Source organism: Aeromicrobium massiliense JC14 (assembly GCF_000312105.1).
Classification (GTDB): domain Bacteria; phylum Actinomycetota; class Actinomycetes; order Propionibacteriales; family Nocardioidaceae; genus Aeromicrobium; species Aeromicrobium massiliense.
In genome coordinates, this window is sequence record NZ_HE978637.1 from 635805 (window position 1) to 692589 (window position 56785).

Sequence of the window (56785 nt, forward strand, 5' to 3'; positions counted from 1 at the left end):
TCGAGCTGGTCGACACCGACACCGAGGTGCAGGCCGCGCACCGGCTCGTCCAGAAGAAGCTGCGCAGCATGCAGGGCCTGGACCAGACCGTGAAGACCCGTCGGCTGACCGGCATGCTCGCCCGCAAGGGCTACTCGCCCTCGGTGGCGTTCTCGGTCGTCCGCGAGGAGCTCGGGTCCGAGTTGGAGCCGCGGGAGTCCCTCTGAGTCGTTGACGGCGCCCCCGTCGGCTCCTACCGTCGAGGGGACGAGAGGCGGAAGGCCATGGCGGCTGTCGTGCTGGTCGGGACGCGCAAGGGACTGTTCGTGGGGCGGTCCGACGATCGTGAGCGCTGGGACTGGGACCCGCTCGCCTTCTCCATGGAGGAGGTCTACTCGGTCGGTGTGAGCCCGCACGGCTCGCCGCCTCGCCTGTTCGTCGGCACCACCAGCTGGCCCTTCGGGCCCCGCCTGATGCGGTCGGACGACCTGGGCGCGTCCTGGCAGGAGCCCAAGCGCGCGTTCGGCTTCCCGCCCGGTTCCGGTGCCATCGTCGAGCGCATCTGGCAGGTCCAGGCCTCGCCGGTCGACCCGGACGTCGTCTGGGCCGGCACCCAGCCCTCGGCCCTGTTCCGCTCCGGCGACGGCGGCGAGACGTTCGACCTGGTGCAGGCGCTGTGGGACCACCCGCACCGTGCCGACTGGGAGCCGGGCGCTGGTGGCCAAGCCATCCACACGATCCTGCCGCACCCCACGGACCCGGACGTCGTGACGGTGGCGATGTCGACCGGTGGCGTCTATCGCACCGAGGACGGCGGGGCGTCGTGGAACCCCCGCAACCACGGCATCGCGGTGCCGTTCATGCCGGGGGAGACGCCCGAGTACGGCCAGTGCGTGCACAAGGTGGCGGTCGACGCCGGCGGCCCCGACCGCATGTACGCCCAGAACCACGGCGGGGTGTACCGCACCGACGACGCCGGCCGGTCCTGGGCGCGCATCAGCGAACCGTTGCCGGCCGAGTTCGGGTTCCCGGTGCTCGCGCACCCACGGCGTCCCGGGACTGCGTACGTCTTCCCGCTGAGCGCGGACATCGAGCGCTTCCCGCCCGGCGCCAGGCCCAGCGTCTGGCGCACCGAGGACGCGGGCGACACCTGGCACGAGCTCCACGCCGGGCTGCCCGACGAGGCGTACACCGTGGTGCTGCGCGACGCGCTGTGCCACGACGGCGCCGACCCGCTGGGCCTGTACGTGGGCACGCGGCACGGGGCGGTGTGGTCGAGCACCGACGAGGGGGAGTCGTGGCACGAGATCCGGGCCAACCTGCCTGAGGTCGTGTGCGTCCGGGCCCTGACCTTCTGACACCACCCGCGGTTACCTACGGGTAACGTACGCGCCATGACCGCGACCTACGACATGTACCGGCGCATCACGGCGCTGCCGAAGGGCGACTGGCTCTTCTCGACGCTGTTCGGCCGCAAGGCGCCGTACTTCCGCACCATCAAGATGCGGGTGCGCTCGGTCGAGCCGCACCGCGCCGAGCTGATGCTGCCCAAGCGCAAGGCGGTGCACAACCACATCGGAACCGTGCACGCCATCGCCGTCTGCAACGGCCTGGAAGCCGCCATGGGTCTGCTGGCCGAGGCGACGGTACCGGACGACGCGCGCTGGCTGCCGAAGGGCATGGACGTCAGGTACCTGGCCAAGTCCACGACCGACCTGGTCTGCACGGCCACCACGACGCCCGAGGACTGGGCCCAGGCGCCCGACGTGCCGGTGACGGTGCGGGCGACCCGCGCCGACGGCACGGTCGTCGTCGAGGGCACGATCCACCTCTGGGTCACGCCGAAGTCCTGACCCCGGACGTACGAGGGCCCCGGCACCGATGGTGCCGGGGCCCTTCTGCGTCAGGGGTTCAGAGAGCGGTGCCGCTGTCGAGGCGACGGTTCTCCAGGTCCATGGCCGTGCGACCGGCGTCATTACCAGCCACCTTGGGGGAGCGGTTGATACGTCCCTCGACCCAGTTGCCGAACCAGCTCAGCAACAGGTTGAGGATGATGTAGATGACGGCGAGCACGAGGGCCGTCGCGAGGTAGTTGCCGAACGTCCGCCAGATCTCGCGACCGGCCACGGTGAGGCCGGACGCGGTGATGACGTAGCCCAGCGACGTGTCCTTGAGCGCGACGATGCACTGGCTGATGAGCGACGGGATCATGATCCGGATCGCCTGGGGCAGCTGGATGATCCGGGTGACCGCGGTCTTGCGCAGGCCCAGCGCGTAGCCGGCCTCCACCTGTCCGCTCGGGACGGCGTTGATGCCGGCCCGGAAGATCTCCGCCAGCACCGAGCCGTTGTACAGCACGAGGCCGGCGACCAGGGGCCAGATCGTGTAGAGCGGGTAGCCGGCCAGCGCCCAGATGAAGATGATCAGCAGCAGGAGCGGGACGGCACGGAAGAACTCGACGAACAGCCACGCCGGCCAGCGGACGATCCGGTGGTCGGACAGCTTGGCGACACCGAGGATCACGCCGAGCACGACGGCACCGGCGATGGCGAGTGCTGCCGAGATCACGGTCCACATCAGGCCCTCGAGGAGGACGTTGATGTAGACCGGGGTGACGAACGGCTCCCAGTTCTGGGCCGTGAAGAGGTCCTCGGTGTAGAGCTTCCAGATCGCGAGCCCGAACAGGACCACGAGGGCCACGACCGTCAGGCCGCCGATGACGCGGTGGCGTCGGCGAGCCTTCGGGCCCGGGACGTCGAACAGGACGCTGGTCATCGAGACACCACCTTCCAGCGACGCTCGATCAGGTAGGCGACCAACGAGATGACCTCCACGATGACGACGTAGCCGAGGCCGATGCCGAAGAAGATCCACCACCTGTCAGTGGCGTGGTCGTTCAGCAGGCCCCTCATCCGGAAGGTGGCCTCAGCGATGCCGAAGGCCCCCGCGAGGGAGGTGTTCTTCACCAGGGCGATGAGCACGCTGGCGACCGGCGGGACGATCAGGCGTCCGGCCTGGGGCAGCACGACCTGGGTCATGGTCATGCCGAACGGCATGCCGATGGCTCGAGCTGCCTCGGCCTGGCCGACCGGGACGCCGTTGATGCCCGAGCGCAGGGCCTCGGCGATGAACGTCGAGGTGTAGATGCCCATCGCGATGGTGATGAGCGGGAAGAACCCGGGGTTGATGCCGATGTCCGGCATGCCGTAGTACGCGATGATGATGAGGATCAGCAGCGGCGTGTTCCGGAACAGGGTGACGTAGACCGTTCCGAACCCACGCAGGATGCCGACCGGGCTGACGCGGGCGATCGCCACGAGCACGCCGATCACGAGCGCGTAGGCGCCCGAGACCACCGTGAGCTGCAACGTCTTCCAGAATCCGTCGAGGATCAGGCTGGCGTTGTCTACCAGGACGTCCATCTCATCCTTTCCATGGCGATCAGGCCCGCGTCAGCGGGTCGTGCGGAGCGTGCTCAGGCGCAGGCGTCGAGCTTCGGCGCCTCGGGCACCTCGTTGCCGGACTTGCCCAGGGTCGCGTCGAACGCGTCCTCCCAGGAGCCGTCCTCGAACGCCTTCGTCAGGGAGTCGTTGATGAAGGTGCACAGCTCGGGGGAGTCCTTGCTGTAGCCGATGCCGTAGCGCTCCTCGGAGAAGGGCTCGCCGACGACCTTGAGCGCGTCCGGGTCCTGGGCGGCGTAGCCGAGCAGGATCGAGCCGTCGGTCGTGACCGCGTCGACCGAACCGTTCTTGAGCTGCTCGACGCACTCGGAGTACGTGTCGAAGCCGGCCGGGGTGACGTCGTACTTCTCCTCGATCGTCTTGATCGGGGTGGAGCCGGTGACCGAGCAGACCTTCTGGCCCTTGAGGTCCTCGGGGCCCTTGATGTCGCTGTCGGCGGCGACGAGCAGCTGCTGGCCGGTGAGGTAGTACGGGCCGGCCTGGCCGACGACCTGACGACGCTCGTCGGTGATCGAGTAGGACGCCAGCACGAAGTCGACGGTGCCGTTCTGCAGGAAGGGCTCACGGTTGTCCGAGATGGTCTCGACCCACTCGATGTCCTTGGGCTCGAGGCCGAGCTGGCCGGCGAGGATCTTGCCCATCTCGGGGTCGAAGCCGGTCGGCTCGTCCGAGCCGGCGGCCTTGAAGCCGATGCCGGGCTGGTCGAACTTGACGCCGATCTTGACCTTGCCGGCCTCGGCGATCTCGGCCATGCGGGTGCCCGCGTCGAACTCGGGGCTGTCGACGACCTCGTAGTCGTTGTCGGCGGCCTCGGTCGTGTCGTCGCCGGCGTCGCCACAGGCGGCGAGCGTCAGCAGGGCAGCGGCGCCGAGCGCCGCGAAGCGGGTGCTGATCTTCATTGTTCCCCCAGGGGTTGAGTGGGTGGTCAGTGCTTGAGGATCTTGCCCAGGAAGTCCCGGGCGCGCTCCGACTGCGGGTGGTCGAAGAATTCCTGCGGCGTGTTCTGCTCGACGATGCGTCCGTCGGCCATGAACACGACGCGGTCGGCGGCGGTGCGGGCGAAGCCCATCTCGTGGGTGACCACGATCATCGTCATGCCGTCGCGGGCCAGCGCGGTCATCGTGTCGAGGACCTCGCTGATCATCTCGGGATCGAGGGCCGAGGTGGGCTCGTCGAAGAGCATCACCTTCGGCTGCATCGCCAGGGCGCGGGCGATGGCGACGCGCTGCTGCTGGCCGCCGGACAGCTGCGCGGGCAGCTTCTGGGCCTGCGAGTCGACGCCGACGCGCTTGAGTAGCTCCATCGCGCGGGCCTCGGCGTCGGCCTTCTTCTCGCCGCGGACCTTGATCGGGCCCAGCGTGACGTTCTCGAGGATCGTCTTGTGCGCGAAGAGGTTGAACGACTGGAAGACCATGCCGACGTCCGCGCGCAGCTGGGCGAGGGGCTTGCCCTCGGCCGGCAGCGGCTGGCCGTCGAGCGTGATCGTGCCCTCGTCGATCGTCTCGAGCCGGTTGATCGTGCGGCACAGGGTCGACTTGCCCGACCCGGAGGGGCCGATCACGACGACGACCTCGCCCTGGGCGACCTCAAGGTCGATGTCCTGGAGCACATGCAGGGAGCCGAAGTGCTTCTGGACGCCCTGCATGGCGACCATCGGGGTGGAAACCATGGCGCACAACCTATCGGTCCCACTGGTCGAGACGACAACCGGAACCGCGATCGTCACCAAGACGCAACGAAGCCGGCCGGACACGAGGTCCGACCGGCTCCGTGCCGAGCGTCGCCGCTACTCGCGGTAGCGCGGCTGGCTCTGCGGGTTCAGCTCGTCGAACTTCACCCGCTCCGCCCCGCGGATCCGGCGGTCGTCGACCTTGAACACGTCGAAGCCACGCTGGATCTCGTTGGAGTAGATGTAGCCGTTGTAGTAGTACGTCGACCACGGGCCGGCCGTGACCAGCTCGTTCGCGTCGTAGGGACCGCGGTCGTGCCAGGCGATCTCCTTCGGGTTGGCCGAGTCGGTGAAGTCGAACATCGACCAGCCGCCCTGGTACCAGGCCTGGACCATGATGTCCTTGCCCTTCACCGGGACCAGCGAGCCGTTGTGGGCGACGCAGTTCTCGGTGTTGGCCTGGGTGCGCGGGATCTTGTAGTAGCTCTTGAACTCAAGCTTCCCGCGGCGGGTGATGTCGTAGATGCCGTTGGCGCCCTTCTCCGGGCCGACCGTCGGGTTGCAGGTCGGCGCGCCGCCGCCACCGAGCTCGTCGGTGAAGACGACCTTGGTCGCGTCGTTGTTGAACGTCGCCGAGTGCCAGAACGCGAAGTTGTCGTCGCGCACGTCCTCGGTGACGACCGGCTTCTCGCGGTCGGAGATGTCGAGCAGGATGCCGTCACCCATGCAGGCGCCGGCCATGATGTCCTTGCTCGGGTAGGCCGTGAGGTCGTGGCAGCCCGACGTCGCGCGGGTGTAGCCGTTGCCCGGGTTGCCGCCGTCGGGGAAGAGCACCGGGACGTTCACCAGCGAGGCCTTCTCCGGCTTCTCGGTCGGGATCTTCACGACGCCGATCGAGTCCAGCGGAGGCTGGCAGTCCGGGTAGGTGGCGCTGGGCGAGTACGAGGACACGTAGACGTAGAGGTCCTCGCCCCGGTGTCCCTTGCCGCCCTTCTTGTCGTGGCCCCAGCCGCCCTTGCGGGCCTTGGGCGCCAGCGTGTGGGTGTGCGAGCCGCACGGCGTCTCGACCGCCGACACGTACTCCGGCACGCGCGGGTTGGAGATGTCGAAGACCTTGATGCCCTCCCACGAGTCCTTGATCGTGGCCGACTGCGCGGTGCTCTCGCACGAGTCGTCCGAGCGAGACGAGTCGGTGCTCAGCACCAGCAGGTCGCCGTAGACCGAGACGTCGTTCTGCGAGCCGGGGCAGACGACCTGCGACAGCACCTTCGGCTTGGCCGGGTTCTTGAGGTCGTAGACGGTGAAGCCGTTGTAGTTGCCCGCGTAGGCGTACCGGCCGCTGAACGCCAGGTCGCTGTTGAGCGCGTCCACGGTGGCGAACGAGCCCTGCTTGGGGATCGTCTTGAGCCGGCGGACGTTGCTGCTGGACTGCTCGTCCGCCTCGGCGTCGAGCTTCGTGCCGCGGTCGTTCATGCGGGCGATGTCGTTGCCGGGGACGCAGTTGCCGGCGCGCCGGTCGGCGTCCGACAGGGCCGGGAAGTCCTTGCAGGGATCCTCGGTCGTGCTGGTGTCGTCGGCCGCCGCGCCGATCGGTGCGAGCAGCGCCGTGGTGAGGGCGCCGGCTGCGGCCAGGGTGAGAAGAGCCGTTCCTGAGGCTCTGGAGCGCGAGATACGCATGTGTGGTTCCTTCCCCCGAAGTGTTCGTATCGTCGTCTCGCGGAACGGGCAGGCACAAGACCCTGGTGCAAAAAGTTTTGCGCCGTTAACCTCGGCGGGACGAAGCCGTCGGCCGGGGGGATGACGATGACGAGCAGGATCGGGGCCGCGCTGTGCGCGGTCGTGCTGCTGGGGACCGCTGCGTGCAGCGGCGACGACGACCGTCCGACGGTGGACGGCACGATCGTCCAGCCGGGCAAGCCGGGGGAGGACTCGCGGACGCTGGACGAGGCGCCCGAGGTCGAGCCCGCGGACGCCAACGACGCCGACATCGCCTTCGCCCAGATGATGGTGCCGCACCACGCCCAGGCGCTGGAGATGGCCGCGTTCGCGCCCCGCGCGGGAGGTGGCGAGGGCGTCCGGACGTTCGCCGAGCGCATCGCGGCGGCGCAGAAGCCCGAGATCGTGCTCATGTCGAGCTGGCTCACCAAGCGCGGTCAGGACGCCCCGACCGCCGAGCAGATCGACAAGGGCGAGCTCGGCCCGCTGTCGATGGACGCCCACGACCACCACGGCTCGCACGCGTCGATGGACGACATGCCCGGCATGGCGTCCGAGGCGGACCTCGAGCGGTTGTCGCAGGCGAAGGGCGAGGCGTTCGACAAGCTCTTCCTGGAGCTGATGATCATGCACCACCAGGGCGCCATGGAGATGGTCGACGAGGTGCTCGCCGAGGGCAGCGACCAGGAGCTCAACGAGCTCGCCGCCGGCATCGGCGCCGACCAGTCGGCCGAGACCGACCGCATGCGCCAGATGCTGGAGGCGATGTAGTCAGGCGCCCGACCGCGGATGCGGGGGACGCCGGATCGCGGACGTACGATGGTGCGGCCATGACGAAGACGTATGAGGTGCGCACCTACGGGTGCCAGATGAACGTGCACGACTCCGAGCGGCTCTCGGGCCTGCTGGAGACCGCCGGCTACGCGAAGGCCGCCGGCGACGCCGTGCCGGACCTCGTCGTGTTCAACACCTGCGCGGTGCGCGAGAACGCCGACAACAAGCTGTACGGCAACCTCGGCCACCTCGCGTCGGTCAAGGCCAAGAACCCGACCATGCAGATCGCGGTCGGCGGCTGCCTGGCGCAGAAGGACCGCGCCACGATCACCGAGCGCGCGCCCTACGTCGACGTCGTGTTCGGCACCCACAACATCGGCTCGCTGCCGGTGCTGCTGGACCGCGCCGCGATCGAGCGCGAGAGCCAGGTCGAGATCCTCGAGGCGCTCGAGGTCTTCCCGTCCACGCTGCCGACCAAGCGCGACTCGGTCTACTCCGCGTGGGTCTCGATCAGCGTCGGCTGCAACAACACCTGCACGTTCTGCATCGTCCCGGCGCTGCGCGGCAAGGAGAAGGACCGCCGCCCCGGCGACATCCTGGCCGAGGTGCAGGCGCTCGTGGACGACGGCGTCGTCGAGGTGACGCTGCTGGGCCAGAACGTCAACGCGTACGGCGTCGAGTTCGGCGACCGGCAGGCGTTCGCGAAGCTGCTGCGCGCGTGCGGCGACATCGAGGGCCTGGAGCGCGTCCGCTTCACCAGCCCGCACCCCAAGGACTTCACCGACGACGTCATCGCCGCCATGGCCGAGACGCCCAACGTCATGCCGCAGCTGCACATGCCGCTGCAGTCGGGCTCGGACCGCGTGCTCAAGGCGATGCGTCGCTCGTACCGCAAGGAGAAGTTCCTCGGCATCCTCGACCGGGTGCGCGAGGCGATGCCGCACGCGGCCATCACCACCGACATCATCGTCGGCTTCCCCGGCGAGACCGAGGAGGACTTCCTCGAGACGATGGACGTCGTGCGCCGCGCCCGGTTCAGCAGCGCGTTCACGTTCCAGTACTCCCAGCGCCCCGGCACGCCCGCCGCGACGATGGACGACCAGCTGCCCAAGGCGGTCGTCCAGGAGCGCTACGACCGGCTCATCGCCCTGGTCAACGAGGTCGCCTACGAGGAGAACAAGCGGCTCGAGGGCACGACGGTCGAGCTGCTCGTCGCCGACACCAGCGGCAAGAAGGACGGCGCCACGTCGCGGCTCACCGGGCGCGCCCGCGACAACCGGCTCGTCCACTTCGTCACCGGCGGCGCCGAGGTGCGTCCGGGCGACATGGTCGAGGTGACGATCACCAAGGGGGCGCCGCACCACCTGGTCAGCGACGTCCCGCCGGCCTCGATCCGTCGCACGCGTGCCGGCGACGCCTGGGAGGCCCGTCAGGGACGTACCGAGGTGCGCTCGGTCGGCCTGGGCATGCCGAGCATCGGGGCGCCCGCGCCGCTGCCGGCCGCCGACGTCCCCGCCTGCGCGCTCTGACGCGTCGCGGCGCGATTGCGCCGCGGTCGTCCGGGTACCGGGAGTGAGTCACCTGACTCGCTTCCGGAGGTCCCATGAGCAGCACCCAGCAGGACGCACCCCGCCTCGTCGCCGACCTGGTCGTGGAACGACTCCTGGCCTGGGACGTCCACCGGGTCTTTGGCTACTCCGGTGACGGCATCAACGGGCTCATGGGCGCGCTGCGCCGGGCCGGGGGAGACCCCGCGTTCGTGCAGGCGCGGCACGAGGAGAACGCCGCGCTCATGGCGGTGGGGCACGCGAAGTACACCGATGGCGTCGGCGTGGTGGTCAGCACCCAGGGGCCGGGGGCCGTCCACCTGCTCAACGGGCTGTACGACGCCAAGCTCGACCACCAGCCGGTCGTCGCGATCGTCGGGCAGCAGCCGACCACCGCCCTGGGCTCGGAGTACCAACAGGAGATTGACCTGACCGCGCTGTTCAAGGACGTCGCGGCCCAGTACGTGCAGGCCGTGCTGGCGCCGGAGCAGGCGGCGATGGTCGTCGACCGGGCGTTTCGCACTGCTTTGGCAACCCGGTCGCCCTGCGTCGTCGTCCTGCCGCACGACGTCCAGGTCGCCGAGGCGCCGGAGCAGCCGCCGCACGAGCACGGCGTCGTGCCGACGGTGCCGCAGTGGCGTCCGCCGCGGGTGCTCCCGGCCGCGGACGACCTCGCCGAGGCCGCCGCGGTGCTGAACGCGGGCGAGCGGGTCGCGCTGCTCGTCGGCCAGGGCGCGCGGGACGCCGGCGAGCAGGTGCGCGCGGTCGCCGAGCGGCTCGGCGCCGGCGTGACCACGAGCCTGCTGGGCAAGCCGTGGTGGGACGAGACACTGCCGACCAGCTGCGGCGTGATGGGGCACCTGGGCACCACGGCGTCCGGCTGGCTGCTCGACGAGTGCGACACCCTGCTGATGATCGGCACCAACGACCCGTGGACCGAGTTCTACCCGGCGCCCGGACAGGCCCGCGCCGTCCAGGTCGACCTCGACGGGCGCCACCTCGGCAACCGCTACCCGATCGAGGTGGGACTGGTCGGCGACGCCGCCAGGACGCTCGACGCACTGCTCCCGCTGCTGGACGAGCGCACCGACCACGCTTGGCGCGACCAGGTGGTGGAGCAGGTCGAGCGGTGGCACACGATCGCCGAGGAGCGAGCCCAGGGACCGGCTGATCCGCTGAGCCCCGAGCGGGTCGTGCGAGCGCTGTCGTCACGGCTCCCGGCGGACGCCCAGGTCAGCGTCGACGTCGGCTCGGTGACCTACTGGTACGCCCGGCACCTGACTCTGCCGCCGGGCGTGCAGGCGCACCTGTCGTCCACCCTCGCGTCCATGGGCTCGGGGCTGCCGTACGGGCTGGCGGCCAAGCTGCAGTGGCCCGGACGCCCGGTCGTCGCGCTCGTCGGCGACGGCGCCATGCAGATGAACGGTGTCGCCGAGCTGATCACCGTCGCCAGCCGCTGGCGCGACTGGGACGACCCGCGCTTCGTCGTGCTCGTCCTGCACAACGGCGACCTCGCCGAGGTGACCTGGGAGCAGCGAGAGACCGAGGGGGATCCCCGCTTCGACACGAGCCAGGCGCTGCCGCACTTCCCGTACGCGGGCTACGCGGACCTGCTGGGCCTGCGTGGCATCCGGGTCGAGCGTCCCGAGGACGTCGACGCCGCCTGGGACGACGCCCTGGCCGCCGACCGTCCGGTGGTCATCGAGGCGGTGGTCGACCCGGACGTCCCGCTGCTGCCGCCCTTCCCGGCCGGCGAGCAGATGCTGGAGAGCTACCACCGGGCGCTCGACCTCGAGGGCGACGACCACGCCCGGGCGCTGCTCGACGGCCAGGCCGAGCAGGAACAATGACCCTCGTGACCGACGAGGGATGGACCGGGGGAGCGCCCGGCTCGAGCGAGCGCGAGACCCAGCAGGTCGAGGGCACCGAGCTGCGCTTCATGTGGGACTACGGCGTCACCGTGCCGCTGTGGGACGCGACCGGCCTGCTGCCGGACGACCGGGAGTGGCTGGTTACCGCCCTCGGCCTGGACCGAAGCCTCGTCGACGAGCTGCAGGCGTGGGGCGAGGCGATGGAGCACCTGGACGCGAACCCCCGGCTCGGCACGCCCAAGGCCTACCGCGACCTCGACCGGCAGGCCAAGAAGCTGGTCGTCCGGCTGCAGGACGAGCTGGCCGGACGCTTCACCGTCACCTACGTGTCCTGGTAGACGTCCGGCAGGATGGCCCTCATGGGAATCGCGATCACCGGTGACACCGAGGCCGACCAGCTGCTGACCGACGACCCGTTCGCGCTGGTCATGGGCATGCTGCTGGACCAGCAGTTCCCGATGGAGCGCGCGTTCTCGGGCCCGGCGCGGCTGCGCGAGCGGTTCGGCAGCCTCGAGCCGGCCACCATCGCCGACGCGGACGCCGAGTCGTTCGCCGATCTGTGCGCCGAGCCGCCGGCCGTGCACCGCTACGCCCGCTCGATGGCCGGACGCATCCAGGCCCTGGCCCGCATCGTCGTCGACGAGCACGACGGCGACGTCACCCGGCTCTGGACCGAGGCGTCCAGCGGCAAGGACCTGCTCAAGCGCATCAAGGCGCTGCCCGGCTTCGGCGAGCAGAAGGCCAAGATCCTGCTCGCGCTGCTGGCCAAGCAGAAGGGCGTCCGGCCCGACGGCTGGGAGGAGGCCGCGGGCGACTACGCCCAGCCCGGCTACCGGTCCGTGGCCGACGTGGTCGACGCCGACTCGCTGCAGAAGGTGCGGGCCTACAAGAAGGAGAAGAAGGCGGCCGCGAAGTGACGGCTGCCGTCGCGGTGGTGCCCTCGGCGCCGCTGCCGGTGCTAACGAGGGCTAGTGCGCAGGAACCTTTGGGCGCGGTCCTGCAGGCGTTTGCTGGTTAACGGGTCCTTCGCCACCCGGTCGAGGAGGACGGCTCCGGTGCGCTGCTGCACGTACGCAAACTCTTCGCGAACGATCTGCAGCAGTTCCGTCAATCTCGACGGCTCTGGAAGTCCCTCAATCCGCGCGATGTCGCGAGATTTCGGGTGATCCTTACGAGTCGCCGCGACTGCGGCCAGCATAGCTAGGTGAAAGACGAAGTCCTCGTGCTCGCGCGGCGCAGACCGCTTCAGGAAGGCTTCGCAGTGGCGGACGAGTTCGATTGCGTACGAGTACAGCTGAATCGGGTGCTCTTCGTTGAAGACTAGTGGATAGATTTCATTATCGAAGATCCGCGACGAAGCACCGCGCGCCAAATGAGGAACCTGAACAAGGGTCGACATCACGGCTTGCCCCATTTGATCGATGCTTACGAGCTGCGTCAGCGCTATGGATCGATTGTGGTAGTAGTTCTTTCGGCGCTCGTAGAAAAGGCCGCGCTTTTGCAGATGCTCTTCGATCTGCCGCTGGACCTTGTCCGTCGCCCGCAGCGCGCTGGTGCCAAGAGCCGTTTGGCTGTTTGTGGCTTGGATGATGCTGTCACGAACGCGGTCGTCATCCGCTTGGATCACCTTCACCAACACGCTTCGGTTCTCTTGGAACGAAGCCGCAGTCCCGCGCTTGTAAATCTCGTGAGACGTCTGCAGGCCGTTCACGATCTGTGGCGATTCAAGCTTCAGCAATTTACTCGCTGGCTGCACCTTGTCGGCCACGATAGTGACTCCGTTGTTGAGCCACCAGAAGTCGACTTCTCTGTTTTCGTGTTCAAGGGTAGCTTGGATGCTCTTGTTTACGCCTGTGTCTCCCTCGTAGTCGCGCACGTTCGCTTCGAAGATCGAGGCGTCGAGCTTGCCAGTTGCGTCTGTGATAAATCGTTGATACTCGCTGAGTTTGACAACCCCGATATATCCGCCAGTCGTATCCGTGCTGATCGGATTCTCAGCCAGCGCCAACTCGCGGGATACGGGCGGACGATCTCTGGCCATGTCCGCGATATCCGCCGCGTCGAGGAAGTGGACCATGGGTTCGCAAGTCTTGAAGCAGGTCAGAAGGCAGTCACGCAGCAGGATTGCCTTCGATTCGACGTTCGCGTGAACCATTTCGGCTCGAAGTGCAGCAAACGAGCAGAATATCCGAAGTTTCGGCATTTCAAGCGAGCGGTACAACTTGAGGAAGCGGCGTGTGATCTCAAGCACCCGCGGGTTAAATCTATTAGCCAGTTCGTCCTCGTCGCGCCCAAAATCGAGCAGTTGAGGGATGTGAATGATCAACTTCTCGATGGCGGATTCTCCGAAGCCTTTGGAATCCTTGGTTTGCATAAAGATAAGGTCAACTTGCGCGTCGCGTCCCAGTGCGTGCAACTCGGCGTCATCTCGGACACAGAACCCGTTCACGAATATGTAGATGTTGTCGATTCCACCGTCGAGCGTCCCGTCCACGATTCCCGCGAGAAGGTCGTCGTGGGTCGGCCTGTAGGTCCGGAGATAGTGCTTCGCCACGAAATACGCCTCTTGTGTCGGCTTGTCTAGCGCGGACGTTTCCGATCGTGAGTTTTCGATCATGTCTGACAACAGAATTACGTCGTTGGCGCTCATTTTTCCCTCTCGTGGCGAACGAGATCCGACCATACGAGTCAACGTTGCGTCCGCGCGGCTTTTTGAAGAATCTGGTGCGGAATCGGAACAGAGGTAAGATGCCAACGTGACATGCCCCGTCGCGGTGGTGCCCTCGGCGCCGCTGCTGGTCCCCGGCCTCGGCGGGGGACAGGACCCGCTCGCCCCGCTGCGCGTCACCTGCCTGGACGTCGTCCGCTCCGTCGTGAAGGACGCCTCGCGGGTCGTCGTGCTGGCGTCCGAGGGGGACGACCGCGACGAGTCGGCCGGCGGAACGCTCGCCGCGTGGGGTGTGGACGTGCGGGCCGGGGGCGACGAGCTGGTGCTGCCGCTGGGCCACACGGTCGGTGCGTGGCTGCTGGACGCGACGGGCTGGACCGGGCCGCGCCGCTACACGTCCGCGGTGCCGGTGATCGAGGAGGGCGTGGCCCTGCTGGTCGTGGCCGACGGCACCGCCACCCGCGACATCACGTCGCCGGGCTACGAGGACGTCCGCGCGGTCCCGTACGACCACGGGCTCGCCGAGGCGCTGGCCTCGGGCGACGCCGCACGACTGGCCGGGCTGGACCTCGACGAGGCGGCCGAGCTGTGGTGCCACGGGGCACCGGCGCTGCAGCGTCTGGGGGAGGCCGCGTCCGGGCTCGAGGTCGAGGGCGAGCTGGTCGCGTACGAGGCGCCGTTCGGCGTCGGCTACCTCGTCGGCCGTTGGAGCGTCACCACGTCCTGAGACCGTCTCGGGTTCCTGCGCCGCCACGGCCCCAGGAGAACCGACAGATCCCCGGCACATTCGCCGGGGATCTGTCGGTTTACCCGGGGCCCCAGGTAAACCGAACCGTGCGTTGGGGCCCCTCAGCGCGGGGCGACGCGGCCGTCGGGGCCGTCGCCGCGGTGCTGCTGGCCGAGCTTGTCGACGCCGTCCTTGGCCTTGCCGGCGGCACCGGTGATGCGCGTGCCGTGCTTGCCCTTGGTGGCGCGGTCGGCCGCCTGGGCCGCCTTGTCGATCGCACCGTCGATCTTGTCGTTGTGCGTGGCGGCCGCCTCGGCCGCCTTCCGCTTGAGCTCCGGTGCGTGCCGAGCCAGCTTGCCGAACAGTCCCACGACGACCTCCGAGGGGGATGGGGCACGACCGGGCGCCGCGCCTCGTGCCGCCAACGTATCTGGGAGGATCCAGCCATGCCTCCCGTCGTCGCCGTCGTCGGCCCCACCGCCTCGGGGAAGTCGGACCTGGCGATCGACCTCGCGGTGCGGCTCGGCGGCGAGATCGTCAACGTCGACGCGTACCAGGTCTACCGCGGCATGGACGTCGGCACGGCCAAGACGCCGGTCGACGAGCGCCGCGGCGTCCCGCACCACCTGATCGACGTCATGGACGTCACCGAGACCGCCTCGGTCGCCGAGTTCCAGCACATGGCGCGCGCCGCCGTCGCCGACTGCCACGCCCGCGGCGTCGTGCCGGTGCTGGCCGGCGGATCAGCCCTGTACGTGCGCGCCGTGCTCGACCCGCTCGACTTCCCCGGCACCGATCCCGAGGTGCGGGCCCGCTGGGACGCCGTGCTCGAGACCCAGGGTCCCGAGCACCTGCACGCGCTGCTCGCCGAGCGCGACCCCGCGGCCGCGGCCCAGATCCTGCCCACCAACGGACGCCGCCTGGTCCGCGCGCTCGAGGTGGTCGAGATGACCGGCTCGTTCACCGCCACGATGCCCGGCCACCAGGCGGTCTACGACGACGTCGTCATGATCGGGCTCGAGGTGCCGCGCGACGTCCTGGATGTCCGCATCACCACGCGCGTCGACCGCATGTGGGAGGCCGGCCTGGTCGACGAGGTGCGCTCGCTGCTGCCCGCCGGGCTCGCCGGCTCGCCCACCGCCAGCCGGGCCCTGGGCTACCAGCAGGTGCTGGCGTTCCTCGCCGGCGACATCACCGAGGACGAGGCGCGCGAGCAGACCGTCACCGGCACGCGCAAGTTCGCCCGGCGTCAGGAGCGGTGGTTCCGCAAGGATCCGCGCATCGCCTGGCTGCCCCACGACGCCGTCGACCTCGGCGATCGTGCGGAACGGCTCGTAGACTGGAAGGCATGACCTTTTCCTGGGCCAAGGGCCACGGCACCGAGAACGACTTCGTGCTGCTGCCCGACGCCGACGGCCGCGTCCACGGCGACCTCGACCCCGCGTTCGTCGCGGCGCTCTGCGACCGCCGCCGGGGCCTGGGCGCCGACGGCGTGCTGCGCGTCGTCCGCACGTCCGCGGTCGGCGAGGCCGGCGACGGGCAGGGCGAGGCCGAGTGGTTCATGGACTACCGCAACGCCGACGGCTCGGTGAGCGAGATGTGCGGCAACGGCGTGCGCGTGTTCGCCCGCTATGTCGCCGACCACGAGCTCGTCGACACCGACCGGCCGCTCCCGATCGGCACCCGTGACGGCATCAAGACCGTGACCTTCGACGGCGACGCGATCAGCGTCGACATGGGCGTGCCCGAGCTCGGCGGCGTCTCCAAGGTGACCGTCGAGGGCCGGACGTTCGAGGCCGACGAGGTGCACACCGGCAACCCGCACGCCGTCGCCCAGGTCGCCAGCCTGGACGACGCGGGCACCCTGCTGGAGGAGCCCGGCTACGACCGCGCGGTCTACCCGCACGGCGTCAACATCGAGCTGGTCGCGCGCCGCGGCCCGCAGCACGTGGCGATGCGCGTGCACGAGCGCGGGTCGGGCGAGACCCGATCCTGTGGCACCGGGGCCTGCGCGGCCGCGGTCGCCAGCATGTCGGCCGACGGCGTCGCGCTGCCGGCCACCTACCGCGTCGACGTCCCCGGTGGACGTCTCGACGTGACCTGGACCCCCGAGGGCCGAGTCGTCCTGACCGGCCCCGCCGAGATCGTCGCCGAGGGCGAGATGGAGTGGTTGCGTGGCTGAGCACGACGAAGAGCTGGGTACCGAGGACCTGGAGCTGGAGGAGCGCAACTCCCTGCGCCGCGTGGGGGGCCTGCGCACCGAGCTCGAGGACATCACCGAGGTCGAGTACCGCCAGCTGCGCCTGGAGCGCGTCGTGCTCGTGGGCGTCTGGACCGAGGGCAGCGCCGAGGACGCCGAGAACTCGCTCGCCGAGCTGAAGCTGCTCGCCGAGACCGCGGGCTCGGAGGTGCTGGACGCGCTCATGCAGCGCCGCCAGAAGCCGGACGCCGCCACCTACATCGGCAGCGGCAAGGTCGAGGAGCTCAAGGCCGCGGTGCAGGCCACCGGCGCCGACACGATCATCTGCGACGGTGAGCTCGCGCCCAGCCAGATGCGCAACCTCGAGGACCGCACGAACGTCAAGGTCGTCGACCGGGTTGCGCTGATCCTGGACATCTTCGCCCAGCACGCGAAGAGCGCCGAGGGCAAGGCGCAGGTCGAGCTGGCCCAGCTGCAGTACCAGACCCAGCGCCTGCGCGGCTGGGGCGGCAACCTGTCGCGCCAGGCCGGTGGACGCGCCGCGGGCGGCGAGGGCATCGGTGGCCGTGGCCCCGGTGAGACGAAGCTCGAGACCGACCGTCGCCGCATCCAGGCCAAGATGGCCAAGCTGCGCCGCGAGCTCGAGGGCCTGCGCACCACCCGCGACACCAAGCGCGCCAACCGCAAGCGCAACTCCGTGCCGGCCGTCGTCATCGCCGGCTACACCAACGCCGGCAAGTCCAGCCTGCTGAACCGCCTGACCGGTGCGGGCGTGCTGGTCGAGGACGCGCTGTTCGCGACGCTCGACCCGACCACGCGGCGCAACCAGACGTCCGACGGCCGCATCTACACGCTGTCCGACACCGTCGGGTTCGTCCGGCACCTGCCGCACCAGCTCGTCGAGGCGTTCCGCTCGACGCTGGAGGAGGTCGCCGACGCCGACCTCGTGCTGCACGTCGTCGACGGCTCGCACCCCGACCCGGCCGGCCAGCTCGCCGCCGTCCGCTCCGTGTTCGCCGACGTCGACGCGCTGCAGGTGCCCGAGATCGTCGTCATCAACAAGGCCGACGCCGCCGACCCGTTGGTGATCAAGCGCATCCTGGCCACCGAGCCGCACGCGGTCGTCGTCAGCGCGCGCACCGGCGAGGGCATCGACGAGCTGCTGGCCGCGATCGAGGCCGACCTGCCCCGCCCGGCGCAGCACGTGGACGTGGTCCTGCCCTACGACCGGGGCGACCTGCTGGGCCGCATCCACACCGAGGGCGAGATCGAGGCGCTGGAGCACGAGGGCGACGGCACGCACGTCCAGGCCCGGGTCAACCCCGAGCTGGCGCACGCGCTGTCGGAGTACTCCCGCTAGTCCTGCGACGGTGTGGACCGGGCTCCCCGGCCCCCACCGTCCGGCGACTACGCTCGTCCCCGTGCCCACCCCCGACGTGAAGACCGTGCTGCAGGCTGCCGTCGACGCGGTCGGGGGAGCCGAGCGGCCCGGTCAGGTCGCGATGGCCGAGGCCGTCGCGCAGTCGCTGGGCGACGGCGAGCACCTGCTCGTGCAGGCTGGCACCGGCACCGGCAAGTCGCTCGGCTACCTCGTCCCGAGCCTGCTGCACGAGGGCCGCGTCGTCGTCGCCACCGCCACGCTCGCGCTGCAGCACCAGCTGGTCGAGCGCGACCTCCCGGCGCTGGCCGAGGCCGCCGCGTCGACGATGGAGACGGTGCCGCGCTACGCCGTGGTCAAGGGACGCTCGAACTACGCCTGCCTGCACCGCGTCCGCGAGGGCGCCCCGGACGACCAGGGCGTCCTGGTCGAGGTGCCCGAGGGCACGCTCGGCTCCGAGGTCGTGGCCCTGCGCGAGTGGGCCGAGGAGGAGTCGTCCAGCCGGGGCGTGGGTGACCGCGACGCCGCCCCGCGGCACTCCGAGCGCGCGTGGCGGGCGGTCAGCGTCAACCACCGTGAGTGCCTGGGCGCCAGCCGCTGCCCGTACGCCGAGGAGTGCTTCGCCGAGCGGGCCCGTGCCGAGGCCTGGAACGCCCACGTCGTCGTCACCAACCACGCGATGCTGGCCATCGACGCGGTCGACGGCGTGCCGATGCTGCCCGACCACGACGCGGTCGTGGTCGACGAGGCCCACGAGCTCGCCGCCCGGGTCACGCAGGCGTCGACCGCCGAGCTCGGGCCGGTGCTCGTCGAGCGCGCCGCCCGGCGGGCGCGCAACCACGTCGAGGGCAACGAGGCCGACGACCTCACCGAGGCCGCCGACGCCCTCTCCGAGGCGCTGGCGCACGTCGAGGCCGGACGCATCGACGCCACCCCCGAGCACCTGCAGATGGCGCTGGAGAACGTCCGCGACGCCGCCCGCGCGTGCCTGTCCGCTTTCCCGCGCGAGAAGCCGTCGGCCAAGGACGACGAGGTCGACCCGGGCAAGCAGCAGGCCCAGGCCCACGTCACCGAGGTGCGCCGCATCGCCGAGCGCATGACCGGCAAGGGCGACACCGAGGTGCTGTGGGTCAGCGACGGCCCCGGCCGCGGCGGGCCGCAGCTGCACGTCGCGCCGCTCGACGTCGCGTTCAGCCTGCGCGACAAGCTGTTCAGCGCCAAGACGGTCGTGCTGACCAGCGCGACGCTCACCGTCGGTGGCACGTTCGACTCCACCGCCCGGGGCCTGGGACTGGTGCCCGGCGACGAGGTGCTGCCGTGGCGCAGCCTCGACGTCGGCTCGCCGTTCGACTACGGCCGCCAGGGCGTGCTGTACGTCGCCAAGCACCTGCCCGTGCCCGGTCGCGACGGACTCGTGGACGCCCAGCTCGACGAGATCGCCGAGCTCGTGGAGGCGGCCGGCGGACGCACGCTCGGGCTGTTCTCGTCGCGGCGGGCCGCCGAGCGCGCGGCCGAGGCCACGCGTGAGCGGCTGCCCGACCTGGAGATCCTGTGCCAGGGCGACGCTCAGCTGAGCGACCTGCAGCGCCGGTTCGCCGAGGAGCCGTCCACCTGCCTGTTCGGCACCCTCAGCCTGTGGCAGGGCGTCGACCTGCCCGGCGACACGCTGCAGCTGGTGCTCATCGACCGCATCCCGTTCCCGCGGCCGGACGACCCGTTGATGAGCGCCCGGCAGCGCCTGGTCGAGAAGCGTGGTGGCAATGGCTTCATGTCGGTGGCCGCCACGCACGCCGGCCTGCTGCTCGCCCAGGGCGCCGGCCGGTTGATCCGCCGCTCCACCGACCGCGGTGTGGTGGCGATCCTCGACCCGCGCATCGCGACCGCCCGCTACGGCGGCTTCCTGGCGGCGTCGCTGCCGCCGATGTGGCGCACCACCGATCCGCAGGTCGTCCGCCAGTCGCTGCGCCGGCTCGACGCCGCCGCCACGGACGGGGCGGCGGCGCGCTGACTAGGCTGGCGGCATGACGTTCTTGGTGACGGGTGGTGCCGGGTACATCGGGTCGCACGTGGTGCGCGCGTTCACGGAGGCAGGGCTGGACGTCGTCGTCGTCGACGACCTGTCGAGCGGCCACCGCGAGTTCGTGCCGGACGACGTCCCGTTCGCCGAGACGTCGGTGCTCGACACCACGACGCTCGAGCGCTTCATGAAGGCCCACGACGTGCAGGGCGTCGTCCACCTGGCCGCGTTCAAGTACGCCGGCGTCTCGGTGGAGCGCCCGCTGCACACCTACGAGCAGAACGTGCAGGGCACCGCCAGCCTGCTGACCGCCATGGACGCGGCCGGGGTCGACCGCATCGTGTTCTCCTCCAGCGCCGCCGTCTACGGCACGCCCGACACCGACCTGGTCACCGAGCAGACCGCCACGACGCCGGAGTCGCCGTACGGCGAGTCCAAGCTGGTCGGGGAGTGGCTGCTGCGCGACGTCGGCCGCGCGTCGTCGCTGACCCACACCTCGCTGCGCTACTTCAACGTCGTGGGCTCGGCGACGCCGGACCTGTACGACAGCAGCCCGCACAACCTGTTCCCGCTCGTCGTGCGGGCCCTGCGGGAGGGACGTCGGCCGCGCATCTACGGCGACGACTACCCGACGCCGGACGGCACCTGCGTGCGCGACTACGTGCACGTGGCCGACCTCGCGGACGCCCACGTGGCTGCGGCCCGCCGGCTGGTGGCCGGCGAGCCGATCGAGCCCTTCTACAACCTCGGCAGCGGCGACGGTGTGTCGGTGCGGCAGATCATGAGCGCGTTCGCCGCGGTGACCGGCACGGACGTCGACGCCGAGGTGGTGCCGCGACGCCCGGGCGACCCGGCCCGCATCGTGGCGTCGGGCAAGCTGGCCGCGCGCGACCTCGGGTGGACGATGCGGCACACCCTGGAGCAGATGGTGGCCTCGGCCTGGGAGGCCGCGCGCGACTGAGCGGTCAGACCCGGCGCAGGACCGCGGTGACCTTGCCCAGGATCGTGGCGTGGGTGCCGTCGATGGGGGAGTAGTCGTCGTTGTGCGGCAGCAGCCAGACCTTGCCGTCCTTGCGCTGGAAGGTCTTCACCGTGGCCTCGCCGTCGAGCATCGCGGCGACGATCTCGCCGTTCTCGGCGACCGGCTGCTGGCGCACGACGACGTAGTCGCCGCTGCAGATGGCCGCGTCGATCATCGAGTCGCCCTGCACCTCGAGCAGGAAGAGCGTGCCGTCGCCGACGAGCGACTTGGGCAGCGGGAAGACGTCCTCGACGCGCTCCTCGGCCAGGATCGGGCCGCCGGCCGCGATCTTGCCGACCATCGGGACGTACGTGGCGTCGGGGCGCTCGTCGCGTGAGCCCGTCTCGTCGACGACGTGCTCGACGACGGCCGGCGCCGGCGTGGGGGCGGTCGGACGGACCGCGCCGCCGGGCGCGAACACCTCGAGGGCGCGGGGGCGGTTCGGGTCGCGCCGGATGTAGCCGAGCCGCTCGAGCGACTTGAGCTGGTGCGACACGGACGAGGTGCTGACCAGGCCGACCGCCGCGCCGATCTCGCGCATGCTCGGCGGGTAGCCGCGGTCGCTGATCTGCTCACGCAGGAACTCCAGGACGCGTCGCTGCCGCGGGGTCAGGCCGTGCTCGTCGGCGGGACCGTCGGGGAGCTCGCGGACGTCGGTGTCATCGCTCATGACAGGACGGTAGCGCGTTCGAACGGGTCAGATCAAACATATGTTCGACATGGCGCGGCGCGTGTCGCAGCGGATCCCGCACGGCACAGGCCCGGGATACCAGTCGTTTTCGAGCGTGGCCGACGTCACGTCGGAGAAAAGTCGAAAAGATGTTCGATTCGGACTGGTGCTTGTCGGTGGTCGTCTGTATTGTCAAACACGTGTTCGATCGAACGCCTGTTCGCACCCGAATGACATCCCGTACGCTCCGGCGTCCGGTCGGACGCACCAAGACAACCGACGCCGTCTCACTTCCCCCTCGGAGGCACTCATGAGCACCATCTCCCTGCACGCCCCGGCCGTCCGCTCGCACGCTCCCGTGCGGCTCACCACGCGCGGCAAGGTCGTGCTCCTCGTGGTCGCGCTCGTGGCGATGTTCGCCCTGGCCGTCGCGATGGGGTCGACCACCGCGGCCACGTCCGACGCCGGCGTGGCCGTCGAGACGACCGAGGTCACCGTCCAGCCGGGCGAGACGCTGTGGCAGATCGCCGGTGCGGCGAACCCCGACGGCGACCAGCGCGAGACGGTCGACCAGATCATGAAGCTCAACGCGCTCGAGTCGGCGTCCGGCCTGCAGATCGGCCACAAGCTGGCCGTGCCGGTCTACTCGGAGTAGTCCGACGAGCGGGGCCCCGTGCTGCTGGGAAGGCGGCGCGGGGCCCCTTCTGCGTTCAGGCGCGGGCCGCGCCGGTGAGGGACAGACCCTCGAGCGCGTAGAGCACGCTGCCGATCGACGACGAGCGGGCGCCCAGGGCGGCCCGCTCGACGCGTACCTGGGCGGCCACGGGGGCGAGGGCGTGGCGGCGCAGTCCGTCGCGCACGCCGTCGATGAGCGGGGCGCCGGCGTCGGACAGGTCGCCACCGATGACCAGCAGCTCGGGGCCCAGGACGTTCGCGAGCGCCGCGGCGGCTCGGCCCAGGTAGCGCCCGGCGTCCTCGATCAGGCGCTGCGCACCGGTGTCGCCGTTGTTGGCCAGGGCGACGAACTCGCGCACCGAGAGCTGGGCCCGGATCGGGGCGAACTGCGTGGTGAGCGCGGATCCGCCCACGTAGGCCTCCAGGCACCCGCGGCTGCCGCAGCGGCACAGCGGCCCGGTCTCGTCCATCGTCATGTGGCCGAGCTCGCCGGCGGTGCCGATGCCGCCGCGGTAGACACGTCCGTCCAGCACCAGGCCGCAGCCGACGCCGGAGGAGAGCTTGAGGTAGGCCATCGACGACGTGCCGCGCCCGGCGCCGAGCGCGTGCTCGGCGAGCGCGCCGAGGTTCGCGTCGTTGTCGGCGCGGGTCGGCACGCCGAACTCCTTCTCCGCGGCATCGGCGGCATGCACGCCGATCCAGCCGGGCAGGATCGATCCGGAGTCGATGACACCGTCGGCGCCCAGGGGAGCGGGCAGTCCGATGCCGACCGCGTGCAGCGAGCCGGCGTCGGCCTCGGCGGCGAGCAGGCGGTCGAGCATGCGGTGCGCGAGCGCGAGGCCGTCCTCGTGGGCGTGGTCGTTGTCGAGCGGCTCCTGGGCCGTGACGAGCACCCGTCCGCCCAGGTCGCCCAGGCTCACCTGGACGTGCGAGTGGCCGAAGTCGACGCCGCCGACCAGGCCCGCGCGGCGCGAGATGGCGACCGTCGCGCCGCGTCGTCCGGCTCCTCCGGTGGTCGTGAGCAGCCCGGCGGCGACGAGGTCCTTAACGATGCTGGAGACGGTCGCGGGGGCCAGGCCGGTGTCGCGGGCGATGTCGGCCTGGCTCAGCTCCTGGTGCTGGCGCAGGGCGTGGACGACACGCACCTGGTTCGCGGCACGGAGGCTGGCGGCGGTGCCCGGGGACGACATGAGCGTCACTGTGAGGCAAGCCACTCGTTGTCGTCAAGTGTCGAATGCAAGACTGGCGCGACCGGCGCTACTCTCTCGTTTTGTCTTCAAGTGTTGACGACAAAGCGTGTGACGTATGACACTGGCTCACGTCTCGCCCCGCGCGAGGTGGATCAGACCGTGACGGCAACCCCCGCCGTCCAAGACCTGGAGGAACGCGTGAACCGACTCACCCGCGCAGCCGTCATGGCTGTGGCAGCGAGCACCTCGCTCGCGGCGCTCGCCGCGTGCGGTGCGAACGACGAGGGCTCCGACGGTGGCGACAAGGGCAAGACGATCGCCCTGCTGCTGCCCGAGACCAAGACGACCCGTTACGAGGCCTTCGACCGCCCGCTGTTCGAGGCGAAGGTCAAGGACCTCTGCGACGACTGCGACGTCAAGTACCTCAACGCCGACCAGGACGCGTCCAAGCAGCAGGAGCAGGCCGAGTCCGCGCTGACCGACGGTGCCTCCGTGCTCGTCGTCGGCGCCGTCGACGGCAAGGCCGCCGAGGGCATCGTCAAGTCGGCCCAGTCCAGCGACGTTCCCGTCGTGGCCTACGACCGTCTCATCACCAACGCCGACTACTTCGTCTCGTTCAACAACGAGCGCGTCGGCGAGCTCCAGGGCGAGGCCCTGGTCGAGGCGACCGGCGGCAAGGGCGACATCCTCATGCTCAACGGCGCCCCGACCGACCCGAACGCCGGCGACTTCAAGAAGGGCGCCCACAGCGTCCTGGACGCCAGCGGCCTCAACATCGTCGCCGAGTACGACAACCCGGACTGGAGCCCCGAGAACGCCCAGGAGTTCACCAGCACGCAGCTGAGCAAGATCGACGCTGCCGACCTGGCGGGCGTCTACGCGGCCAACGACGGCCAGGCCGGCGGCGTGTTCGCCGCGCTGCGTGGCAACGGCGTCACCAAGATGCCCCCGATCGTCGGTCAGGACGCCGAGCTCGCGGCCATCCAGCGCATCGTCGCCGACCAGCAGTTCATGACGGTCTACAAGCCGATCAAGGCCGAGGCCGAGAAGGCCGCCGAGCTGGCGGTCAACCTGGTCGACGGCAAGGAGGCCAGCGACACCACGGACTTCCGTGGCGTGCCGTCCTACATCCTCGACCCGATCAAGGTCACCAAGGAGAACATCAACGACACCGTCGTCAAGGACGAGTTCTACAGCGTTCAGGACATCTGCACCGGCGAGTACGCGGACGCGTGCACGGCGGCCGGCCTGAGCTGATCCACGGACCTCGAGGGGGCCGCCCGCCCGGGCTGCCCCCTCGAGGCCTGCACAACCCCTCCCTCAAGCAGAAGGTCCTGCCCCATGACCACCACTTCAGCCCCGGTGCTGTCCCTCAAGGGCGTCGGCAAGCGGTTCGGCGCCGTCCAGGCGCTCGCGGACGTCGACTTCGACGTGCGTCCCGGTGAGGTCGTCGCCCTCGTGGGCGACAACGGCGCCGGCAAGTCCACCCTCGTCAAGATCATGTCGGGCGTGTACCAGCCCGACGAGGGCGAGATCGTCTTCGACGGCTCGCCGGTCTCGATCCCCGGCCCGAAGGCCGCCCAGCAGCTCGGCATCGCCACGGTCTTCCAGGACCTCGCCCTCGCCGACAACCTCGACGTCGTCGCCAACCTGTACCTCGGTCAGGAGGTGACGTCCGCCGGCACGCTCGACGAGGTCGAGATGGAGAAGAACAGCTGGGCGCTCCTGCGCCAGCTGTCGGCCAAGATCCCCTCGGTGCGCATCCCGATCGCGTCGCTGTCCGGCGGCCAGCGCCAGACCGTCGCCATCGCGCGCAGCCTGGTCGGCAACCCCAAGGTCGTCATGCTCGACGAGCCCACCGCCGCGCTGGGCGTCGCCCAGACCGCCGAGGTGCTCAACCTGGTCGAGCGCCTGCGTGAGAACGGCCTCGGCGTCGTCCTCATCACCCACAACATGGCCGACGTCCAGGCCGTGGCCGACCGCATCTACGTCCTGCGCCTGGGCCGCAACGGTGCCGAGTTCGCCATCGAGGACGTCACCACCGACAAGCTCGTGGCCGCCATCACCGGCGCCTCCGACAACGCCGTCTCGCAGCGCGCGAGCCGCACCGCCCCGAAGGGAGCCGAGGCATGAGCTTCGCCGACAAGACCGACGAGCGTCTGGTCGAGGACTCCTCGCCCAAGGCCATGCTCGAGGGGTTCGTGCGCCGCATGAAGTCCGGCGACCTCGGCATGGTGCCGGTGATCGTGGGCCTGCTGATCATCTGGGTCGTCTTCTACTCCCAGAACGAGCGCTTCCTGTCCTCGCGCAACCTGGTGGAGCTGCTGCTCTCGTCCTCGGCGATCGGCATGATCTCCGTCGGCGTCATCATGGTGCTGCTGCTCGGCGAGATCGACCTGTCGGTCGGCTCGGTCAGCGGCATGAGCGGCGCGATCATGGCCGTCCTGGTCGTCTACCACGACTGGTCGGTGCTGCCGGCCATCGGTGTGTCGCTGCTGGCCGGCCTGGCCATCGGTGCCGTGTACGGCCTGCTGTACACCCGGTTCGGGGTGCCGAGCTTCGTCATCACGCTCGCCGGACTGCTGGCCTTCCTGGGCCTGCAGCTCGTCGTGCTGGGCGACAACGGCACCGTGAACCTGCCCGGTGACTCGTGGCTGATCGAGTTCGCGAACTTCAAGTTCCTCTCGCCCCTGGCGTCCTACGTGCTCGCGGTGCTCGCCGGTGCGGCCTACTTCGTCGGCCGCCTGCTCACGATCCGCAAGCGTCGCGCGGCGAACCTGTCGGCGCCGTCGGTGCTGAGCGTCGCTATCCGCGCCGCGCTCATGGTCGCCGGCCTGGCGTACGTCGCGTACTACCTGAACCTGGACCGCGGCATCGGCTACATGCCGCTGCTGTGGATCCTCGTGATCGTGCTCATGGACCAGGTGATCCGCAAGACCCGCTTCGGCCGTCACGTGTTCGCCGTCGGTGGCAACGAGGAGGCGTCGCGCCGCTCGGGCATCCGCGTGGACCGCGTCTACGTCTCGGTGTTCGCGCTGTGCACGATGTTCGCGGCCTTCGGCGGCGTCCTGGCCGCGGCCCGGCTGCAGTCGGTCGCCCAGTCCAGCGGTGGTGGCGACACCAACCTGATGGCGATCGCCGCGGCGGTCATCGGCGGCGTCAGCCTGTTCGGCGGGCGCGGCTCGATGTACGCCGCCCTGTTCGGCATGCTCGTGCTCCAGTCGATCACGAGCGGCCTGAACCTGATCGGCGTCGACGCCGAGGTGCGCTACATGGTGACCGGCGGCGTCCTGCTGCTCGCGGTCACGATCGACTCGCTGTCGCGCCGCGCGCGCCGCAGCAGCGGACGCGGCTAGCCGCAGCCCGCACAGACCACGGCGGTGGTCGTCACCCGAGGGAGGGGACGGCCGCCGCCGTGCTTCACCCTTGTACCGCCGGGCTCCGCCCGGTCCATGCACGACGACGGCGGCCGCCCCCGAGGGGAGCGGCCGCCGTCGTCGTGCGGGGGAGGCGCCTCAGTCGGCGGCCTCGCTGGCGGCCACGGCCGCCTCGGTCTCGCCCTCGGCCGCCGCGGTCGAGAGCTGACCGCCGGCGTTCTCGAGGTGGGCGCGGACGAACCAGTGGAACAGCTCGAGCTGGCGGGCCTGGGCGATGATGAGGTCCTCGGTCATCGGGTCGATCTCCGAGACGGCCTCCTGCGCCTTGCGGTGGTCGCCGATGAGGCCCTGGTAGACCTCGTCGAGCGCGCCGAGGTGCTCGTTGGTGGTGCCGCGGCCGATCGAGTAGTCGTCCCACGTGCGTCCGTTGACGATGGCGCTCGGGGTGCCCTTCGGCGCGACGCCCAGCGTCGCGATGCGCTCGGCGGTCTCGTCGACCATCGCACGGACCTCGTCGACGTGCGGGTCGATCATCTCGTGCACGGCGATGAAGTGCGGGCCCACCACGTTCCAGTGGACGTGCTTGAGCGTCAGCTGCAGGTCGTTGAGCGCGTTGAGGCGCTCCTGGAGGATGCCGGCGACCTTCTGGCCCTCGGCCGTGGTCAGACCCGGGACGGTGTACTGGGGAGTGTCGGTAGCCATGCCTCCAACGTAGCCACGCGGGTGCGGCTCGCAACCCGAGTCAGGGGCCTCCGGGCGCCTGCACGCGGGTGAACGTGCCCTCTTGCTCGGCCTCCTCCGGGGTGACCGCCTTGCTCCACAACCAGCCCTGCGCCAGGCGGCAGCCGTGCTCGCGCAGCACCCGGGCGTGGTCCTCGGTCTCGACGCCCTCGGCGACCAGCGCGAGGTCGAGCGTGCGGGCCAGCTGCAGCACCGACGCGACGATGGCCAGCGAGTGCTGGTCGTCGGTCACGCCCGCCACGAAGCTGCGGTCGATCTTGAGCATCGTGACCGGCAGGTCGCGCAGGTAGGCCAGCGAGCTGTATCCGGTGCCGAAGTCGTCCACCGCGACCGGGAAGCAGTGCGTGCGGAGCCGGTCGAGCAGCCCGATGGCCACCTCGGGATCGGCCATGATCGCGCTCTCGGTGAGCTCGAGGACGACCTTGCGCGGGTCGAGGCCGTGGTGGGCGGTGCGCTCGATGATGTAGCGGTCGAGCGTCTCGTCGGCCAGGCTGCGGCCGGACAGGTTGACCGCCACGTAGGCGTCGTCGGGCAGCACGCCGCGCTCGCGCATCCGGGCGACGTCGCCCAGCGAGCGGTCGAGCGCCCAGCGGTCGAGCTCGGGGGCCAGGCCGAGCGACTCGGCCAGGTCGATGAACCGCTGGGCGGGCACCGGACCGTGCTCGGGGTGGTCCCAGCGTGACAGCGCCTCGACGCCCACGACGCGTCCGTCGGCCAGGTCGACAACGGGCTGGTACGCCATCTGCAGGCCGCCGTCCTGGAGCGCGGCCCGCAGGTCGGCGCCCAGGACGTAGCGCTCGCGGCTGCGGTGCTCGAGCTCGGCGTCGAACACCTGGACGCGTCCACGGCCGGCGGCCTTCGCCGCGTACATGGCGGTGTCGGCGTAGCGCAGCAGGTCGTCGGGGCTGGCCGCCGGCGACAGGGCGATGCCGATCGAGCCGCCGATGCCGATGTGGACGTCGCCGACGTCGAACGGCTCCTGCAGCGCCTCGAGCGCGCGGGTCGCCAGGGCGCGGGCGTGGGACTCGTTCGCGTCGTGCAGCAGGACCGCGAACTCGTCGCCGCCGAAGCGAGCCACCGTGTCGTGCGGCCCGGCGATGGACGCGAGCCGGTGGGCGACGGCGACCAGCACCTGGTCGCCGACACCGTGGCCGCGGGCGTCGTTGACGTCCTTGAACAGGTCGAGGTCGACGAACAGCAGGGCCACGTCGGCCTTCTCGTCGAGGGCGTCCTCGATCCGCTCCATGAGCAGCGAGCGGTTCGGCAGGCCGGTGAGCGCGTCGTGCAGCGCGGCGTGCCACAGCTCGCCCTCGATGCGCCGGGTCTCCGTGACGTCCGAGACCATGGCCAGCGAGCCCTCGCCGACCCCGTCGGCGTTCCGCATGGGGCTGGCGGCGATGCGCAGCCGGCGGACGCGACCGTCCGGGTGGCGGTAGGCGACCTCGTAGCGCTCGGAGCCGCGCACCTCGCGCTCGGTGAGGCGGGGGAGCGTGAGCCGGGCGATCTCCTCGTCCATGTAGTCCCACACGGGTGCGGCATAGAGCTGCTCGAGGGTGTAGCCGACGAGCGAGGCGAGTCGGGCGTTGGCGTAGAGGGTGCGGCCGTCCTGGGCGATGACCCAGATGCCCTCGTCGGCCAGGTCGGCGATCATGCGGTGGCGCGCCTCGCTCTCGGCGAGCGCCCGCGCCGACTCGACCTCGTCGGTGACGTCGCGCATGGTCGTGACCACGCCGCCGATCGGGGTGTCGCTGAGGTTGGTGGACGTCTGCTCGAGCCAGATCTGCTCGCCGCTCTCCAGGAAGGCGCGGAACCGGAAGGTCATCGCGACATCGGTGGTGGTGATGCGCTCCCACTGCTGGCGCACGAGCTCCGCGTCGTCGGGATGGGCGAAGGCGCCGATCTCGTCGATGACGCCGCTCTCGTGGTAGTTCGCCAGCCGCGGGCCGTTGGGGGAGGAGTAGAGGATCTCGCGGTTCGGGGTGACGACGGTGAGCAGCTCGTCGCTGCGGTCGGCGATGGTCTCGAACAGGCGCTGGGTCTCCTCGCGCCGGCGCTCGCTGGCGAACAGGGCTCGCTGGTCCTCCAGCACCGCCGCGTAGCCGATCAGCTCGCCGGCGGCGTTCTGCAGCGCCGTGCCGCTGACGAGCACGGGGACGGCGCTGCCGTCCTGGTGCCGGAAGACGCGGTACACCCGGTGCGTCGATCGTCCGGCGTCGGCCATGCTGGCCAGCTCGCGTCCGCCGGTGCCCGGGTCGGTCTCGTGCAGGAAGTCGTCGGGCCGCCGCCCCAGGAACTCCTCGCGCGAACGACCGAGCAGCGTGCAGTACGCGGCGTTGACGTCCTGGTAGCGGAACGACGGGTCGGTCACCGACTGAGGGATGTAGCTCTGCTCGAACCGGGCCCGGTACTGCGCCTCGTCCTCCGCCCGCCGGGCCTCCTCGGCCTTCTTGTCGTCGATGTCGACGGCGCTGCCCATGATGCCGGCCACCGAGGGCTCGTGGCGCAGGTCGGTGAGAGTCGCTCGCGTCCACACGGTCGCGCCGTCCGCGCGCAGCAACCGGATCTCGTAGACCAGCTGGCGCTCGCCCCGGCGGACCCGGTCGAAGGTCTCGCGGGCCAGCGGCACGTCGTCGGGGTGGACGAACGCCACGCCCGGCCGTCCGCGCACGTCGTCGACCTGCCAGCCGAACTTCGCCGCGAGGGCGGACGTCGCGAACATGACCCGGCCGTCGTCGTCCATCAACCACATGACGTCGGCGGAGTTGGCCGCCAGCACCTGCACGCGCCGGGCGAAGTCCTGCAGGTCGAAGTAGCGGCTCAGCGCCTCGGTCTCGTCGGCGAGCACGACCTGCAGCTCGTCGCCCTCGCCGGGCGTCCAGGCCATGACGACGTGCTGGAGCTCGCCGTCGTGGGGACGGCGCATCGTGAGCCGTGCGTAGCCGTGGCGCTCGGGGGAGGCCAGGATCGCGCGCAGCTCGGCCAGGTCGCGCTCGCCGGCGACGAAGTCGGTCAGCCGGTGCCCGACGACGTAGGTGGTGGGCACCTCCGTGGCCGCGGTGAAGGTGGGGCCGACGCGCAGGATGCGGCCGTCCGGGTCGAGCGTCAGCGACGTGAAGGGGGCGCGCTCGTGCTCCGGCAGGTGCTGCTCCGGCTCGTCCATGCGGTACCTCCCCCTCGGCACCTGCACAGGGTAAGCGAGCCCGGAGCGTGGCGCTCCCGATCGCCCGGATCGGCCGCCGCGCGGTGTGTCGAGCGGCACGCGGCGGACGGGCTGGGCCCGGGATTGCAGCCGGCTCGCAGCGGCGTCCGACGGGCTTGTCGGTGGGTCCTGCGAAGGTGCTTGCACGAGCCGGGACGAAGGCGTACGGTTCCCCTACATCTAGTAGTTACACGGGTGTAGTTCTCCACATCTAGTTCCACAGAAGTGGCGGCCTCGCCCACAGGAAGCGCCGTGTTCCACAGCGGGACACACAGCTTCGTCCACACCGCGACGACACCGAAGGAGCCCGCTCGTGCACTGTCCGTTCTGCCAGCACGACGACACCAAGGTGCTCGACAGCCGCATCGCGGACGAGGGTGCCTCGATCCGCCGCCGCCGCACCTGCGCGCGGTGCGAGAAGCGCTTCACCACGATCGAGCAGATGCAGCTCATGGTCGTGAAGCGCTCGGGCGCGACCGAGCCGTTCGTCCGCGAGAAGGCGGTCGCCGGCGTCGCGAAGGCCTGCAAGGGCCGTCCGGTCTCCGCCGACGACCTGGCCCGGCTCGGGCAGCAGGTCGAGAAGACCCTGCGCGCGTCCGGCTGCGCCGAGGTCCCTGCCCACGAGGTCGGCCTGGCCGTCCTCGAGCCGCTCAAGGCGCTCGACGAGGTCGCGTACCTGCGCTTCGCCAGCGTCTACAAGGCGTTCGACTCCGCCGACGACTTCGCCGCCGAGATCGCGACGCTCATGGCCGCCTCCGCCGACGGCGAGCTGGCCGAGACCTCCCGGGTCGAGCACGAAATCCCCTGACCCGCCAGGTTGTTGAACCTGTCGGGCCACGAACCATCCCAGCACCACCCCCACCCACCGCACCGCAGCACACGAGGAGCACTCCATGACGGAGACCGTCAGCGGCCAGACCGGCCCCCGCCGCGCCAAGGGGAAGGCCAAGGGCCTGACCATCGAGCGCGTCTACACCACCGAGGGCGTGCACCCGTACGACGCCGTCACCTGGGAGCGTCGTGACGTCGTCCAGACCAACTGGAAGACCGGCGAGAACGTCTTCGAGCAGCGCGGCGTGGAGTTCCCCGACTTCTGGAGCCTGAACGCCTCGACGATCGTCACCACCAAGTACTTCCGCGGTGCGGTCGGCTCGCCCGAGCGTGAGTCCAGCCTCAAGCAGCTGCTCGACCGCGTCGTGCTGACGTACGTCAAGGCCGGCAAGGACCACGGCTACTTCGCCTCCGACGAGGACGCCGAGGTCTTCGAGCACGAGCTGACGCACATGCTCCTGCACCAGGTCTTCAGCTTCAACAGCCCGGTGTGGTTCAACGTGGGCACCTCGAGCCCGCAGCAGGTCAGCGCCTGCTTCATCCTCGCGGTCGACGACTCGATGGACTCGATCCTGAACTGGTACCGCGAGGAGGGCCTGATCTTCAAGGGCGGCTCCGGTGCCGGCCTCAACCTCTCGCGCATCCGTTCGTCCAAGGAGCTGCTCCGCTCCTCGGGCGGCACCGCGTCGGGCCCGGTCTCCTTCATGCGCGGTGCGGACGCGTCGGCCGGCACGATCAAGTCCGGCGGCGCCACGCGTCGCGCGGCCAAGATGGTCGTCCTGGACGTCGACCACCCCGACATCGAGGAGTTCGTCGAGACCAAGGAGCGTGAGGAGGAGAAGATCCGAGTCCTGCGCGACGCCGGCTTCGACATGGACCTCGGTGGCTCCGACATCACCAGCGTCCAGTACCAGAACGCCAACAACTCGGTCCGCGTCAACGACGAGTTCATGCGCGCCGTCGAGGAGGGCACCGACTTCGGTCTGCGCGCCCGCACCAACGGCGAGGTCATCGAGAGCATCGACGCCCGCGACCTGTGGGGCAAGATCGCCAAGGCCGCCTGGGCCTGCGCCGACCCCGGCATCCAGTACGACTCGACGATCAACGACTGGCACACCACGCCCGAGGCCGGCCGCATCACCGCGTCCAACCCGTGCTCGGAGTACATGCACCTGGACAACTCCAGCTGCAACCTGGCCAGCCTCAACCTGCTCAAGTTCCTCGAGGACGACGGCAGCTTCGCGGTCGAGCGCTTCGTCAAGAGCGTCGAGATGATCATCACCGCGATGGACATCTCGATCTGCTTCGCCGACTTCCCGACCGAGGCGATCGGCGACACGACGCGTGCGTTCCGCCAGCTCGGCATCGGCTACGCCAACCTCGGCGCGCTGCTCATGGCGTCGGGCCTGGCCTACGACTCCGACGGTGGCCGCGCGCTGGCCGCGTCGATCACGTCGCTGATGACCGGCACCTCCTACCGCCGCTCGGCCGAGCTGGCCGGCGTCGTGGGTGCCTACGACGGCTACGCCCAGAACAAGGACGGCCACACCCGCGTCATGCGCAAGCACCTCGCGGCCAACGACGACGTCCGCACGATGCACGCGATGGACATCGCCGTGCACCGCGAGGCCACCAAGCAGTGGGCCGAGAACCTGAAGATCGGTGAGAAGGCCGGCTGGCGCAACAGCCAGGCGTCGGTGCTCGCGCCGACCGGCACCATCGGCTTCATGATGGACTGCGACACGACCGGCATCGAGCCGGACTTCTCGCTGGTCAAGTTCAAGAAGCTGGTCGGCGGCGGCTCCATGCAGGTCGTCAACCAGACCGTCCCGGCGGCGCTGAAGAAGCTCGGCTACACCAACGAGACGATCGAGGCGATCGTCGAGTACATCTCCGAGCACGGCCACGTCATCGACGCGCCCGGCCTCAAGACCGAGCACTACGAGGTCTTCGACTGCGCCGTCGGCGAGCGGGCCATCAAGCCCATGGGCCACGTGCGCATGATGGCCGCGGCCCAGCCGTTCCTGTCGGGCGCCATCTCCAAGACGGTCAACATGCCCGAGACCTCGACGGTCGACGAGATCGCCGACGTCTACTTCCAGGGCTGGAAGCTCGGCCTCAAGGCGCTCGCGGTCTACCGCGACAACTGCAAGGTCGGTCAGCCGCTCAGCGACGCCAAGGCCAAGAAGGCCGAGGCGCCCGCCGAGAAGACCGAGGTCAAGACGGTCGTCGTCGAGAAGCCGATCCGTCGTCGTCTGCCGAAGTCGCGCACGTCGATCACGACGTCGTTCTCGGTCGGCGGTGCCGAGGGCTACATGACCTCCGGCGCGCACGAGAACGGCGACCTGGGCGAGCTGTTCCTCAAGCTGGGCAAGCAGGGCTCGACCCTGGCCGGCGTGATGGACGCCTTCTCGATCGCGGTCTCGATCGGCCTGCAGTACGGCGTGCCGCTGGAGACCTACGTCCAGAAGTTCACGAACCTGAAGTTCGAGCCGGCCGGCCTGACCGACGACTCGGACATCCGCATGGCGCAGTCGATCATGGACTACGTCTTCCGCCGCCTGGCGCTGGACTACCTGGACTTCGACACCCGCTCGGCCCTGGGCATCCACTCGGCCGCCGAGCGTCAGCGCTACCTGGACACCGGCTCGCACCAGCCGGTCAGCAACGGCACGACGGCCGCCGAGCTCGTCGAGTCCGCGCCGACCGAGAAGGGCGCTCCGGTCGAGGCCAAGGCCGAGGCTCCGGAGACCCCGGCCGAGGTCGTCGCCGAGACGGCGAAGGTCGCCCCGGCGCAGGCCCACACGTCCGCGGAGCTGCTGGAGGTCATCACCGGTGCGGCGGTCGACAGCCCGCTGTGCATGACCTGCGGCACCAAGATGCGTCCGGCCGGCTCGTGCCACGTCTGCGAGGGCTGCGGCTCGACCAGCGGCTGCAGCTGACCTGAAGTCCTCAGGTGGACGAGCCCCGGCCCCGACTGGGGTCGGGGCTCGTCCACAGACACGTCTCGCACATCCCGTTCCCGTCAGCGTCGACGTCTAGGATTCGAACATGAGCTCGAAGTCTCCCGCCTTCACCTTTGTCGACCTCTTCGCCGGCATCGGCGGCTTCCACTACGCGCTGTCCGCCCTCGGAGGGGAGTGCGTGTACGCCTCCGAGATCGACGAGGCGGCGGCGAAGATCTACCAGCACAACTGGGAGATGGACGTGGCGGGGAATATTGTTCCCGAGACTGATCCGGTGGTAAGAGTGCCGGCTCATGACGTTCTTACCGCGGGTTTTCCATGCCAGCCCTTCTCCAAGTCGGGTTTGCAGCGCGGCATGGAAGAGGCGCGGGGTACCCTATTCTACAACATCTGCCGGATTCTTAAGGAGCGCCGGCCCTCCCTTGTGCTACTCGAGAATGTCCGTAACATCGCGGGCCCCCGTCATAGGCACGAGTGGGCGGTCATCGTTCGCAGCTTGCGTGAACTTGGATACCAGGTTTCTTCTACTCCGGCCGTGTTCTCCCCGCACCTGCTGCCCGCTTCCTTGGGGGGACGGCCACAGGTTCGGGAGCGCGTCTTTATCGCAGCGACCTACGTCGGCGACGACTCCGCTATGGACGAAGTCGAGCCGGTTGTCTGCAACCAGCCAGTGGGGGACTGGGACCCCCAGACCTGGGATCTGCGACGGTTCCTGCAGCCTGACGTCGAGATTGAAGGGCGCGTCAACTACGAACTCGGGGCCTCTGAAAAGCGGTGGGTGGAGGCGTGGGCTGAGTTCGTTCGTCGCTTGAGGCATGCTGGCGTTCGAAAACTGCCCGGATTCCCGATCTGGGTAGACGAATTCGTTCACGCTGATATTTTCGATTTGCCGGTTGGGTTGCCTGCATGGAAATCGAACTTCTTGCGCAAGAATTCCGAGTTCTACACTCAGCACCGCAAACTAATCGACGCCTGGCTCGCTGATTTTGACGGCCTTGATGGTTTCCCGCCGTCGCGACGGAAGTTTGAATGGCAAGCTCAGGATGCGCAATCGCTTGAGGAATGCATCCTCCATTTTCGGCCGTCGGGCATCCGAGTGAAAAAAGCGACCTACGTCCCTGCTCTCGTGGCTATGGGGCAAACTACCGTCCTGGGAAGTCCCCTTCGGCGGATCACGCCCGTAGAGGCTGCGCGAATGCAGGGCTTCCCCGACACGTTCGAGTTCCCAGGCCAGGTCGATCAGGCGACGTACAGGCAACTCGGGAACGCGGTGAACACCGGCGTCGTGTACCACGTCATGCGACAGCAGATGAAGCGAGCAGGCCAACGGTGGAGCAAGATTGTGTCTGACACTCCTCCTAGCGTCGACCAAGTCGACGTCCTTCCCCGTACTCGGCGAACTCGCCCCAACGCCCCCGAAACCTGCTGAATTTCAACACCCTAGACGGTCTATCCAGGTACGTTAGGCACCACCGACGGAGGAGTCTTGCAGTGAGTCACGAGTCCATCAGCATTCGCCCTGGTGTGGGGATGCTCAACTTGTTCCCTCACATGAAGTACCAACCGTGGTACGCGCTTGGCGAACTGGTCGACAACGCAATCCAGAGTTACGTAGCCAACCGCGACGCCCTCCGTGAAGTAGACGGCACCAACTACGTGCTGCGAATCGAGATCTCGATCGATAGGACTGACGGCGGTGCCATCACGGTACGAGATAACGCCGCCGGGATTGCAGCGGCCGAGTGGTCACGGGCGTTTCGCGTGGCAGAGCCGCCCTCCGACAGCAGCGGACTGTCGCAATTTGGCATCGGAATGAAAGCCGCCTGTTGTTGGTTCGCACGGAAGTGGTCAGTACGCTCCACTGCCCTCGGTGAGGAAAGTTCGCGAACGGTGCACTTTGACGTTCCTGCAATCGTGGAGGCGCGAGAGGAGTCTCTTTCGATCGACGAGGACTTCGAAGAATCCGCTGAGCATTTCACCGAGGTTCGCATGACGGGCCTACATCGTACCCCGCAGAAGCGCACCCTGGCAAAAATCCGCGAATATCTTGGCGGGATTTATCGTCAATTCCTCAGGAATGGTGACGTTATCATCACCGTCAACGACGAGGAAATTTCGTATGATGAGCCGGTCGTCTTGAATGCGCCGGACTGGCGCGATCCAGCTGGAGAAGCCGTCTATTGGCGCAAGGAGGTCAATATTCGGCTGGCGTCCGGCCGCCGCGTCACCGGCTTTGTCGCCATTCGTGAGCGAGGCGCTACGGCAAGCGCCGGGTTGGCGCTGTTCTATCGTCGCAAAGTGGTGATGGGAGCAGGCGATGAGACGTACCGACCAGCACAGATTTTCGGGGCCTCTAACGACTTTCGGTACCAGCGCGTCTTCGGCGAACTGCACATGGATGACTTTTCAGTCACTTACACTAAAGACGCTTTGGTGTGGTACGACGAAGAGGAAGAATTTCTCGACCTTCTTCGTAAGCATCTCGACGGTGAACCCTACCCGCTTCTCAGGCAAGCGAAGAACTACCGTACCCGTACATCCGCTCCCGCCCCCCGGGAAGTTGCTGCCGGTGTCCTGGACGAGATCGTTGACCGGCTACAAGTAGTTCAGAATCATCAAGTAGGAGATACGGACTCGTCCGCGCGTGGGGAACTGGACGGCTTTCCGCCGATCGCATCGAGTGACGGCGTCGAGACCGTGTCCGTCGACCGGGTTCTGACACTGGATGCTGGAGGCAGCGTTTGGCGCGTGTCATTCAAGTTGATTGATGACCCTGCGAACTCTCGGTGGCTGACCGTCGACGAGCGCGGGGGCCCTGATCCCGCTATCGAACTCAAAGTGAATCAGGCCCATCCCTTCATGCGTACTTACTGTGAGTTGCCTAGTGAAGGTCTGGAGCCCGTCTGGCGGATAGCAATTGCGCTTGGTCTTGGTCAGGCTCTAGCTCGGCAGGGTGGAGCAAAGATGCCGGGTCTCGTGACCGAACATACTAACGCCATTCTGCGGAACTATCTCTCGACTAAGGCATAGGAAGAGTTTCGATGACTGAACAGGAATATGCGACGGTCGCTGCAGGGCACGGACCTGTGGACCGCGATCCCCGTGCTGGTTGGAATCCGGTAGTTGGGTCCGAAACCTCCGCGCTCCTTGACCGCGCGCTCGCGGATGTCGAAAGTCACGGCGCTGTTCTCGCGAAAACGCGCAGTATCCTCGCGCGCTGCGTGCCTCCAAGTCCGAATGACCCGGATCCGCGAACGGGCCTCGTAATTGGTTACGTACAGAGCGGTAAAACGCTCTCCTTCACGGCATTGACGGCCATGGCGCGAGACAACGGACATCCGCTTGTGATCCTCCTTGCCGGCACCAAGACGGTTCTGCACGATCAAACTTCAGCTCGATTGAGATCGGACCTTCGGGCTTTGCGGCCGGGCGGCATGAGCCCTTGGCTGATGATGGCAAACCCCGATGATTCTGCCCAGACGGCGGCTGATCTTGCGGGTCGCATTAACGCGACCATGGACCCCGCGACGCCGAACGATTTCCGTCGCACGACTGTGATCACGGTTATGAAGAACAAGGCCCGAATTGAGGCGTTGCGCAGCTTGCTGAGTAAACTCGGGGGCTATGGCGTTGACATGCGGACACTCCCGGTGATTGTTATCGACGACGAGGCTGACCAGGCGGGTATGAATGCTGGTCGGAGCAAGAATGGCGTCAAGCAAGAGACCGCGACGTACGCATCTATTCTCGGTCTCCGAGATGTTATTCCGAACAGTTCATACGTCATGTACACCGCGACGCCTCAAGCCCCGCTGCTCATTAGTATCGCGGATGCTCTGTCGCCAGATTATGTAAACGTCCTGGATCCTGGACCGGGATACACCGGGGGAAAGTACTTCTTTGATGAGCGCCGCGCCGAGTTTGTCACTCGCATGGACGATGCGGAGGTTGCGCGAGCTCTAGATCCTGCAGGTCAAGAGCCGCCGGAAAGTCTCGAACTCGCGGTAGCCACGTTCTTCATCGCTAAGTCGATCGTGGGTGCTGACCGGATGATATCGATGCTGGTGCATCCGTCGCACAGTACTGATCTGCACACTGTTTATGGAGGATACGTCACCCGGCTCCTAGGGAACTGGCGTTCGCTGCTGTCAACGCCTGGACCCGATCGAGATGAGGTCATCGAGACGTATTTCAGACCTGCCTATGAAGGGGTCCTGAGGCGTACTGAGCGTGATGTCCCCGCGCTTGAAGAACTTCTGGTGTCCGTCCCACATTGGATCGGCGCAACGCAGATCAGGGTGATTAATGCGGATCCCACCAACACCGACGACCTTCAGTGGAACTCGGCGCCGGCTTGGGTCGTCATCGGCGGGAACAAGCTCGATCGTGGGTTCACGATCGAGGGTTTGGCTGTGACTTATATGCCGCGGGGCACCGGCGTAGGTAATGCTGACACAATTCAACAGCGTGCTCGATTCTTTGGTTACAAAGGCGCTTACGGTGACCTATGCCGCGCTTGGCTTCCTTTTAGGTTGGCAGAAGCGTATGAAACCTACGTCGACCATGAGGAGCATCTCCGTTCTGAGATGTCCAAAATCGAAGTGTCCGGTGAAGATCTGCAACGGTGGACTCGCAAGATGCTGCTGGATCCGGTGTTCAAGCCGACTCGCCGCGCGGTCATTGAGTTGCCAATCCTGCACAATCGTTTCAAAGGCAATAGTTGGACGGCCGTTGACCGTGTCGCGTTTATGGACGAGATGTCCGCGCAAGCAAATATGCTGGCAGTAGTGAATTTGAGATCGGAATTCGACGAAGCAGTTTTGTCGGATGTTCGTGATCCAAGGGCTAAGAAGCACGATCGGTTTAGCGTGCCGATGGCGCGCCTTCTCGCCATGCTGGTCGACTGGAAGGGCCGGTCGGAAGACGTCGTTACTGTCCAGCAGTTGTGTTTGGTGATGCAAGCGCATCTCGACAGCGAGCCCAGTCTCGACGCTGACGTGTACTTGATGGACTGTTTGGAGACCCGTCGGCGCGGCGTGTCGTCGGACAAGCGGACGGTAACCAATCTTCAACAGGGTGCAAACCCGCGCGGCGTGGCCCTCTATCCGGGCGACAAGACCTTCTACACCGACGGGCGGCTCTCGGTTCAGTTCCACGCCGTCCAGAATCGCGAGGACCAGGAGGGTCCTTGGTCCGCGGTGGGGATGAGTATTCGGGTTCCCAGTGAGCTTGCAGGCGCTGCGCTGTTTCAGTTTCCGGCAGACGAGGAGCAGGCCCCGTGACCACTGGTGCCGAGTTGCAGACTTTGCTCTCGACCGTCCAGGTTAGTGGCCTGCCAGGGTTTGACGTCTTGAACGTTCCTTCCGCTCCAGGCTTCAAGATCGGTCTGGACGCGGCTAGTTCGATCGTACTTCTCACACCTCCGGATCCCGCTCCGCAGCCACCGACGGAACTGCATCGCGTGTCGATGGATCCCCGCTTGACTCTCGAGGTCCGAGACGCTGTTGGTCGCGCCATGAGAGGCGAGTTTGGTCTGGTCCGTCTGCGCATGGGCGAGAACGAGTATCGCGCCGCGTTTCTCAACGTTATCGCGAACTTGATCGGGGTTATTGGGACGGATCCCGGACCGGGCGACGTGAGCGTCGCAATGAGACGGTTGGTTCGATTGTTCGAGCCGACTATGACCAGCCGCACGACTATCCTCGGTTTGTGGGGCGAACTCTTGGTGATCTCGCGGAGCGACGCCCCGGCAGACATGTTGGACGCGTGGCATTCGAGAGTAGATGCCCGTTTTGACTTTTCTGCGCAAGGAAGCCGCATCGAGGTGAAGACGACGACCCGCTCCGATCGTCGGCATAGTTTCTCCTTGGAGCAGCTCTTGCCGGTCGCGGGCAGTACGACGTGGGTTGTGTCGATCATGACAACACAGACGAATTCCGGAACGACATTGCAGGACCTGATCGACAAGTTGGAAACTCGGTTCGCAGAGCATCCGTCGCGCCAGATGCGCGTGCACGAAGTTGTAGCTGAGACTCTCGGCCCTGCCTGGGCCAGTTCAATGCGCACTGGCTTTGATGCCACGCAAGCGATCGAGTCGATGGCAGTTCTACAAGCGTCGACCATTCCGAGATTCCGCGGCGTGCCGGACGGGGTTTCGGACGTTCGATTTGTTGCAGACTGCTCGGCGGTTCTATCCGGATCGGCTCGTTCGGGCCTATCGGTCCACATTCGATAAGGTGCGTGTAGAGAACTCGCCTCCTCGGCGTCTCTCCGAAGAAATTCCGCGTCGGTGATTTCCAACAGTTCGAGATCGCACAGCAGCAGCGAACCGCAAGACCGCGGTCGTGGACTGGACGAAGTCCTTCCCGACGTGGGGCGGCAGCGATGACAACGAGAGGGACGACGTGACGGCGCGCCTGGGTCGTCCACCGTGTCTATCGCCAACTCCGCTCCGAACAAGTTCGCGACCGCCGGCACGACGACCGCTTCGGTCGTCACCGCGACTGGGAGTGCGCGCGGGTAGGAGCACTGCGGCGGTCACTCCGGGTCGTCGCCGCGTGCACGGCGGTCTGACGTTCACCGCCCGCCACAGGCGAACGATCCACTGCTGGGCGTTCGGCGCCACGTGCGCCTTCCACAGGTCCTTGAGGTCGTGGTTTTTGGTCGTGGTGCCGCCGCGCTCGACCTCGGCGAGGATCCCGCGCTCGTCGCCGAGGTCGAAGTAGAAGTCCGGCCGGGCCTGGGTGACGAACTCGTCCTCCGGGCGCAGCACGACCTCCTCGTCGAAGCCGAGCTCACCGAGCAGGATCGCCGAGACGAGTGTCTGGATTTCGCCACTCTTGGCGTTGTGCACGTGAGCGATCTCGATCTCGCGGGCGCTCAGACTGAGCCGGGCCTGCACGCGCTCGGCCATGCGGTCGACGAGCGCGAGATCGTGCTCGTCCTGGGCACTGAGGCGTGAACGGACGTGACGCGTGTAGTTGACCACCGCCGCAGCTTCCCAGAGCCTGGCGCCGCCGTGCGGTGATCGTCACGCCTTCGGCGTCCGGAAGCCGCGGGCGATCAGCCAGACGCCGAGCGAGAGCTCCCAGGCGGCGATCGGCAGCGCGCCGAGCCCGGCGAGCGCGCTGCGCATCTCGTAGACGCCGGTGAGCTGGGCGAGGTCCGAGGCGAGCAGCAGCGGAGCGCCGACCAGACCGATCGCCGGGATGACGCGCGGCACCAGGCCGGAGCGGTACAGGACGGTGCCGAGCGTGAGCGCGCACAGCGCCGGCATGAGGCTCTGCCCGAGCAGGAAGGTGGCGTCGTAGACCGAGAGCAGGACGGAGGCCGTGGCGTCGGCGTCGTCGAACCCGTCGCGACGCAGCGCCAGGAGGGCGAGCACCGATCCGACACCGACCAGGATGAGCGTGGCCTCGACCACCCGGGCGGCCAGGTATCCCACCGACAGCGACTCGCCGTGGCGCCGGATGACCGGCAGCAGGGCGATCGCCGTGCCGGCGCAGCTGATGGCGAGGACGACTTCCAGCGCCGCGCCCGCCGTCGGCGCGGCCGTCCCGCCGGTGCCGGCCAGGAAGCCGTCCTCGCGCAGCGGTGCGTAGAGCGAGAGCGTCGGGACCGACGCCAGGAAGGTCACCAGGTAGAGCACGCCGGCCCAGCGGGCCGTGGCCCGGGAGTCGGTCTTCCGTTCGGGGCGGGGGAGCAGCGTGGTCATCGGGCCTCCGTAGCGAGAGGTGTACGCCGTACACCGGGATGTCCCGAACGGTAGGTGTACGGTGTCCACCTGTCAAGGAACGAGGAGGTCGCATGCCGTCCCAGGACGCCCGTGCCCGCTTGAGCCGCGAACGCGTGCTGGCCGCCGCGGTGACGCTGGCCGACGAGATCGGGGTCGAGGCGCTCAGCATGCGCCGTCTCGCCCACGACCTGGGCGTCGTGCCCATGGCGCTCTACAAGCACGTCGCGAACAAGGACGACCTGCTTGACGGCATGGTCGACGTCGTCATCGCCGAGCTCACCGACCCGCCGCAGGACGCGGCGTGGCAGGACGCGGTGCGGCACCGCGTGCTGTCGGCGCGGCAGGCCGTCCAGCGCCACGCGTGGGCGCGACGAGCGATCGAGTCGCGCACCCGCCGGACGCCGACCGTCCTCGCGCACATGGACGCCGTGGCCGGCGGCTTTCTGGCCGGCGGGTGCTCCGCGGACCTGACCCACCACCTCATGCACGCGCTCGGTAACCGGATCTGGGGCTTCAGCCCCGAGCTCTTCGATGCTCCGGCGGATCCGGAAGCCGCCGCTCCGGACGCTGAGACGGCGGCGGCCGCGATGGCCGAGATGGGCCGGCGCTACCCGCACATCCTGGCCATCGCGACGGCCGCTACCGACGACGACCTCGGCCGGGTGGGCGAGGGGTGCGACGAGGGCTTCGAGTTCGCGTTCGCGCTCGACCTCCTGCTGGACGCCGCGGAACGGCTGCGCCGCAGCGGCTGGACACGGGGACCCGCGGCGGTCTCCACCGGTACCACCTAAGAACTCCCTCACCGGGGATTCATGTTGGCCTCATCACGGGCGGGCAAGGTCAGGGGGAGACCGACCCGTCGAGGAGGAGCTTTCATGAGCTGGACCGCACGAGGAGGCCTGGCGGCGCTCAGCACGGCCGCCGTCCTGGGTACCGCCGGCGTGACCGTCGCCGTCGCGAGCGAGAACGACGACGACCGCCGCATCGACACGTCACCCGTCACCGGCACGTCCGAGGTGGTCGACACCGACTCCGCCGGCGACCTGGGTCTGCAGATCAGCGGCGTGCTCGACGCGGCGCTCAACCGGACCAACCAGCTGACCAGCCGGTTCCAGACCGCGCAGCAGCGGATCGTCCTGGCCGAGCAGCAGGCCGCCCAGCAGGCGCGGGCCGCGCAGCAGGCCGCCGCCGAGCGGAAGGCCGAGACGGCGCAGGCCGCCGAGCGGAAGGCCGAGGCCGCCCAGCGCACGACGTCCTCGCCGATCCCGGTGGCCCGGGTGGGTGGCGACGACGAGGGCGACAAGGATGACGTCACGGCGAGTCCGGGCCGTCACCGCGGCGACGACCGCGACGCCCGCGAGAGGGCCCGCGACCGTCGAGGCGACGAGCGTCCCGGACGCCACCGCGGCTGGGAGCGCGAGCGCGGCTGGGAGCGTCACGGCGACGACGGGCCGGGCCGTCACCGCGGCCACGGCGGCCACGACGACGGCGACCGCGACGACGACTGACCACCGCACACGAACGGGGCCGGGACGATCACTCGTCCCGGCCCCGTCGTGCGTCCGTCGGATCAACGCATCGCGCGCACCAGCCGGCGGGCGATGTTCTCGCGCTGCCACCGGACGAACGTCTCGGTGAAGTGGTGGCTGTCGCGGTAGACGATCACGCTGCTCTTGGTGGCCTGGCAGCTGCGCGAGGAGCACAGCGAGCCGGTGATGCTGGCCAGCCGGCGCGACGGCACCAGCCCGCGCATGAGGCGCTGGCGCGCGGACGACGTCCAGAACCGCTGCGAGCTGAGTGCGTAGCCGCGGCTCTCGTTGCACCGGCTGGGGCGCGAGCTGTTGCGCTTGAGGCACGAGGGCACGTCGTGACCGAACTTCGGGGTGTCGTTGAGCAGCACGACCTTGGCCCCGCCGCGCTGCAGGTAGGAGATGCGCGAGCGCATGCCCTTGATGAACCGCGTGCGCCGCTCGGAGTCGGTGTTGTAGCGAGCCGTCCGGTACGCGTGGGTCTCGTAGAGGGCGGTCACGACGTAGTCGTAGCCGGCGCGCCGCACCTTGCGCATGACGTTGCGGTTCCAGTCGGCGCACTGCTGGCTCGCGCGGCCGTTGTAGCGGCCGAACGAGCACGCCGTCTTGGCGTACACGTCGACCGCCCAGCCGCGCGTGCGTCCGGCGTGGTCGAGCGCGGTGACGTACTGCTTGGTGACCGAGTCGCCGATGACCGCGACGCGGGTGGCGCTGCCACGGCGGCCGAACGTGCAGTGCGTCGGGCGGGAGCCGGACGTCTTGCTCTGGTAGCACGAGGCCATGTAGTCGGGTCGGACGTCGGACCCGGCCTTGGCGGGGCTGGGCCGTAGGGCGGCGGTGGCGGGAGGGGCGGCCAGCAGACCGGCCGCGAGCACCGCGACGAGGAGGATCGCGAGACGCTTCATGTGATCCACGCTACGGCGGGATCAGTCGACGCGGTACCCCGCGCCGCGCACCGTCGTGACGAAGTCCGAGCCCAGCTTCTTGCGCAGGTAGCCGACGTACACGTCGACGACGTTCGAGCCCGGGTCGAAGTCGTAGCCCCACACCTGCGACAGCAGCTGCTCGCGCGACAGCACCTGTCCGCGGTGACGCACGAGCACCTCGGCGAGGGTCATCTCGCGGGCCGACAGCTCGACGACCTTGTCGCCCAGGCTCGCCCGGTGGCGGCGCAGGTCGAGCGTGACGTCGCCGACCGTGAGCTCCAGGACGGCGGGCTCGCTCTGGTCGCGCAGCCGCAGCCGGACGCGGGCCAGCAGCTCGTCGAAGCGGAACGGCTTGGCCATGTAGTCGGCCGCACCGCCCTCGAGCGCGGCGACGGTCGTGGTCAGCGAGTCACGCGCGGTCAGGACGATGACGGGCAGCGCCGGGCACTCGGCCGACAGCCGCTCGAGCACGGCGAAGCCGTCCATGACGGGCAGGCCGATGTCGAGCACGACGAGGTCGGCCTCGCCGGCCAGCGCGTGGTCGAGGGCCGACTGGCCGTCGGCGACGACGGTGGGGGTGAACCCCTCCGCGCGCAGGCCCTTGGCGACGAACGAGGCGATGCGCTCCTCGTCCTCGGCGATCAGGATCCGGTTCACGAGGTCTCCTTCAGCGGAAGGCGCAACCGCACGGTCGCGCCGGTCTCGGTGTCGTCCAGCGCGACCGCGCCGTCGTGCGCCGTGGCGATCGCCTCCACGATGGACAGGCCCAGCCCCAGGCCGAAGCGGTCGTCGTCGTCAGCGCCGCGGCTGAAGCGCTCGAACAGCCGGTCGCGCAGCTGCGGCTCGACGCCGGGGCCGGTGTCGCGGACCCACAGCTCCAGGCGTCCGTCGACCACGGCCGACCCGACGCCGATCTCGTCGCCCGGCCCGGTGTGCCGCACGGCGTTGTCGGTCAGCTGCAGCAGGGCCTGGACGATGCGCTGCTCGTCCAGCAGCGCGGTGGTCTCGGCGACGGCGTCGACGACCCACTGCCGGTCGCCGAGGCCGCGGGCCCGGGCGACGACGCCGTGGGTGATGGCGGCGACGTCGGCCGGGTGCGGCTGGACGAAGTCGGTGCGCCGGGCCTTGGCGAGCAGCAGCAGGTCCTCGACGAGCCGGGTCATCCGGTCGACCTCGTCCAGCAGCAGGCGGCGGGTGTCGTCGACGTCCTGGGGATCGGTCGGGTCGAGCACCTCCAGGTGCCCGCGCAGCACGGTGAGCGGGGTGCGCAGCTCGTGCCCGGCGTCGTCCAGCAGCCGGCGCTGCGCGGTCAGGGCGGCGTCCAGCCGGTCGAGCATCGCGTTGAAAGTGCGCTGCAGGTCGGCCAGGTCGTCGTTGCCGGTGACGCGCATGCGGCGACCGACGTCACCCGCGCTGATCTGCAGGGCGGTGTCGCGCAGGTTGCGCACCGGACGCAGCAGGCTGCCGGCGATCCGGGACGACAGCGCAGCCACGACGAGGACGGCCAGCACGGCCAGCGCCGCGTAGTTGAGCACCAGGGCGCGCAGGCCCTCGCGGTCGGCGCTCAGGTTGTGCACCGCGACGAGCGCGGCGGTGGTGTCGTCGATGGACACGGGCTTCACCGCGACGCGGTACGTCTCGTCGCCCACCTCCAGGTCGCGGACGCCGCCGTCGTCGCGCATCGCGTCCACGAGCGGCCAGAAGCGGCCCGAGCGCTCGAGGTCGGGGTTCGAGTCGCCCTGCACGGCCCGCTCGCCGTTGCTGAAGACGGCGTAGAGGTCCTCGTTGTGCCCGGCGAGGCTCTGCTCCAGGAACGCGGCGACCAGGCGGTCGGAGCTGGCGTAGGGGCGTCCGGTGTCGAGGTCGTTCTCATCCCGCACCGTCTCGAGGTGGTCGAGCTGGTGGGACAGGCTCTCGTCCGCGTCCTCGTCGATGCGTCCGGACTCCACGCCGTACAGCGTCACGCCGACGCCGGCGAGCACGACGGCGGTCAGCGCGGCCACGGCGTAGGCGAGCCGCCGGCGGACCGGCAGCCCGCTGAGCCGCGTGAGGCGCCGCAACCGGGACGTGAGCGCGGAGCGACGGGAGGTGGCGCTCATCCGGTGACGTCGGCGACGGTCGCGTCGTAGGCCCGGACCAGGTCGTCCGCCGCGACGCGAGCCATCCAGCCGCGCTCGCCGACGCCCAGGCAGACGGTGCGCCCGGCCAGCGACGCGTCGCAGACGACGGGCCAGTCGCCCAGCGCACCCAGCGGGGTGATCGTGCCGCGGGCGTAGCCCGTGGCCGCCAGCGCGACCTCGGCGTCGGGCAGCTGCAGCCGGTTGGCGCCGAGCAGCGAACGGAGCTTCGGCCACGCGATCTGCCGGTCGCCGGGGACGAGCACCAGCACGAACGTGTCGTCGCTGCGTTTCACCACCAGCGTCTTCACGACGTCGCGCGGCGTGACGCCGAGCGCCTCGGCGGCCTGCTCGAGGGACTCGACCCGGGGGAGCGGGACGACCTCGACGTCCAGACCGCGGGATGCGGCGGCGTCGAGCGCACGCGCGCGTCCGGGCTGGTCCATGGGGACGAGACTATCGGCGCGCCGTCCCGGGCTCCCGTCCTGCTCCGGGCCGTGCATGAATCCCGCGTCCGTGGGTACGGCCCGGCCACCCCCGACGAGAGGACCGAGATGAGCAAGATCCTGAACGCCGCCGCCTTCGCCACCGGCTACGTGCTGGGCACGCGCGCCGGCCGCAGCCGCTACGAGCAGATCGTCCGCACCGCCCAGCGGGTGCGTGAGGACGCCCCGGACCTGGCGTCCCAGGTCGCCGAGCAGGCCAAGGGCGCCGCGGGAGCGACGTCGAGCGGCTCGAGCTCCAGCGGCTCCGGCTCCTCCGGCTCGGGCTCCTCGAGCTCGGGCTCGGACGGCTCGAGCGCCGAGGGGTCGGGCACGGACGCCGCAGCCTCCACGCCCATGTACTCCGCGCCGACCCCGGACGCGGGCCCCGCACCGGACGACGCGGACTCGGACGACGCCGACACGACCGCCGGCACCGCGGCACAGACCCCGATGTACTCGGCGCCGACGCCGGACAGCGGCACGGCGCCCGAGGGCGGTGCCCACGCCGCCGACCGTCCCGTCGACGCGCCGAGCAGCGGCACGGGTCCGGCCCCCGAGGGGCACACGGACGTCGAGGAGGAGGTCGTCTACAGCAGCGGACCCGACGTCGAGACGCCGATCGAGGAGCTGACCGAGGACGACCCGCGGTGAAGGCCGTCACCTTCGCCGAGTACGGCGGTCCCGAGAAGCTGACCTACGGCGAGGTGGACGACCCGAAGGTGGGTCCGGACTGGGTGCGCGTCGCCGTGCGGGCGACCTCGGTCAACCCGGTCGACTGGAAGGTCGCCTCCGGCGGCCTGGACTCGGCGCTGGACGTCGTCCTGCCCGCGATCCCGGGCTGGGACGTGGCCGGTGTCGTGACCGAGGTCGGCCCGGCGCATCGCGACCTGCGGGTCGGTGACGAGGTGTACGGCTACCTGCGCAAGGACGCCGTCCACGGCGGCACGTACGCCGAGCAGGTGGCGGCACCACGAGCCACGCTCGCGCTCAAGCCGTCGTCGCTGTCGTTCGAGGAGGCGGCCGCCGTCCCGCTGGCCGGGCTCACCGCCTTCCAGGCGCTGGAGGACGCGCTGCAGGTCGGTGCCGACGACGTCGTCCTCGTGCACGGCGCGTCCGGCGGCGTCGGTGTCTTCGCCGTGCAGATCGCCGCCGCTCGCGGGGCCCGGGTCATCGGGACGGCCTCGGAGGCGAACCACGACTTCGTGCGCGAGCTCGGCGGCGAGCCGGTCGCGTACGGTGACGGGCTCGTCGACCGGGTCCGCGCGCTGGCGCCCGACGGGGTCACCGCGGTGCTCGACACCCGCGGCGGCGACGCGCTCACGAGCGCCCCCGACGTGCTCGCCGACCAGCACCAGGGGCGCGTGGCGTCGATCGCCGACCCCGCGGTCGCGGAGCTCGGCGGCACCTACGTGTTCGTCCACCCGGACGTGGACGACCTCGCGGCGCTGGCCACCCTGGCCGACGCCGGCGACCTGCGGGTCCCGATCGCGTCCACGTACCCGCTCGAGCGGGTGGCCGACGCCTGGCGCGAGTCGATGGAGGGCCACGTCCGCGGCAAGATCGTGCTGATCGTGGGCTGACCGGACGCCCGACGGTTCAGGTCGGCCGAGCGGGGTACGGGCGGGTGGTACCGCACCTCGCGCAGGAAGGACGATCCATGACCGACGTCGCAGCCCAGCCGCCCGCCGAGGGCGACGACCGCCGGGTCCTCACGACCCGCCAGGGCCATCCGGTCCACGACAACCAGAACCAGCGCACGGTCGGGGCCCGCGGCCCCGCGACGCTGGAGAACTACCAGTTCCTGGAGAAGATCAGCCACTTCGACCGCGAGCGCATCCCCGAGCGGGTCGTGCACGCTCGCGGCTTCGTCGCGTACGGCTACTTCGAGGCCACCGGTCAGTGGGGCGACGAGCCGATCGCGCGCTACACCCGGGCCAAGCTGTTCCAGGAGGCCGGCAAGCGCACCGACGTCGCGATCCGGTTCTCCACCGTCATCGGCGGGCGCGACTCGTCCGAGGCGGCCCGTGACCCGCGCGGCTTCGCGGTGAAGTTCTACACCGAGGACGGCAACTGGGACCTCGTCGGCAACAACCTGGGCGTCTTCTTCATCCGTGACGCGATCAAGTTCCCCGACGTCATCCACGCGCTCAAGCCGGACCCGGTCACGTTCCGCCAGGAGCCGGCGCGCATCTTCGACTTCATGTCGCAGACGCCCGAGGCGATGCACATGCTGGTCAACCTGTTCAGCCCGCGCGGCATCCCGGCCAACTACCGGACGATGCAGGGCTTCGGCGTCAACACCTACAAGTGGGTGAACGCCGAGGGCGAGACGCACCTGGTGAAGTACCACTGGATCCCGACGATCGGGGTCAAGAGCCTCACCGAGGCCGACGCCGCCGCCATCCAGGCCGGCGACCTCGGCCACGCCAGCAAGGACCTCTATGACGCGATCGAGGCCGGCGACTTCCCCGAATGGGAGCTGCAGGTGCAGCTGATGAGCGACGAGGAGCACTCCGAGCTCGACTTCGACCCGCTCGACGACACCAAGGTGTGGCCCGAGAACGACTTCCCGCCGCAGGTCGTCGGGCGCATGGTGCTGGACCGCAACGTGCGCGACCACCACAACGAGAACGAGCAGATCTCGTTCGGCACCGGCGTGCTGGTCGACGGGCTGGACTTCTCCGACGACAAGATGCTGGTCGGACGCACGTTCTCCTACAGCGACACCCAGCGCTACCGGGTGGGGCCGAACTACCTGCAGCTGCCCGTGAACCAGGCCAAGAACGCCGAGGTCGCCACCAACCAGAGCGGCGGCCAGATGTCGTTCCACACCGACGACCGCGGCGAGAACCCGCACGTGAACTACGAGCCGTCGATCACCGGAGGCCTGCGCGAGGGCCAGGCGCCGACGCACGACGAGCAGGGGCCGGAGATCCACGGCCGCCTGACCCGCAAGCGCATCCCGCGCACGAACGACTACACGCAGGCCGGTCAGCGCTACCAGCTGATGGAGCAGTGGGAGAAGGACGACCTGGTGGCCAACCTCGTCGCCAACATCGGCGAGGCGGTCCGCGAGGTGCAGGAGCGCATGGTCTGGCACTTCCTGCTGTGCGACGACGAGCTGGGCACGCGTGTCGGCGACGGCCTGGGCATCAGCGCCGACGACGTCCGTGACCTGCCGCCGCTGCAGAGCCAGACGCTGGACGCCGACGAGCTCGAGCGGCTCAAGAACCTCGGGAGCAACGGGCCGCGGGACGTCCAGGGCCTGACGATGACCCACTGCGTGCCCAACGAGCACGTGGTCGTCGAGCGGTAGTCGAGTTCCGCGAAAACCACCCGCACAGGGGGCCTCCGGGGTGAGGATCGACGGGACCGTCTCGTCCCGCACTCACTCCGGAGGCCCTCGTGCGTCGTGTCCTGCTCGTCGCCCTGTCCACCGCGCTCGGCGCCGCCCTGGCGGTCGGCCCGGCCACCACGGCCGATGCCGGCGCGCGCGAGTTCAAGAACTGCGCGCAGATGAACAAGACCTACAAGCACGGGGTCGGGAAGCCCGGGGCGCGCGATCGCACGTCCGGCGAGCCCGTCACGAACTTCAAGCGCAGCAAGAAGATCTACCACGCCAACCGCAAGCGCGACCGCGACAAGGACGGCATCGCCTGCGAGAAGCGCTGAGCGGGCTCAGTCGCAGGTGTCGCAGGTGCCGCTGAGCGGCAGCTGGACGAAGCAGCGTCCGCACACAGGGGCCTGGCGCTGCGGCGCCGCCTTGGCCGCCGCGGCCTTCGCGTTCGCCCGCCGGCGGGCCTCCTGGGCCGTGAGCGACGGCGCGGCGTCCTCGGGCACGTCGGGCGCGTAGGCGCGGTAGCAGTCGAGCCGGTGCTCGGCGGCGCGCGCCTCGAGGTCGCTCACGTCGGTGGTGCCGTTGATGACCGCGGCCTTGGCGTAGGCCTCGCCGACCCGGCCGTCGTGGCGCACGGCCAGCGACGTCAGCGGCGGCTCGCCCGAGCGCTGCGCGTGCAGCGCGACGACGTCCAGGAGCGGCCCCATCCAGGCCGACGGACGGGCGGCGGCGCGCACGCCCGAGCGGGTCTGGACGAGCTCGGCGAGCTCGCTGTAGGTGATGGTCTGCTGGTAGGTCGAGGCGGTCGTCTTGAGGATCTCGTGGGCCACGGGGACCCAGTCCTTGAGCTGAGGGGGAAGGCCAGGCACGATCGACGATCCTAAGCAGGCGACCGGTGTGACGTGCACCCGGGTCGCGCTTGTCCGGACCGGACAGACTGGCGTCGTGAGAACGCCCTCGACCCTCCTCGCCGTCTGCCTCGTCGGTGCTCTGGCCGCGTGCTCCGAAGACCGCCAGCGGGTCGACGTCGAGGTGCCGCGGACCGTGTCCGCGCCGGTGCTCGACGGCGAGCCGGACCGGGTCTGGCTGCGCGACAGCGCTCGCCGCACGGGCATCCCGGCCCGGGTGCTGACCGCGTACGCGCGGGCCGCCGACCGCGTCGCGGCCGACGGGTGCGAGCTCGGCTGGAACACGCTGGCCGGCATCGGCCGGGTCGAGACCTCGCACGCCCGCTTCGGCGGCGCCGAGACCAGCGAGGCCGGCGACGTCCGCCCGCGCATCCTCGGCCCCCGCCTGGACGGCGGTCCCGGCATCCGCGCCATCGAGGACACCGACGGCGGCGAGCTCGACGGCGACACCACCTGGGACCGGGCGGTCGGGCCCATGCAGTTCATCCCGACCACGTGGGACCGCTGGGGTGCGGACGGCGACGGCGACGGCGTGCGCGACCCGCACTCGATCGACGACGCGACCTTGGCCGCGGCCCGCTACCTGTGCGACGCCGGCGACGACCTGGGCGACGACGCCGGCTGGGTCGACGCGGTGCTCACCTACAACAACAGCGGTGCCTACGCCCGCAAGGTCGCCGAGGCCGCCACCGAGTACGCCGGCTAGGGCGACCGCTCCCTGAGGGGGGCCACCGGTCCTGAGCCTGTCGAAGGGATCCTCTCGACAGGCTCGAGGACCGGGCCGGCCTACATGTGGCCGGTGTCGAGGAAGCGCTGGTGCCACGAGAGCGCCTCGCCCAGCAGGTGCGGCGTGTGCCGGGCGTCCGGGCGGGCCGCCTCGGCCCGCTCCAGGTAGTCGGTCAGCGCGTCGCGGAAGTCCGGGTGCGCGCAGTGCTCGATGATGCGCCGCGCACGCTTGCGCGGCGCCAGGCCACGCAGGTCGGCCAGGCCCTGGTCGGTCACGACCACGTGCACGTCGTGCTCGGTGTGGTCGACGTGGCTGACCATCGGCACGATCGCCGAGATGGCGCCGCGCTTGGCCGTCGACGGCGACAGGAAGAAGTTCAGGAAGGCGTTGCGCGCGAAGTCGCCCGACCCGCCGATGCCGTTCATGATCGAGCTGCCCATGACGTGCGTGGAGTTGACGTTGCCGTACAGGTCGGCCTCGATCATCCCGTTCATGGCGATGATCCCGAGCCGGCGGACGAGCTCGGGGTGGTTGGAGATCTCCTCGCTGCGCAGCAGGATGCGGCCCTTGTAGGCGTCGATGCCGTCCATGAACCGGCGGACCCCGGCGTCGGAGAGCCCGAACGACGTCGCCGACGCGGCGCGCAGGGTGCCGCTGTCGAGCAGGTCGAGCATCCCGTCCTGCAGCACCTCGGTGTACGCGACCAGGTCGGTGAAGTCGCTCGCGTCCAGCCCGGCGAGCACCGCGTTGGCCACGTTGCCGACACCGGACTGCAGCGGCAGCAGCTCGGCCGGCATGCGTCCGGCGGCGACCTCGTGGCGCAGGAAGTCGACCAGGTGCTCGGCGATGGCGCGCGACGCGTCGTCGGGCTCGCTGAAGGGGGAGTTGCGGTCGGGCGCGTTCGTCTCGACGACGGCGACGACGCGGTCGGGGTCGACCCGCAGGTACGGCTCGCCGATGCGCTGCATGGGCTCGGTGAGCTCGAGCGGGCGCCGGTGCGGCGGCAGGGCGGTGCCGTAGTAGACGTCGTGGAAGCCCTCGAGCTCGCGCGGCTGCCAGTGGTTCACCTCGAGGATGATCCGATCGGCCCGGTCGAGCCACGTCTTGTTGTTGCCCACCGAGCTCGACGGCACGAGCAGCCCGTCGGGCAGGATCGCCGTCACCTCGACCACGGCCACGTCGAGGTTGCCGTAGAAGCCGAACCACATGTGCTGCGCGCTGTGGCTCAGGTGGGCGTCGACGTAGTCGACCTCGCCGGCGTTGATGAGCGCCCGCAGCGTCGGGTCGGAATTGTAGGGCAGCCGGGTCGAGACGCCGTGCGCCTCGGCCAGCACGCCGTCGGCGTCGGGCGCCGTCGAGGCGCCGGTCCACAGCCCGATGCGGAAGTCCTCGCCGCGTCCGTGGGCCTGCGTCATCCGGGCAGCGAGCGCGGCCGGGAGCGCCTTGGGGTAGCCGGCGCCGGTGAAGCCGCTCATGCCGACGTTGTCTCCGTGGCGCACGAAGGTGGCGGCCTGCTCGGCGGTGGTGATGCGCTGCTGGAGCTGGGGGCTGAGGACGCGAGTCATGGTGCGTCCATCATGGCCCCGCGGGTCGCCGGTGGCCGGGCGGCCCGGCGGTTGAACGTTCAGGCCGCGAGCCGGGCCCGCACCTCGTCCAGCACGCGCGGCGGGAACTCGGCCGTGCGCCGGCAGCGCTCGACGAGGTAGACGATCTTGTTGAGCCGGCGCCCGGGCAGCTCGACGCCGCGCGCCTCCAGCGACGGGCGCAGCACGTTGCGGTCGAACGTGCCGTCGGACATCTCCGGCTCGCCGCGCCACGCGGCGAAGGCGGCCTTGAGGTCGGCGTGCCCGACGACGCCGTGCTCGGGCGACAGGGCGACTGCCAGCGCGGCGACGAGCCACGCGTCGTCGTGCTCGAGCGCCCCCACGCCCAGCTGCACGGTGCCCGAGCCGACCGCTGGCGCGTCGCGGTCGAGCTCGACCTCCAGGGCGAGGACGAGCGCCGGGACCCGCAGCTCGACGCGGGTGCCGGACGCGGTGAGCGACACGCGCTGCCCCGGTGCGGGGGTCGTCGGGCCGCCGCCGGGGGCGACGACCTCGACCACCGCGCCGTTGGCGCGCTGCCCGCGGTGCAGCACCGGGTGCCCGTCCGTCGCGCTCAGCACGAGCGCCGGGTCGCTGACGTAGGGGAGCCGGACGAACAGGTACACCGAGCCGTCGATGCGCTCGACCGTGAACGGCTGCTGCTCGGGCAGCGCCATGCGGCGCGCGACGACCAGCCGGCCGCCGGGCGCGAGCACCTCGGTGCCGCTCGGCCCGCCGTCGCGGGACCAGGTCACTCTCACCACCGTGGCTCCTCCTGGAACACGTTCCGCGCCGGCTCGACCTGCCCGGCGCAGGACGCCGACGATGATGCCATGCCCGGTTCCCTCTCCGCCGTCCTCTCGAACCTCTTGGTGCTCGCGCTGCTGGTCGCCGTCGTGTACCTGCTGCTCCGCGTGGGCCAGGCGGTCTTCCGCACCGACACCAAGCGAGCCGCCGCCGGCGAGGTCGCGGCCAAGCTCGTGACCCTGCCCGCCGGCTCGGACGGCGTGCTGCGCCGCCGCTTCGTGCGGGCGATCACCGGCCAGCACGTCGTCATGCCCAGCGGCGAGCGGCTGGCCTTCGGCTCGCTCGTCGTGCGGGTCGCGCCCGAGGACGTCGTGCGGCTCGACCCCGACGAGGACCTCGAGCGGCTCGGGGCGGACGCGGCCCGGCTGTACGCCGCGCACGCCGAGCGGCAGGACTGGAGCGTCCCGGCGGACGTCCGGGTGCAGGTCGAGGTCGACCCGTCGCTGCGCGCGGGCTGGATCCCGCCGGCGCGGGGTGGCGCGGCGGCCGCGTCCCGGGCCGCGGCGCCGGCCGGCTGGTCGGTGCTGCGGGCGTCGGGCGAGGACGAGGCCGGTCCCGAGCCGCGCCGGGTGCCCGTCGCCGAGCCCGCCACCACCCGGTTCCCCGCGCTCGTCCAGGACCTGCCCGACACCGGCACCATGCCGGTCGTGGCCATGACGGTCGGCTTGCGGCTGGAGCACGGCGACGACGCGGTGGAGCTGGTCGCGGGGGAGGAGCCGGTGCTGGGCCGGGTGAAGGCGAGCGCGCTGCGGCTCGGCCAGCCCGAGGTGTCGTACCGGCACGCCACGCTGCGCCACGCCCGCGGCGAGTGGCAGGTCAAGGACCTGGGCAGCACCAACGGCACGACGCTGGACGGCGAGCGGCTCGTCCCGGACGTCTGGACCACGCTGCGTCCCGGCGCCGCGCTGGCCCTCGCCGGCGTCGTGGTGACGGTCACGGCGCCGGCCCCGGGCACGGTCCCGGTCCGACGCGTGCCCACCGTGCGGTGACAATGGAGCCGGCGCCGTCGTCGAGCCCGGAAGGAGGCGCCCCCGTGGTCGACCCCTTCGTGAGCCCCGACCCCACGATCGACGTGGCGGTGGCCCGGTTCGAGCTCCTCGGGCGCATCGGTGCCGGCAACCACGGCGTCGTCTTCCGCGCCCGCGACCGGCACCTGGGCCGCGACGTCGCGGTGAAGCGGTTCTCGCACTTCCTGGCCGACGACCCGCGGGCGATGCGCCGCATCACCCGCGAGGTCGAGGCGCTCGCCCGGGTGTCCCACCCGCACGTCGTCACCGTGCACGACCTGGTGCACATGCCCGACGGGGACGGTGAGGTCACGCCGCACCTGGTCATGGAGCTGGTCGAGGGCACGTCGCTGAAGGAGCTGCTGCAGGCCCACGGCCCGAGCCTGCGCTCGACGGTCGCCGTGCGCGGCGTCCTCGACGGGCTCGCCGCCTGCCACCGGGCCGACATCCTGCACCTGGACATCAAGCCGGCCAACGTGCTGGTCACGCCCGAGGGTGGCGTGAAGATCGTCGACTTCGGCATCTCCCGCGCGGCGTCCGACACGACCGCGACGGTCGCCGGCACCCCGCACTACATGGCGCCCGAGCAGTACGACGGCCACGCGGACGAGCGCAGCGACGTGTACTCGGTGGGCTGCCTGCTGTTCGAGTGCCTGACCGGACGGCCGCCGTTCGAGGGATCGGTCGCCGAGCAGCTGATGGCGCACCGGCAGGCGCCCCGTCCCGACCCGCGCGCCCTGGCTCCGGGCGTCGGCAGCGACCTCGCCGCCGTGGTGGCCCGGGCCATGGCGGTCGACCCGGACGACCGGTTCCAGACCGTCGAGCACATGCGCGACGCGCTCGACGCGGTCGGCGACGGGCCGGCCGACGTCGCGGCCCGCACCGCCGCCGTGCCCACCTCGGTGCCGCGCCCGCTGGTCACCGACGCCGCCTGGGCCGGCGCCACC

General features: G+C 69.7%; 53 protein-coding genes (2 of these 53 only partly in view). 34 read left to right on the top strand and 19 right to left on the bottom strand.

What is annotated here, in order from left to right; genetic code table 11:
* The 3 genes in view from HGAM_RS18810 to HGAM_RS10395 are tightly spaced (at most 57 nt apart) and all read left to right on the top strand, a layout consistent with a single transcriptional unit that may run on beyond the window.
* Positions 1–206, top strand: partial view of a regulatory protein RecX gene (locus tag HGAM_RS18810; protein ID WP_019145424.1) — the 3' portion only. Its footprint begins 319 nt before the window's first position; 206 of the gene's 525 nt are visible here — the last part of the coding sequence; the start codon falls outside the window, past its left edge; its stop codon occupies positions 204–206.
* 57 nt (positions 207–263) lie between these two features.
* Positions 264–1337, top strand: a complete 1074-nt coding sequence (locus HGAM_RS10390) for a WD40/YVTN/BNR-like repeat-containing protein (RefSeq protein WP_019145425.1) — start codon at positions 264–266, stop codon at positions 1335–1337.
* Positions 1338–1373: 36 nt separating this feature from the next.
* The gene (locus HGAM_RS10395) at positions 1374–1832 is read left to right on the top strand and encodes a hotdog fold domain-containing protein (protein ID WP_019145426.1); all 459 of its coding nucleotides are present in this window, start codon (positions 1374–1376) and stop codon (positions 1830–1832) included.
* Positions 1833–1890: 58 nt separating this feature from the next.
* Here HGAM_RS10395 and HGAM_RS18815 read toward each other — a convergent pair whose 3' ends face one another.
* The 5 genes from HGAM_RS18815 to HGAM_RS10420 all read right to left on the bottom strand — a co-directional run bounded on the left by HGAM_RS18815 (position 1891) and on the right by HGAM_RS10420 (position 6786).
* Positions 1891–2754 (bottom strand): amino acid ABC transporter permease, encoded by an 864-nt coding sequence (locus HGAM_RS18815; RefSeq protein ID WP_019145427.1) that lies wholly within the window; start codon positions 2752–2754, stop codon positions 1891–1893.
* Positions 2751–3401 carry an amino acid ABC transporter permease gene (locus HGAM_RS10405; protein WP_019145428.1) on the bottom strand — a complete coding sequence of 217 codons (651 nt, stop codon included), beginning with the start codon at positions 3399–3401 and terminating at the stop codon, positions 2751–2753. The genes HGAM_RS18815 and HGAM_RS10405 overlap by 4 nt, the downstream gene beginning before the upstream one ends.
* 53 nt (positions 3402–3454) lie before the next feature.
* The gene (locus tag HGAM_RS10410) at positions 3455–4339 is read right to left on the bottom strand and encodes a glutamate ABC transporter substrate-binding protein (protein WP_019145429.1); all 885 of its coding nucleotides are present in this window, start codon (positions 4337–4339) and stop codon (positions 3455–3457) included.
* Between the two features lie 26 nt (positions 4340–4365).
* The gene (locus HGAM_RS10415) at positions 4366–5094 is read right to left on the bottom strand and encodes an amino acid ABC transporter ATP-binding protein (protein WP_019145430.1); all 729 of its coding nucleotides are present in this window, start codon (positions 5092–5094) and stop codon (positions 4366–4368) included.
* A 132-nt stretch (positions 5095–5226) separates the two neighbouring features.
* Positions 5227–6786: an LVIVD repeat-containing protein gene (locus HGAM_RS10420; RefSeq protein WP_019145431.1), complete on the bottom strand. Its 1560-nt coding sequence runs from the start codon at positions 6784–6786 to the stop codon at positions 5227–5229.
* 126 nt (positions 6787–6912) lie between these two features.
* Between HGAM_RS10420 and HGAM_RS18820 the strand changes: the two genes are divergently transcribed.
* The 5 genes from HGAM_RS18820 to HGAM_RS10445 all read left to right on the top strand — a co-directional run bounded on the left by HGAM_RS18820 (position 6913) and on the right by HGAM_RS10445 (position 11934).
* Positions 6913–7596, top strand: a complete 684-nt coding sequence (locus tag HGAM_RS18820) for a DUF305 domain-containing protein (RefSeq protein WP_172636440.1) — start codon at positions 6913–6915, stop codon at positions 7594–7596.
* A 59-nt stretch (positions 7597–7655) separates the two neighbouring features.
* On the top strand, positions 7656–9128 hold the full coding sequence (miaB, locus tag HGAM_RS10430; RefSeq protein WP_019145433.1) for a tRNA (N6-isopentenyl adenosine(37)-C2)-methylthiotransferase MiaB: 1473 nt from the start codon (positions 7656–7658) through the stop codon (positions 9126–9128).
* Between the two features lie 74 nt (positions 9129–9202).
* Positions 9203–10996, top strand: coding sequence for a thiamine pyrophosphate-requiring protein (locus tag HGAM_RS10435; RefSeq protein WP_019145434.1), 1794 nt, complete (start codon positions 9203–9205; stop codon positions 10994–10996).
* Positions 10997–11001: 5 nt separating this feature from the next.
* Positions 11002–11355: a hypothetical protein gene (locus HGAM_RS10440; RefSeq protein WP_147543655.1), complete on the top strand. Its 354-nt coding sequence runs from the start codon at positions 11002–11004 to the stop codon at positions 11353–11355.
* 21 nt (positions 11356–11376) lie between these two features.
* Positions 11377–11934 carry an HhH-GPD-type base excision DNA repair protein gene (locus tag HGAM_RS10445; protein ID WP_019145436.1) on the top strand — a complete coding sequence of 186 codons (558 nt, stop codon included), beginning with the start codon at positions 11377–11379 and terminating at the stop codon, positions 11932–11934.
* Between the two features lie 41 nt (positions 11935–11975).
* Here the strand turns inward: HGAM_RS10445 and HGAM_RS10450 are convergent, their stop codons facing one another.
* Positions 11976–13667, bottom strand: coding sequence for an AIPR family protein (locus HGAM_RS10450; RefSeq protein ID WP_019145437.1), 1692 nt, complete (start codon positions 13665–13667; stop codon positions 11976–11978).
* 106 nt (positions 13668–13773) lie between these two features.
* On the opposite strand from HGAM_RS10450, the gene HGAM_RS10455 reads away from it, so the two are divergent.
* Positions 13774–14412, top strand: coding sequence for a class III extradiol ring-cleavage dioxygenase family protein (locus HGAM_RS10455; protein ID WP_038951736.1), 639 nt, complete (start codon positions 13774–13776; stop codon positions 14410–14412).
* Positions 14413–14534: 122 nt separating this feature from the next.
* On the opposite strand, the gene HGAM_RS10460 is transcribed toward HGAM_RS10455, so the two are convergent.
* Positions 14535–14783, bottom strand: a complete 249-nt coding sequence (locus tag HGAM_RS10460; protein WP_019145439.1) for an antitoxin — start codon at positions 14781–14783, stop codon at positions 14535–14537.
* A 75-nt stretch (positions 14784–14858) separates the two neighbouring features.
* Between HGAM_RS10460 and miaA the strand changes: the two genes are divergently transcribed.
* The 5 genes from miaA to galE all read left to right on the top strand — a co-directional run bounded on the left by miaA (position 14859) and on the right by galE (position 20968).
* Positions 14859–15764 carry a tRNA (adenosine(37)-N6)-dimethylallyltransferase MiaA gene (miaA, locus tag HGAM_RS10465; RefSeq protein WP_019145440.1) on the top strand — a complete coding sequence of 302 codons (906 nt, stop codon included), beginning with the start codon at positions 14859–14861 and terminating at the stop codon, positions 15762–15764.
* Positions 15761–16594 carry a diaminopimelate epimerase gene (gene dapF, locus HGAM_RS10470; protein ID WP_019145441.1) on the top strand — a complete coding sequence of 278 codons (834 nt, stop codon included), beginning with the start codon at positions 15761–15763 and terminating at the stop codon, positions 16592–16594. The genes miaA and dapF overlap by 4 nt, the downstream gene beginning before the upstream one ends.
* Positions 16587–17972 (top strand): GTPase HflX, encoded by a 1386-nt coding sequence (gene hflX, locus HGAM_RS10475; protein WP_019145442.1) that lies wholly within the window; start codon positions 16587–16589, stop codon positions 17970–17972. Before dapF ends, hflX begins: the two co-directional genes overlap by 8 nt.
* Positions 17973–18033: 61 nt before the next feature.
* Positions 18034–19998, top strand: a complete 1965-nt coding sequence (locus HGAM_RS10480; protein WP_019145443.1) for an ATP-dependent DNA helicase — start codon at positions 18034–18036, stop codon at positions 19996–19998.
* A 13-nt stretch (positions 19999–20011) separates the two neighbouring features.
* Complete coding sequence (gene galE, locus HGAM_RS10485; RefSeq protein WP_019145444.1) at positions 20012–20968, top strand: UDP-glucose 4-epimerase GalE; 957 nt, start codon at positions 20012–20014, stop codon at positions 20966–20968.
* Positions 20969–20972: 4 nt separating this feature from the next.
* On the opposite strand, the gene lexA is transcribed toward galE, so the two are convergent.
* Positions 20973–21698, bottom strand: coding sequence for a transcriptional repressor LexA (gene lexA, locus HGAM_RS10490; RefSeq protein WP_019145445.1), 726 nt, complete (start codon positions 21696–21698; stop codon positions 20973–20975).
* A gap of 310 nt (positions 21699–22008) precedes the next feature.
* Between lexA and HGAM_RS20635 the strand changes: the two genes are divergently transcribed.
* Complete coding sequence (locus HGAM_RS20635; protein WP_019145446.1) at positions 22009–22353, top strand: LysM peptidoglycan-binding domain-containing protein; 345 nt, start codon at positions 22009–22011, stop codon at positions 22351–22353.
* Positions 22354–22408: 55 nt separating this feature from the next.
* Here HGAM_RS20635 and HGAM_RS10500 read toward each other — a convergent pair whose 3' ends face one another.
* Entirely contained in the window at positions 22409–23563 is a 1155-nt protein-coding gene (locus HGAM_RS10500) for an ROK family transcriptional regulator (protein WP_019145447.1), read from the bottom strand.
* A gap of 198 nt (positions 23564–23761) precedes the next feature.
* Between HGAM_RS10500 and HGAM_RS10505 the strand changes: the two genes are divergently transcribed.
* From HGAM_RS10505 to HGAM_RS10515, 3 genes are all read left to right on the top strand, one after another.
* Entirely contained in the window at positions 23762–24820 is a 1059-nt protein-coding gene (locus tag HGAM_RS10505; RefSeq protein ID WP_245532114.1) for a sugar ABC transporter substrate-binding protein, read from the top strand.
* Positions 24821–24904: 84 nt separating this feature from the next.
* Complete coding sequence (locus HGAM_RS10510) at positions 24905–25696, top strand: ATP-binding cassette domain-containing protein (RefSeq protein ID WP_038951740.1); 792 nt, start codon at positions 24905–24907, stop codon at positions 25694–25696.
* Positions 25693–26919: a sugar ABC transporter permease gene (locus HGAM_RS10515; protein WP_019145450.1), complete on the top strand. Its 1227-nt coding sequence runs from the start codon at positions 25693–25695 to the stop codon at positions 26917–26919. Before HGAM_RS10510 ends, HGAM_RS10515 begins: the two co-directional genes overlap by 4 nt.
* A 159-nt stretch (positions 26920–27078) precedes the next feature.
* On the opposite strand, the gene HGAM_RS10520 is transcribed toward HGAM_RS10515, so the two are convergent.
* Positions 27079–27642 carry a Dps family protein gene (locus tag HGAM_RS10520; protein WP_019145451.1) on the bottom strand — a complete coding sequence of 188 codons (564 nt, stop codon included), beginning with the start codon at positions 27640–27642 and terminating at the stop codon, positions 27079–27081.
* A 40-nt stretch (positions 27643–27682) separates the two neighbouring features.
* On the bottom strand, positions 27683–30841 hold the full coding sequence (locus tag HGAM_RS18825) for a bifunctional diguanylate cyclase/phosphodiesterase (RefSeq protein WP_019145452.1): 3159 nt from the start codon (positions 30839–30841) through the stop codon (positions 27683–27685).
* A 352-nt stretch (positions 30842–31193) separates the two neighbouring features.
* Between HGAM_RS18825 and nrdR the strand changes: the two genes are divergently transcribed.
* The 7 genes from nrdR (at position 31194) to HGAM_RS10555 (ending at position 41638) form a co-directional block, all read left to right on the top strand.
* Entirely contained in the window at positions 31194–31688 is a 495-nt protein-coding gene (nrdR, locus tag HGAM_RS10530; protein WP_019145453.1) for a transcriptional regulator NrdR, read from the top strand.
* An 85-nt stretch (positions 31689–31773) separates the two neighbouring features.
* A complete protein-coding gene (locus tag HGAM_RS10535) occupies positions 31774–34653 on the top strand; it encodes a vitamin B12-dependent ribonucleotide reductase (RefSeq protein ID WP_019145454.1) in 2880 nt (959 codons plus the stop codon).
* 109 nt (positions 34654–34762) lie between these two features.
* Complete coding sequence (locus HGAM_RS18830; protein WP_019145455.1) at positions 34763–36106, top strand: DNA cytosine methyltransferase; 1344 nt, start codon at positions 34763–34765, stop codon at positions 36104–36106.
* 62 nt (positions 36107–36168) lie between these two features.
* The gene (locus HGAM_RS20100) at positions 36169–37707 is read left to right on the top strand and encodes an ATP-binding protein (protein ID WP_020691664.1); all 1539 of its coding nucleotides are present in this window, start codon (positions 36169–36171) and stop codon (positions 37705–37707) included.
* Between the two features lie 11 nt (positions 37708–37718).
* On the top strand, positions 37719–39959 hold the full coding sequence (locus HGAM_RS20105) for a Z1 domain-containing protein (RefSeq protein ID WP_081591916.1): 2241 nt from the start codon (positions 37719–37721) through the stop codon (positions 39957–39959).
* The gene (locus HGAM_RS10550) at positions 39956–40912 is read left to right on the top strand and encodes a PD-(D/E)XK motif protein (RefSeq protein ID WP_020691662.1); all 957 of its coding nucleotides are present in this window, start codon (positions 39956–39958) and stop codon (positions 40910–40912) included. Before HGAM_RS20105 ends, HGAM_RS10550 begins: the two co-directional genes overlap by 4 nt.
* Positions 40913–41302: 390 nt before the next feature.
* On the top strand, positions 41303–41638 hold the full coding sequence (locus tag HGAM_RS10555) for a hypothetical protein (RefSeq protein WP_019145458.1): 336 nt from the start codon (positions 41303–41305) through the stop codon (positions 41636–41638).
* A 69-nt stretch (positions 41639–41707) separates the two neighbouring features.
* Here the strand turns inward: HGAM_RS10555 and HGAM_RS10560 are convergent, their stop codons facing one another.
* Positions 41708–42391 carry a DUF4386 domain-containing protein gene (locus tag HGAM_RS10560; protein ID WP_019145459.1) on the bottom strand — a complete coding sequence of 228 codons (684 nt, stop codon included), beginning with the start codon at positions 42389–42391 and terminating at the stop codon, positions 41708–41710.
* A 92-nt stretch (positions 42392–42483) separates the two neighbouring features.
* Here HGAM_RS10560 and HGAM_RS18835 point away from each other — a divergent pair, with 92 nt between their 5' ends.
* Together HGAM_RS18835 and HGAM_RS10570 are read left to right on the top strand one after the other, a co-directional pair.
* On the top strand, positions 42484–43203 hold the full coding sequence (locus tag HGAM_RS18835) for a TetR family transcriptional regulator (protein WP_019145460.1): 720 nt from the start codon (positions 42484–42486) through the stop codon (positions 43201–43203).
* A gap of 84 nt (positions 43204–43287) precedes the next feature.
* A complete protein-coding gene (locus HGAM_RS10570) occupies positions 43288–43920 on the top strand; it encodes a hypothetical protein (RefSeq protein ID WP_038951741.1) in 633 nt (210 codons plus the stop codon).
* A 62-nt stretch (positions 43921–43982) separates the two neighbouring features.
* Here HGAM_RS10570 and HGAM_RS10575 read toward each other — a convergent pair whose 3' ends face one another.
* From HGAM_RS10575 to HGAM_RS10590, 4 genes are read right to left on the bottom strand one after another with little or no spacing between them, the layout of a single operon-like run.
* Entirely contained in the window at positions 43983–44846 is an 864-nt protein-coding gene (locus tag HGAM_RS10575; RefSeq protein ID WP_019145461.1) for an SGNH hydrolase domain-containing protein, read from the bottom strand.
* A 21-nt stretch (positions 44847–44867) separates the two neighbouring features.
* Entirely contained in the window at positions 44868–45524 is a 657-nt protein-coding gene (locus tag HGAM_RS10580) for a response regulator transcription factor (protein ID WP_019145462.1), read from the bottom strand.
* Positions 45521–46966, bottom strand: a complete 1446-nt coding sequence (locus tag HGAM_RS10585; protein ID WP_019145463.1) for a sensor histidine kinase — start codon at positions 46964–46966, stop codon at positions 45521–45523. Before HGAM_RS10585 ends, HGAM_RS10580 begins: the two co-directional genes overlap by 4 nt.
* Complete coding sequence (locus HGAM_RS10590) at positions 46963–47430, bottom strand: aminoacyl-tRNA deacylase (RefSeq protein ID WP_019145464.1); 468 nt, start codon at positions 47428–47430, stop codon at positions 46963–46965. Before HGAM_RS10590 ends, HGAM_RS10585 begins: the two co-directional genes overlap by 4 nt.
* Before the next feature lie 108 nt (positions 47431–47538).
* Between HGAM_RS10590 and HGAM_RS18840 the strand changes: the two genes are divergently transcribed.
* The 4 genes from HGAM_RS18840 to HGAM_RS10610 all read left to right on the top strand — a co-directional run bounded on the left by HGAM_RS18840 (position 47539) and on the right by HGAM_RS10610 (position 51141).
* Positions 47539–48120 (top strand): hypothetical protein, encoded by a 582-nt coding sequence (locus HGAM_RS18840; RefSeq protein WP_019145465.1) that lies wholly within the window; start codon positions 47539–47541, stop codon positions 48118–48120.
* The gene (locus HGAM_RS10600; RefSeq protein WP_019145466.1) at positions 48117–49049 is read left to right on the top strand and encodes an NADP-dependent oxidoreductase; all 933 of its coding nucleotides are present in this window, start codon (positions 48117–48119) and stop codon (positions 49047–49049) included. Before HGAM_RS18840 ends, HGAM_RS10600 begins: the two co-directional genes overlap by 4 nt.
* Positions 49050–49126: 77 nt before the next feature.
* The gene (locus HGAM_RS10605) at positions 49127–50785 is read left to right on the top strand and encodes a catalase (RefSeq protein WP_019145467.1); all 1659 of its coding nucleotides are present in this window, start codon (positions 49127–49129) and stop codon (positions 50783–50785) included.
* Positions 50786–50874: 89 nt separating this feature from the next.
* Positions 50875–51141 (top strand): excalibur calcium-binding domain-containing protein, encoded by a 267-nt coding sequence (locus HGAM_RS10610; protein ID WP_019145468.1) that lies wholly within the window; start codon positions 50875–50877, stop codon positions 51139–51141.
* Positions 51142–51147: 6 nt separating this feature from the next.
* On the opposite strand, the gene HGAM_RS18845 is transcribed toward HGAM_RS10610, so the two are convergent.
* Positions 51148–51675 carry a hypothetical protein gene (locus tag HGAM_RS18845; protein WP_049798239.1) on the bottom strand — a complete coding sequence of 176 codons (528 nt, stop codon included), beginning with the start codon at positions 51673–51675 and terminating at the stop codon, positions 51148–51150.
* 76 nt (positions 51676–51751) lie between these two features.
* Between HGAM_RS18845 and HGAM_RS18850 the strand changes: the two genes are divergently transcribed.
* The gene (locus HGAM_RS18850) at positions 51752–52420 is read left to right on the top strand and encodes a lytic transglycosylase domain-containing protein (protein ID WP_019145470.1); all 669 of its coding nucleotides are present in this window, start codon (positions 51752–51754) and stop codon (positions 52418–52420) included.
* A gap of 80 nt (positions 52421–52500) precedes the next feature.
* On the opposite strand, the gene scpC is transcribed toward HGAM_RS18850, so the two are convergent.
* Positions 52501–54006 carry a succinyl-CoA:acetate CoA-transferase ScpC gene (scpC, locus tag HGAM_RS10625; RefSeq protein WP_019145471.1) on the bottom strand — a complete coding sequence of 502 codons (1506 nt, stop codon included), beginning with the start codon at positions 54004–54006 and terminating at the stop codon, positions 52501–52503.
* 59 nt (positions 54007–54065) lie between these two features.
* The gene (locus tag HGAM_RS10630; RefSeq protein WP_019145472.1) at positions 54066–54779 is read right to left on the bottom strand and encodes a hypothetical protein; all 714 of its coding nucleotides are present in this window, start codon (positions 54777–54779) and stop codon (positions 54066–54068) included.
* 78 nt (positions 54780–54857) lie between these two features.
* Here HGAM_RS10630 and HGAM_RS10635 point away from each other — a divergent pair, with 78 nt between their 5' ends.
* Positions 54858–55820: an FhaA domain-containing protein gene (locus HGAM_RS10635; RefSeq protein ID WP_038951744.1), complete on the top strand. Its 963-nt coding sequence runs from the start codon at positions 54858–54860 to the stop codon at positions 55818–55820.
* 44 nt (positions 55821–55864) lie between these two features.
* On the top strand, positions 55865–56785 hold the 5' portion of the coding sequence (locus HGAM_RS18855; RefSeq protein WP_049798240.1) for a serine/threonine-protein kinase. It continues 594 nt past the right edge of the window; the window shows 921 of its 1515 coding nt (coding positions 1–921); it begins with the start codon at positions 55865–55867; its stop codon lies off the right edge, out of view.

Bases quoted from the DNA above. Each gene is read 5' to 3' on its own strand.
- HGAM_RS10390 (WP_019145425.1), top strand. From the start codon at position 264: ATGGCGGCTGTCGTGCTGGTCGGGACGCGCAAGGGACTGTTCGTGGGG.
- HGAM_RS10395 (WP_019145426.1), top strand. From the start codon at position 1,374: ATGACCGCGACCTACGACATGTACCGGCGCATCACGGCGCTGCCGAAG.
- HGAM_RS18815 (WP_019145427.1), bottom strand. From the start codon at position 2,754: ATGACCAGCGTCCTGTTCGACGTCCCGGGCCCGAAGGCTCGCCGACGC.
- HGAM_RS10405 (WP_019145428.1), bottom strand. From the start codon at position 3,401: ATGGACGTCCTGGTAGACAACGCCAGCCTGATCCTCGACGGATTCTGG.
- HGAM_RS10410 (WP_019145429.1), bottom strand. From the start codon at position 4,339: ATGAAGATCAGCACCCGCTTCGCGGCGCTCGGCGCCGCTGCCCTGCTG.
- HGAM_RS10415 (WP_019145430.1), bottom strand. From the start codon at position 5,094: ATGGTCGCCATGCAGGGCGTCCAGAAGCACTTCGGCTCCCTGCATGTG.
- HGAM_RS10420 (WP_019145431.1), bottom strand. From the start codon at position 6,786: ATGCGTATCTCGCGCTCCAGAGCCTCAGGAACGGCTCTTCTCACCCTG.
- HGAM_RS18820 (WP_172636440.1), top strand. From the start codon at position 6,913: ATGACGAGCAGGATCGGGGCCGCGCTGTGCGCGGTCGTGCTGCTGGGG.
- miaB (WP_019145433.1), top strand. From the start codon at position 7,656: ATGACGAAGACGTATGAGGTGCGCACCTACGGGTGCCAGATGAACGTG.
- HGAM_RS10435 (WP_019145434.1), top strand. From the start codon at position 9,203: ATGAGCAGCACCCAGCAGGACGCACCCCGCCTCGTCGCCGACCTGGTC.
- HGAM_RS10445 (WP_019145436.1), top strand. From the start codon at position 11,377: ATGGGAATCGCGATCACCGGTGACACCGAGGCCGACCAGCTGCTGACC.
- HGAM_RS10450 (WP_019145437.1), bottom strand. From the start codon at position 13,667: ATGAGCGCCAACGACGTAATTCTGTTGTCAGACATGATCGAAAACTCA.
- miaA (WP_019145440.1), top strand. From the start codon at position 14,859: ATGCCTCCCGTCGTCGCCGTCGTCGGCCCCACCGCCTCGGGGAAGTCG.
- dapF (WP_019145441.1), top strand. From the start codon at position 15,761: ATGACCTTTTCCTGGGCCAAGGGCCACGGCACCGAGAACGACTTCGTG.
- galE (WP_019145444.1), top strand. From the start codon at position 20,012: ATGACGTTCTTGGTGACGGGTGGTGCCGGGTACATCGGGTCGCACGTG.
- lexA (WP_019145445.1), bottom strand. From the start codon at position 21,698: ATGAGCGATGACACCGACGTCCGCGAGCTCCCCGACGGTCCCGCCGAC.
- HGAM_RS20635 (WP_019145446.1), top strand. From the start codon at position 22,009: ATGAGCACCATCTCCCTGCACGCCCCGGCCGTCCGCTCGCACGCTCCC.
- HGAM_RS10500 (WP_019145447.1), bottom strand. From the start codon at position 23,563: ATGTCGTCCCCGGGCACCGCCGCCAGCCTCCGTGCCGCGAACCAGGTG.
- HGAM_RS10510 (WP_038951740.1), top strand. From the start codon at position 24,905: ATGACCACCACTTCAGCCCCGGTGCTGTCCCTCAAGGGCGTCGGCAAG.
- HGAM_RS10515 (WP_019145450.1), top strand. From the start codon at position 25,693: ATGAGCTTCGCCGACAAGACCGACGAGCGTCTGGTCGAGGACTCCTCG.
- HGAM_RS10520 (WP_019145451.1), bottom strand. From the start codon at position 27,642: ATGGCTACCGACACTCCCCAGTACACCGTCCCGGGTCTGACCACGGCC.
- HGAM_RS18825 (WP_019145452.1), bottom strand. From the start codon at position 30,841: ATGGACGAGCCGGAGCAGCACCTGCCGGAGCACGAGCGCGCCCCCTTC.
- HGAM_RS10535 (WP_019145454.1), top strand. From the start codon at position 31,774: ATGACGGAGACCGTCAGCGGCCAGACCGGCCCCCGCCGCGCCAAGGGG.
- HGAM_RS18830 (WP_019145455.1), top strand. From the start codon at position 34,763: ATGAGCTCGAAGTCTCCCGCCTTCACCTTTGTCGACCTCTTCGCCGGC.
- HGAM_RS20105 (WP_081591916.1), top strand. From the start codon at position 37,719: ATGACTGAACAGGAATATGCGACGGTCGCTGCAGGGCACGGACCTGTG.
- HGAM_RS10560 (WP_019145459.1), bottom strand. From the start codon at position 42,391: ATGACCACGCTGCTCCCCCGCCCCGAACGGAAGACCGACTCCCGGGCC.
- HGAM_RS18835 (WP_019145460.1), top strand. From the start codon at position 42,484: ATGCCGTCCCAGGACGCCCGTGCCCGCTTGAGCCGCGAACGCGTGCTG.
- HGAM_RS10570 (WP_038951741.1), top strand. From the start codon at position 43,288: ATGAGCTGGACCGCACGAGGAGGCCTGGCGGCGCTCAGCACGGCCGCC.
- HGAM_RS10575 (WP_019145461.1), bottom strand. From the start codon at position 44,846: ATGAAGCGTCTCGCGATCCTCCTCGTCGCGGTGCTCGCGGCCGGTCTG.
- HGAM_RS10585 (WP_019145463.1), bottom strand. From the start codon at position 46,966: ATGAGCGCCACCTCCCGTCGCTCCGCGCTCACGTCCCGGTTGCGGCGC.
- HGAM_RS10590 (WP_019145464.1), bottom strand. From the start codon at position 47,430: ATGGACCAGCCCGGACGCGCGCGTGCGCTCGACGCCGCCGCATCCCGC.
- HGAM_RS18840 (WP_019145465.1), top strand. From the start codon at position 47,539: ATGAGCAAGATCCTGAACGCCGCCGCCTTCGCCACCGGCTACGTGCTG.
- HGAM_RS10605 (WP_019145467.1), top strand. From the start codon at position 49,127: ATGACCGACGTCGCAGCCCAGCCGCCCGCCGAGGGCGACGACCGCCGG.
- scpC (WP_019145471.1), bottom strand. From the start codon at position 54,006: ATGACTCGCGTCCTCAGCCCCCAGCTCCAGCAGCGCATCACCACCGCC.
- HGAM_RS10635 (WP_038951744.1), top strand. From the start codon at position 54,858: ATGCCCGGTTCCCTCTCCGCCGTCCTCTCGAACCTCTTGGTGCTCGCG.